The organism is Xanthomonas sp. WHRI 7065, from assembly GCF_040203115.2.
GTDB classification, from domain to species: domain Bacteria; phylum Pseudomonadota; class Gammaproteobacteria; order Xanthomonadales; family Xanthomonadaceae; genus Xanthomonas; species Xanthomonas arboricola.
On the sequence record NZ_CP168194.1, the window covers coordinates 3,489,908 to 3,547,578 of the forward strand.

Consider the following 57,671-nt stretch of genomic DNA (forward strand, 5'->3'; position numbering starts at 1 on the left):
GGTCAACGAGGCGAACACGGTGTTGTGGTCGACCCAGATCTTGGACGGCGAGCCGCTGGAATTGCCTTCCAGCGAAATCGAGTCGGCATCTTCACCGCCCTGCAGCAGGCCGATGGTCATGTTCTGGATGATGACGTTGCTGGAGTTGCCCACCACCCATAGCCCGAAGTTGGCCGACGAGCCGTTGGCCCCCTTGATGGTGATGTTGCTCTTGTTCTTGATCTGCACGGTCTTGGCCGGCAACTTCCACTGTGCGCAGACGTCCTTGATGCTGCTGAAGTCGAACTTGCCGGTGTAGTTGAGCACCAACCCGCCGCTGCCGGAATAACTGTCGATCGCAGCCTGCATCGCCTCGAAGGTGGTCACGGTGACCGGTGTCTTGTTGCCGCCGCCGGTGGTGCCGGCACCGTACCCGACCGGGCCGGCGATGGCGCCCGCAGCGCAGGCGGACAGTGCAAGCGCAACTGCGCCCTGGAATGTCTTGATGATCATGCAGCCTCTCCCAAAGTGTGGAAAAGCGATGCGTGCTGCCTGCGCCGGAGCGACGACAACAGCAAAGCGGTGCGTGGGGGCCGCATTCTTCGCGCGATTTAAAACATAAAACAATTATCCATCACTGAAACTTTGACGCACCACGGTGTTCTCCGTGCAGGACATGCAAAAGAGACAGCAAGAGACACCCGGGACAGGACACCGTTGCGGCGTGTGCAGTGTTTTTGTGCTTATGCAGATGTGTTTTTCATGCATGCAAACGCAGGCCGATGCTGGTTTACTCACGCGCGCTTTCGACCGCAGTTGCTAGCGGCAGCTGCGTTTTTTAAGCATTGAAGTGCAACACGAAATGCTGCGCAGTGGTCACTGCACACGAACGTATGTTGTGAGCGTCATTGGTGCGTAGCAGCAGCGTCATCGCAGACACGCGGTTTGCATGGCTTGTGTGGTTTACACGGCATTTGATGCCGCGTTGCAGAAGACGATGCGTGATTGCGCCTTTGGATCAATCGCGACAGTGGGCGAGCACTGGCGCTACGACCAGCCTCTTTCGACATTGTCAGGCCGATTCGGTCCGACCACGTGGTACGTCAGGTGGTGTTCGACCGTAGCCTGGCAATCCGCATTGGATGTGTCGGCTCAGCGACACGCGGTTGAGGCATAGCTGCGTGTATCGACAGGAGGACTCTTCAATCATTTGCTCATACTGACGCCTACGATGCGCAAGCAAGGCAGCGCATGCTCAATCGCGACGCGTCGCAGCTGCGCACCGCAGCCGGGCACGCTCAGCTTCACGTGCACTTACATACACCCCACCCCATCCGCTCAAACAGCGCGGCTGTCCTGCAGGGAGGCATGCACCAGCTGCTCGCCGGGCCACGGCGTCTGGTCGTCGAGGAAGTTGCCGACCAGGCGCATGCACGCCGGGCGTTCTTCCACATGCGGCATATGGCTGGAATTGGCGAACACATGCCACCGCGCGTCCGGGATCAGGCGTGCGTACGGCTCCACCGTTTCCGGTGTGGCCTCGTCGTACTTGCCCGACAGCACCAGCGTGGGCGCGTTGATGCGGTGCAGGCGCTCGATGATGCTCCAGTTACGCAGGCTGCCGACCACATGGAATTCGGTCGGGCCATTCATCGCGTGATACACGGTCGGGTCGGCATCGATGGCGGCGAAGGTGCGCGCCACTTCCGCAGGCCAGGGCAGCACGCGGCAGACGTGCTGGGCGTAGAACACCTGGCTTGCGGCGCGATAGGCCGGGTCGTCCAGGGTGCCGGCCGCCTCGTGCGCGTCCAGCGCCGCCTGGATGTCCTCGGGCAGGCGCGCACGCAGCCGCAGCGCTGCAGCGCGCCACAAGCCCATCGATGCCGGGGAGTTGGCGATCACCAGCGCACGCAGGCCGGCCGGCCGCCGCACCGCATGCTCGGCCGCCAGCATCCCGCCCCAGGACTGCCCGAGCAGCGCGTATTGCGACAGCCCCAACTGCGTGATCAGGGCCTGCAACTCGTCCAGAAACAGCCCCACCGTCCAGAAACCGGGGTCCGCATCGGGAAGATGGGTGGACTTGCCGTTGCCGAGCTGGTCGTAATGGATCACCGCGCGGCCATTGGCCGCCAGGTCCTTGAAGCTGTCCACATAGTCGTGGGTGCAGCCGGGGCCGCCGTGCAGCACGATCAGCGGGCAGGCATCGCTGCGCAGGTCGCCGGTGATGCGGTACCAGGTCCGGTACCCACGAAATTCGACGTAACCCTCGGTGGACTGCATGACCTGCGCCTGCTAACGGCAAGAATGAGCGCCGAGCCTAGCGAGGCAACCGCCGCGCGTTAACTGGCAAAACTCCCAGGTTCGTGGCGCGTTCGAAGCTCGGAGCCGGCTGCGCGTGCGGCCGGGCGCATCATCGGTCGCCAGGACGGGCACCAACCCGTGCAGCGATTGCGACTGCCGATCGCAAACTTTCGCCGCAGGGAAATCGCCTATCGCGGCCTACCGTCGCAGGCGCTGAACACGCCGCGCTTACGGCTCCAGCAATCGATAGTGCATGCCGCGCACGACGGCCTCGACGCGATTGCGCGCGCCCAGCTTGCGCGCTGCCGAGTTCAGATGCAGGTTCACCGTGGCGGTGGAACGGTTGAGCGCAGCGGCGATGCTCTTGGCTGTCAGCCCCTTGGCCGAGTACTGCAGGCACTCGCGCTCGCGGCGGGTCAGCACGATGTGGTGGCAGCGGCGTTCCTGCGGATCGAGCAGCTCCTGTGCGCGTGCCTGGAAGGTATGCGCCAGCAGCAGGAATGGCGATAGCTGCGCTTCGGCCAGCCGTGGCGCCTCGGCCGCGACCGCATCGACCGCAGCGCTGAACGTCGCGAACGCGCCACCCGGCAGGTGCAGGGGCACGGTGACACCGGTTCCCATACCGCTATCGCACAGATAACGCGTGACCTGCCGATGCTGGCTGCCAACGTATTCCACGCCCTCCATCTCGCCGTCGCTGCGGTAAGACCATACGAAAGGCGTGGTGCGGCGCGTCGCACGCTGCTGCACCGGGTCGTGCTGGTAATAGCCGTGCTCGCACCAGATGTGCTGCATGTCGCCCGGCGCATTGCGCTGCATGAACACCGACGGGGTGATCAATGCCCCTTCCAGGCTCAGCGGGACCGGCGCGTAATCGTAGACCAGGGACTGGAAGCCCAGCCCGCAGACGTCGGAAAACACCCGGTCCAGGCAGGCATTGAGCGTGTGCAGCGCCTGCAGGTCGCGGCCCAGGCTGGCCAGAGTGTCGAACATGGTGGGTCCTTCGGTGTCGACGTGTGCCGCTGGACGACATCCAGCAGGGAAAACCTAGCACTTTTACCAATGGATGGGCTTGGCGGCCACATTATCGTCACAATGCCGGTCGGATAGCTGCACTGCAGCATCGACCTGCAGGCGCTCCCACGGCGCCTGCGTCGCGACCCGGCATTCCTTTCAGCGGACACCTGCATGACCGACACCTCCCGCCGCGACGACGCGGCCGCGCTGGAACGCTTTGGCTACACCCAGGAGCTCAAGCGGCAGCTGACGCTCAAGGACCTGCTGATCTACGGGCTGGTATTCATGGTGCCGACCGCGCCGTTCTCCATTTTCGGCGGCGTGTTCGACATCAGCGCCGGGATGGTGCCGCTGATCTACCTGCTCGGCTTCGTGGCGATGCTGTTCACCGCGTTGAGCTACCAGCAGATGTCGCAGGCGTTTCCGGTCGCCGGCTCGGTGTATGCGTATGTGGGACGCGGCCTGAGCAGCGGCATGGGCTTTCTGGCCGGCTGGGCGATCCTGCTGGATTATCTGCTGGTGCCCACCCTGCTCTACGTGGTCGGCGCCAACGCCATGCACAACGTGTTGCCGGCGGTGCCGCAGCCGGCGTGGATCGCCTTCTTCGTGGTGCTCAACACGCTGGTCAACCTGCGCGGCATCGAAACCACCGCGCGTGCCAATCGCTTCTTCCTCTACACGCAGCTGGTGGTGCTGGCGGTGTTCGTGGTGCTGGCCAGCCTGGCGATCCAGCGTGGCGTCAATGGTGCGCACTGGAACCTGCGTCCGTTCTACAACCCGCAGGCCTTTTCGCCACAGCTGATCTTCAGCGCCTTGTCGGTGGCGGTGGTGTCGTTCCTGGGCTTCGATGCGATCTCCACGTTGTCCGAAGAAGCCCGTGGCGGCAACCGCGTGGTCGGGCGCGCGACCCTGCTGGCGCTGTTGCTGGTGGCGGGCTTGTTCGTGCTGCAGACCTGGCTGGCCGCGCTGCTGCAGCCCACCCTGCAACGCTATCCCAGCGCGCAGGCCTCCAACGATGCCTTCTTCGAGATCGGGCGCCTGATCGCCGGGCCGTGGTTGCAGATCGTCATTGCGCTCACGGTCGCGATCAGTGCGGCGATCGCCAATTCGCTGGTGGCGCAGGCCGCCACCTCGCGCCTGTTGTTCGCCATGGCGCGCGACCGCCAGCTGCCGGCCTTTCTGCGCTACATCCATCCACGCACCGGCGTGCCGCAGCGCGCCATCCTGCTGGTGGCGGGCTTGAGCATGGTGCTGGGCGAAGTCTTCGTCGGCCAGATCGCGCTGCTGTCCTCGTTGTGCAATGTCGGCGCACTGACCGCCTTCATCCTGTTGCACGTGGCGGTGCTGTGGCATTTCCGCGGACAGGGCCGCAGCGTGCTGTTGCATGTCGCCACGCCGTTGATCGGCATCGTGATCCTGGCTTATGTGCTGATCAATGCCGACCGGCATGCGCAACTCGGCGGCACGGCCTGGATGGTGGTCGGGCTCGCAGTGTTGGGGTTTCTCAAAGCCAGTGGTCGCTCGACCGACTTCCGCGCCAGCGACGCGTTGGAGTAATCCGTCGCGAGCCGATATGCAGCCTTGCTGCTGGCTGCCCGCGTCGTCGACGTGCCTGCCTGCAGGGGCGTAGAGCGCGCCTTGTTAAAGCCCGCAAAGGTCATGCGCGCTCGCCATCTCACATGCAGCGTATCTACCTGCATCGCCTGACAGCTTGATCAAGGCGACGCTGCCGGTGCACTGCGTGATCGCAGTTGCCGCAGGTAGAGCAGCTTATGTGTTGCAGACGATTCCTGGGCTGCGGCGCTGCGGCGCCATGCGTGTGCATATGCGTGTTCGTACACGCAAGGCCAATGGCAAGTCGTGCACACGTCGACTGCTGCGTGCAAAACACGATGATCTTTTTATCGACTGCCAATCTCTGAACGAGATTTTCAGCACATATTCAGCTTTAAACATTCGCTAGTCTCGTTCGGCGCCAACGATGGCGCCCGCAGGCTGTGGCCCCCGCCGCAGCCTGTCGTTCCCTGACGAGAAGGACTACCCATGAACCGCAAGAATGCCTTGTACCTGGCGCTGTTTTCCGCCGTTTCCGGCGCTGCACTGGCAACGCCGCCGACCGAAATGGATGCGGCGCCGGTGAGTACCGCGCCGCAGGCGGCCAAGCTCGGCGCAGCGACGTTGCAGTCGGCAAGTCTGCGTGGCGGCATCCTGCCCACGCGTGTGGTGCAACTCACTGCGCCCACCAGCACCGAGATCGGTCGGGTGCGTGAGCGTCGAATCGCACAGGTCAAACATGGGCAGCCCTTGCAGATCGGGTTTTCGCGCGCGGTTGCCAAGCCTTTGGTGAATCTTGCCACGCTCGATTGGCAGATGGCCAAAGACGGCTCACGCGTGGCGACCTTGAAGGTCGGCTCCGCGCAGGCGGCCTCGCTGCGTGCGTCGCTGATCCTGCGTGGTGCCGGTGCCACGCCGGGCGATCCGTCCAAGGTGACGCTACGCTTTGCCGGCGACGATGGCCGGGTATTCGAGCAATCCGGTGCCAGCTTCTCCGCCAGCGGCGACGCCATCGGCTGGTCGCCGACCGTCAGCGGCGAGAATCTGTTGGTGGAACTGTCGCTGCCGGCCGGCCAGTATCCGGAGAACTTCAGCCTGAGCATCCCGCAGCTGTCGCACCTGGACATCAGCCCCACCGCCAGCGCGCGCGACATGATGACCATTGCCATCGGCGAGAGCGATTCCTGCCAGAACGATATCGTCTGCCGCGCCAATCCCACCGCCGGCTTCACCAATGCCGCAAAGGCGGTGGCGCGCATGGTGTTCACCACCAGCCAGGGCTCGTTCCTGTGCACCGGCACGCTGCTCAACAACACCAACTCGCCCAAGCGCAACCTGTTCTGGACCGCAGCGCATTGCATCAGTACGCAGACGGTCGCCAACACACTGCAGACCTACTGGTTCTACGACGCGGCTAGCTGCAACGGCAATACCGCCAGCTCGCAGGCCACCACCTTGACCGGCGGTGCATTCCTGCGCCATGCCAATACCACGCGCGACACCGCATTGCTGGAGCTGAAGACCGCACCGCCAAGCGGCGCGTTCTATGCGGCATGGAACAGCGCAGCGATCGGTGCGACCGGCACCTCGATCGTCGGCATCCACCACCCGTCCGGTGACGTCAAGAAGTATTCGCTGGGCACCGTCAATGGGCTGAGCACCAGCATCGACGGCAAGAGCCCGCTGTACCGTGTGGTCTGGAACGATGGCGTCACCGAGGGCGGCTCGTCCGGCTCGGGCCTGTTCACCGTCGCCAGCGGTGGCGCCTACCAGCTGCGCGGCGGCCTGTACGGCGGCTACTCGTTCTGCACCGCGCAGACCGATCCGGATTACTACTCGCGCTTCTCGGACGTGTATTCCAGCATTTCCACCTACTTCGGCCCGTAAGCGGGAGATGCGCGTGGCAGGCGGGTAGCGCCTGCCACGTGCGACTGCGCCTGGCCTGTGCAGAGTGTGGTCGATTGTTTGATGTGCTGTGTGGATCGATCTGTACGGGTTGATGTTTTGTGCGCTGACCTTTGGACCCCATCGGTCACGCGCGTAAGTCGTCATGCACTTCATCTGCAGTGCCCGGATGATGCAGACTTGGCAGCTCGTCCTTCACCTGGATCGGCATGCCCGTTCAACGCACTTCTTGTGTCATCGCCGTAGCTGCACTCCTGGCCTTGTCGCTACAGGTCACCGCCCATGCAGCCGGCAAACCCGCCAATCGCGACGACGTCAAGGCCTACGCGCTGCAGCTGTGCCTGGACAACAACTATGAGCGTAGCGGCAAATACACCTCAGACCAGCTGCGCGATCGCTCGTATCTACTGACGACCTACGCGCTCGACAATGCCAAGACCGGTGCCACCGACCGCCTGCATCGCTTCGTGGCCGAGCAGACGGCAGACTTCCATCGCGCCGAAGTGCCGATGAAGGACGAAGCCCGCCGTGGCCCGTTCAACAGGATCTTCGCGCAATGCATGGCGTTTTATCGTTCGCCTGCGTTGAACGCGTTCATCGCACGGGAACTCTGAAGGCAATCGATGCAAACCCGCCGTTGGAAGGCAACGGATGGGTCGGCGTAGCCGATTCGGGGCGGGCCATCGGATCGCGCAGTGCACGCACCGCGTGCATCGCAGGTGCAGCTCTCCTGCATCGGGCGCGGGCATGCCAGTGCCGAGGTTTACGTGACGCAGTCGCAAACCCGGCAGCCCCACGATAGTCTGGCGCAGTGCCACGCCCCGCCTGGCACATCCTCTCCCCCCGCTTCGACAGGAGCCGTCATGTCTGCCGCTTCGCCACGCCCTTCCCGTCGCCAAGTGCTGCGCATCGCGCTGGCAGCGGCCACGCTGAGCGTGACGAGCCAGCTCGGTGCCGCACTGCGGCGCGCACCGAAGGAAGACCCTGCGCCGTCAGACCCGGCGTCACCGGCGCCCTTCCCGGCCAACAGCAGCGTGCTGGTGCTGCTCGGCACCAAGGGCGGCCCCACGCCATCACCGCTGCGCGCCGCGGCCGCCAATGCGCTGGTCATCGCCGGGCAGCCCTACCTGATCGACTGCGGCAATGGCGTTGCACAGCAACTGGCCAAGGCCGGCATCCGCCTGCCTGCGCTGCGCGATATCTTCCTGACCCATCACCACTCCGACCACAACGCCGACCTGCTCAACGTGGTGTGGCTGGCGTGGGCCAGCGGGCTGCAGACGCCGGTGCATTTGTACGGCCCGCCCGGTATCGCCAGGATGGTGGATGCGTTCGTCGAGATGAATGCCATCGACATCGATGCGCGCATCCGCGAAGAAGGCCGCCCGCCGTTCAAGCAGCTGATCCATGTGCACGAGTTCGACCAGCCCGGCACGGTGCTGCAGAACGACCAGGTCACCGTCACCGCCACGCTGGTGGATCACTACACGCTCAAGCCGGCATTCGCCTACCGCTTCGCCGCGCGCGACCGCACGGTGGTGTTCTCCGGCGATACGCGTTACCTGCCTGCACTGGCCGAATTCGCCAGGGACACCGACATCCTGGTGCACGAGGTGATGTATCTGCCCGCGCTGGAAAAGATGCTCAAGACCAACGACAACGCACCGACCTTGCTCGACCATCTGCTCAAGAGCCATTCCACCAGCGAGGAAGTCGGCAGAATCGCTTCAGCGGCCAACGCAAGGATGCTGGTGCTCAATCACTTCGTGCCTGGCGGCGACCCGACGATCACCGATGCGATGTGGAGCGAGGGCGCGCGCAAGCACTATGCCGGGCCGATTGTGGTCGGCAAGGATCTGATGCGCTTGTAGCGAAGCAGTTGGGCACTGTAGCGATGGATCCAGCTGCGCACTGTCATCAGCGCATTCGACCCGTATCCGGCGGTGATATCGCCAACCGCTATCGAGCGGCACGCAATCACCAGGCATCGTGCAGAGCGGGCACGACACAGCAGGCGATACTGCATCTCTGGTCCGTGTGTCCAAGAGCGGCTAACACGTAGTAAGCAGTCGTCAGGTGCGCGTGGACGGCGCGCTCGGAACCGGAGCCGAAGGGCGCGACGAAGCGTTCCCGGTGACGCTCAATCGAATCACGCGCAAGCGCGCTCCTACATTGGTCTGGCCCGTGCCGACTGCCCGTACCGGCCTGCCTTGCCGACTGCACGGAGCATGCCGCCCGTCCCGTATCGCGTTGCCGAGCCGGGCCAGGACGTGCTGGCGCCGTGCCGGTTGTGGGCAGCGGCTGCGCCTGCCTGCCGGCGGCGCCCCAGCGTTGCCAGCCGCTCTACGTCACCACCGGACTGCGCAGGCCCCACACGCCCGCCCCCGCCTTGCAATACGCGTCGATAAACGCCTGCTGCGACGGCATCTGCTCCACCGCGTGCCGGATCGGCTGGGCGATGCCGTCCAGCAGGCGACGCAGGTCGCGATCGGACAGCGCGCGCGCCAGCGGATGATGCTGTTCGGGCAGGATGCCCTGCCCCATCAGCACATGGGTCCAGGAGTCGACGCGGAACAGTTCATCGGCCGCTTGCCAGGCATGTGCGCGTTCGCGCCAGGCGCGCAGGCGCAGCGCCAGCGATTCGGGCAACTCCATCGCGCGGCACTGCCGCCATAGCGGTTCCTCGCGCTGGGTGGCGTGGTAGTGCAGGATGATGAAGTCGCGCACGTGTTCCATTTCGGCGCGGCTGATGTCGTTGAACAGCTCCACCTGCGAGGGCGCAATGCCATCCGCCGGGAACAAGCTGATCAGGCGCACCACGGCGGCGATGGTGAGATGGATGCTGGTGGATTCCAGCGGCTCGATAAACCCGCTGGCCAGGCCCAGCGACACCACGTTCTTGTTCCAGGCCTTGAGGCGGCGGCCGGTGCGGAACGGCACCAGCCAGGGGTCTTTCAGCGCAGGCGCGGCCACATCGCGCAGCAACTTGGCATGCGCCTCGTCGTCGGACAGGTGCTTGCTGGAAAACACCAGACCATTCCCAACGCGATGCTGCAGCGGGATATGCCAGCGCCACCCGGCTTCGTGCGCGATGGCGCGGGTGTACGGCACCGGCGGGCCAAGCGCCTCGGTCTGCACCGCAACGGCGCGATCGCACGGCAACCAGTGGCTCCAGTCCTCGTAACCGGTATGCAGCGCCTGCTCGATCAGCAGGCCACGAAAACCGCTGCAATCGATGAACAGGTCGCCCTCGAGCACCTGCCCGTCTTCCAGCAGCAGGCTGGCCACATCGCCACTGTCCGGCTGCAATGTCACCTGCTGGATCCTGCCCTCGATACGCCTGACGCCACAGGCTTCGCTGCGCGTGCGCAGGAACCTGGCATACAGCGCCGCATCCAGGTGATAGGCGTAGTTGACCGCAGGCTCGCGCAGCAAGGCGAAACGATCGACGCGCGAAGCCACGGTTTCCAGGCAGTAATCACCAAAGCTGCCCGGCATGCCGCGGCGCTGGCTCTCCAGCCAGAGATGGTGGAAGGCACACACCAGCGTGCTTTGCCCGGTGATGCCGAACGGATGGATATAGCGCTCGCCCTGGCGGCGCCAATGCTCGAAGGAGATCGACAACTTGAAGGTGCCGGCCACCGCGCGCAGGAACTCCTGCTCGTCGATCTGCAGGAAGCGATGGAAGCTGCGGATCGGCGGCACCGTGGATTCGCCCACGCCCACGGTACCGATCTGCTCGGACTCGACCAGGGTGATCTCCAGCAGCTCGCGGAATTGATGCGACAGTGCGCAGGCGGCGATCCAGCCAGCGGTGCCGCCGCCGGCGATGACGACCTTGCGAATCGGGGCCTGGCTCACTGCGCGCTCCTGGGTGATGGATCCGGGGTGAGGTCTTGATCGATCGTCTGGACAACGCGGGTGGCCCGCAGGGAGCGGAGCGCGCGCGTGGCACCTGCCAATACCGCACATCGGTCCTGCCCGCCCGGTCGCTGCGCAGTTGTCGCGCCAGTGGCCTGGAAGCCGATCGCGCGCATCAGCGGTTGAGCCTGCCGAGCAACAGCGCGCGCAGCTGTCGCGCCAGCGTGGGGTCGATCGGGCCCAGTGCATGCCGTGCCTGCTCGGGCAGGTGCTCGCCCGCGCGCTCGGCAGGGCCGAACACGTAGTAGTCGAACAGGGCGCGCCAGGCCTCCTTCTCCGCTGCCGGGCGGTCGCGGATGGCCCACAGCGCGTGATACAGCGCGGGCATCGGCGCCGGCAGATGCGCGGGCACGCTGCTCCACCAGTAGTTGACCAGCACGTTGAATGGCTGCAGCGATTGCACGTGATGCCACCACATGCCGGGAATGAACACTGCATCGCCCGGCTCCAGCACGGCGGTGCGTGCCTGGGCCAGCGCCTGGGCGAAGCGTGGATACCGCAGCAGATCCGGATTGGCGATATCCACCATGCTCACCACCTGCCCACCCGGTGTGGGATCCAGCGGGCCGGGATACAGGTTGGCCACCTGCTCGGGCGGAAACAGCGTGAAGCGACGTTGCCCCACCGCGCAGCAGGCCAGGTTGTTGGGCGCATCGTAATGGCAGGAAGCAGTGACGCGATTGCCGATCCAGATACTTGGCTGCACCGCGATGCCGCTGGCGGCGAAATCCAGATCGTTGCCTGCGCGCAAGCCCGGGAGATTGTCGTCAATAGGCAACGACGCCAGGTAATAGGTAGGCGGCTGCGGGTCGTCGCGATGCGTCACGACGGCTTCCAGCAAGCTGCTCAAGCTGCCGCGCTGCACCTCGAAATTCAGCGCACTGCAATCGTCGGTATAGAACGGCCGGCCGGCGATCTCCGGGCCGCCGCGGGAATACTGCAGGGGGCGTCCACTGTCATGCGTGCGCAGCAGCGCCATCGCCTCCTCGGGGCTGTGCAGCCCGGCCTGCACCAGCGACCAGTCGCGTACGACGCCACGCAGCACCACCGGCTCGGCGGCGTCGCACAGCGCGGCAAGCGGCAGCGCGTCGGGGTGGCAATCGCTGCGCTCGGCGACGGCCGCAAGGGAGGAGAAGGCTGCGCCGGTCGTCATGCGCTCAGGCGAACGCAGCAGTCGCAGACGCACTGTGCGCCTGCTGCAGGCGGCGCTGCTTCTCGGCCATCAGCCGACGCACGTTGTGCAGCGAAGCAAGCATCAGGAATGCAGCCTCCAGATAGCCGGCCCGATGCAGTTGCTGCAACGAGGACGCATCGAGTGCGGCAAGCCGCTCGCGGTCGATGGCGAACAGGCCTTCCAGCTTGGTGGCGTGGGTGGCATCCAGCGTGACATCCAGCTGCACCGGCTGGATCAGCCCCAACGCATCCAGCGCGGCCGCCATCGCCTGGCCGGCATCCACACCGTCACGGATGCCGCGCAACACACCGATGATGTGCTCCAGGTACGGGCTATGGCCGCCCTGCGGCAGAAATACCGCCTCGCCTTCGTGACGGCTGATGCGTGGGTGCTCGAGATCGACATGGATCACCGGCTCCTGCACCAAGGCGCCATCGATACGCTGCTCCTGGAAGCCGATCAGAAACGGCCCCTTGGCGACGATGCCGGGCAGATAGCTGGCAGTCCAACGGCCGTCCTGCAGGAACAGATTCTCGTCCTGTGCAAAGCCCAGCAGCGCCACCGACTGGTAGCCGCCGGTGGCCGGATCCTTGCGAAAGAACAGCGGGTACTCGCGCTGCAGCTCGGCGTATTCGGTGACGAACGCCGGCACCAGGCCCAGCGCATCGCCGAACTCGGCGCCAAAGCGCAGCACGACGCGCAGATCGTGATGCGCCACATTGTTGAGCACTGCGTATCGCGTCATCTGAAACTCCAACGGTGCTCCGCCACGGAGTACCGCATTGCGTGGAATGCGTCGATCGCGCGGCCGGGTGGCGCGCCCGCTGTTGGCGAGCATTGCCAAAAAGCGCCAGGCCGGCAAGCGGCACAGCAGCATGGGAATAAGCCTGTGGCACTCGGCGTCGCTGCGCTGGCATAGCGGCCACCAGCAGGAGGGCGTTTGCTTGCAAGCAACCGCAATGCGTGCCGGCCGCATCCACGAATGCGTCGCGGCATCGAGCTCGAGCCTGCGGTTGCGGTCGCCAGACCAGCCACGCAAGCTGACGACTCGATGCGGCCACGTGGCGCAGACAGCGAACGCTCGCCGGCCGCCTTCGAAAAAGCGCGCGGCTGGCCCGCACCAGCCCGCACGTCGGCATCGGCCACACCAGGCACCGGCTGCGCTCACCGGGAGGGAAGTGAGCGCAGCCGGTGGGTCAGAACGCGTAACGCACACCCAGCGTGTAGCGTGGCTGCTGGTCGATCAGGCGGATGATCTGCTTGTCCGAGCGCCCATGCCAACGCACGTCTTCGCCGGTGAGGTTGATCGCCTCAAAGCCCACCGATAGTTGCTTGCTGAAGCTGTAGCTGACGCTCAGGTCCCACTGCTGGTACGCCTCGACGTAGTACGGATTGCGGTTGGCATTGTCCTGGTTGGCGGCGATCAGATACTCGTCGCGCCAGTTCCAGGCCAGACGCGCGCTCCAGCCGTATTTTTCGTACATCAGCATCACGTTGGCAGTGTCGCTGAGGCCGAGCAGCGCGAACTGGTCGCGATCGATCACGGTGTTGTCGAAGCCCACATCGCCTTCGACGATGGTGTAGTTGGCGTAGATGCCGAAGCCGGTGCTGTCGAAGAAGTACTGCCCGCCCAACTCCCAGCCGTGGATGTTGGCCTTGTTCTGGTTGACCGGGCGCGACACGTCGAACTGATACAGCGGATCGGAGGCATTGCCGACGATGTCGTAGGCGTTCTCCAGTGCCAGACTCTGCGCGGAGCTGCCGTTGTAGGCGGCCAGCCCGCCGGTGGCTGCGGCATTGCGCAGCAGCGCCATCGCCGCAAACAGCGAGGTGTCGTTGGCCGAGCACGCCGCCGCGACGTCGTTGCCGGAGGCGCCCACCTGCGCCGCACAGGCGCCGCTCTGCAGGAACGCCAGCGCGGCCTGCGCGTCAGGACCGGAGGTGGGATCGCTCAGCCCGTACAGGGATTCGCGCGAGACCGTGTTGCCGATGAAGTTGCTGACGCGCTTGTTCCAGAACGTGGCCGACACGTAGCTGGCATCGGCGAAGTACCACTCCAGCGCCAGATCGAGGTTGTCCGATTCCAGCGGGTCCAGTTGCGGGTTCTGCGAGCTGCCGCCGGCACGGTTGGAAGGGTTGATCAGGATCGAGCCATTGGGCGTATTCGGGGTCGGGCCGGCAATCAGGTTGTTGTATGGCGCGCGTGCGATGGTCTGGCCGAACGAGGCGCGCCCCTTCAGCTGATCGGAGATGTCGATGCTGAAGTCCAGATTGGGCAGGATGTAGTTGTAGCTGGTCTTCTCGCTGAAGGGCTGCTGCTCGGTGGAGCGCAACAGCTGAAAGTCGTTGTTGGCCTGCCACAACAACGCCGTGGGCGTTGCCACCTGCGAGGTGGATTCCACATCGGTGCGCTCGTAGCGCAAGCCCAGCCGCGTATTGGTGGTCATGCCGGAGATGTCGCCCTTCAGTTCCAACTGCACGTAGGCGGCGCGGGTCTTCTCTTCGACCTGGTTGTCGGCGCTGTATTGCGGGTTGTAGCGGGTGGTGGCGCCGTACTGGCTGCCACCCCACAGCGCCAGCTGATCGGCATCGCCGCGCCATGCATTGGGCGCAGCGCCATTGGCGTTGAAGTCCTTGAACATGCCGGTGATGCTCACCGGCCGCAGCAGCGCCTGCATCCCGGGCTCGTTGCCGGCGTTGGCCACGCCCCAGTCACCCAGCGTGGAATTGGTGTCGCTGGTGAGCCGGTTCATGGTGGTATTGGCGGTACTCACGCCGAACTGGAAGCGCCCGTCCTCGAAATCGAAGGTGCCGTCCATGCGGCCTTCCTTGATCTCGGTGACCTGCGATTGATAGAAGATGCGCAGGACCTGCGAGCCAAGCTCGGCGGGGGTGAAGTCCGGGTTGAGCACGCCGTTGGTGCCGGCCAGGGAATCGGCCGCGGTGGGATACCAGGTGCGTGCGCCGATCGGCAGGCCATTGTTGAAGCGCAGCTCCTGCCCCCATTGACCGCCGCAGGACGGGCCGTTGCTGCAGTTGTTGGTGCCGGCGAAACTGAAGTACGTGGCGCTGCCGCCGGTGACCGGGTCGTTGGGCAGGCTCTTGGTCTTGGAGTTGTGCGCATCGAAGGACAGCTGGAAGCGGTCGCTCACCTGCCAGTCGGCATTGAAGCCGAGCGAGCCGAGCGTGTACTTCTGCTCGTTGCGCTGCTGCTCCATGCCGAAGTCCTTGGCGCCGTTGGGCACGTCGCGCAGATACACCGGGGTGGCCACCGCCTGGCCGGTGTCGAAGGTCAGATCGGTGAAGCTGTTGGCGCGCTGCAGCCAGATGCCCTGCTCGCCGCGCTCTTCGCGGATTTCGTTGGACGAATAGGTGTAGTCCAGGGTCAGGGTCAGGCTGTCGCTGGGCGCGAACTGCATCACCGCCTGGCCATTGGTGCGCTCGCGCTGGAAGTCGGCAAAGGCATAGCGCAGATCGTTGGGCATGCCGTAGAGCTGACCGATCGCCGGTGCATTGGTCACCACCGCATCCGGGCGCAGGGCCGGGTCGGTACCGGTCCAGCGCTGGATGTTCCAGGTGTTTTCGGTGGCCTGCACCGAGCCGCCATGGCGCTTCTGGTAACTGCCGCTCAGGCCGATGCCGAAGGTCTTGTCGGGATTGGTATAGCTGAAGATGCCGGAGACTTCAGGAGTGAGCGAATCGCCGAACGGCTGCGAACGATCCGACACCATCTTGGCACCGGCATTGGCCACCACGCCTTCGTGGTTGAACGGCTTGTCGGTCTGGATGTTGATGGTGGCGCCGATACCGCCGCTGGGCGCGGTGGCACGGCTGGTCTTGAACACCTCGATGCCGGTGATGGCTTCGGAGGCGAGCTGGGCGAAGTTGAACGCGCGCGTGCCCACATCCACACCACCGATCGGGGTCTGGCCCGGCGCGCCGAACGCATCGGCACCGGGAATCAGGCGGCCGTTGAGGGTGACGGTATTGAACTGCGGGCCGAAGCCGCGCGCGGTGACCTGCGCGCCTTCGCCATCGCGGCGCTCGATCGAGATACCGGTGATGCGTTGCAGCGACTCGGCCAGATTGGTATCGGGAAATTTGCCGATGTCTTCGGCGCTGATCGCATCCACCACGCCGGCAGCATCGCGCTTGATGCCCATCGACTGATCCAGGCTGCTGCGGATGCCGGTGACATTGACCGCATCCAAGGTGGTGGCGGTTTGTGCGCCGGACTGCGGTGGCGGCACCTGCTGCGCGGTAACGTCCTGCGCAAAGGCGGGGTTGATCACCAGGATGCCACCGACGAAGGTAAACATGGCCTTCGACTTGAACTTGCTCAACGTACGACGCATCGATCTATCCTCGGGTCTGGAATCCAACACCCACGGCCGTGGTCGCGGAATGCGACGCGGCGCTTGCCTGGCCACGCGCCTGGACGGCACGCGACATACATCCCTGCACAGCACTTGCTCTGATCCGCCTCGACTGCCGGCGCATCCCCCTGATGCCAGCCGTGCGCGCGCCACGACCCTGATGGACGCAGCCTGCTGCTCGACCTGTACAGCACCTGCAACTGCCTTCCCAACCAGTACGCCTGCAGACGTGCACTGCCGCGCGCCTCTGCACTCAACCCCGTGTCAGCAGGCGATGCAAAAACCTGATAGCGCTAACACGCGGCGCAGCCTAGTCATGCGTGCCTGGGCTTGTCACCGTGCGTTGCAGCAAACACACCAGGCCACACGTAGGCATAAAACACCGCGTGCGCTTGAGTCCGCAGCACGAATGCAGGCGCAGCGTGGCTGTAAGCGTTACCAGCTTATGACCTCTGCAAACGCGTTGCAGTGGCGCAGTCGCGCGTCATCGCGTAGCAGCGAGAACGCCACTTGGAGTAGTTGCGCAAGGCATCGCGAGGATCGCAACGCGGCAGCCTTCAGTACCCACGTGCTGAGCAACGCATCCACGTGGCAGTTGACGCCGATGCGAGCACACCGTTGCGCGTCTATCTTCGACATCGGAATGCACCGCGCAACGAAAAACGGCGCAATCGCTGCAATCGATTGCGCCGTTGGTGACGGTGACACGCTCATGCTGCAAACCCGCAACATCTACGCCATTGCAGCGCAGATGCCTGCATCGGCACCCGCTAGCCGATCGTATTGACCTGGTTGTCGCCACGCTGGGCATCGGGCAACACATGGTCCGGATCCAGCGTCACGTGCAGCACCTTCTGCGTGGTCGGCAGCGTCAGCTTGGGTGCGGTGTTCTGCAGCCAGGTTTCCACCGGCACGCGGCGGTCCAGATGGCTGCCGTCGGCCAGGTCCACCCGCACGGTGACCGGCATCACCAGTTTCTGGCGGCTGCGCAACGTGAGTTGCAGGCCCTTGGCAGGATCGTGATCGACGTAATGGGCCTCGCTGATGCCCATGTCCAGCTGCCAGTTGTTGAGATACCAGCCGCGCCACCACCAGGCCAGATTCTCGCCGCTCTCGCTTTCCATCAGCCGGAAGAAATCCGACGGCGTCGGGTGCTTGTAGGCCCAGGTCGCGATGTACTTGCGGAAGGCCGGGTCGAAGCGCTCCGGCCCCAGGATCTGCTCGCGCAACAACACCAGCCCCAACGCGCCCTTGAAATAGGTCAGCGAATGCCGGTAGGTCTCGCTGGTGGAATCGGCGTTGTCCATCAATGTCGGCGCACCGGCATCGGCCAGCAGCGGCAGGATTTCGTCGACCGGGTTGCCGCCCTTGGGCGCATATTCCGAATCGCGCTTGGGCGCGTACTCGCCCTTGTTGAAGGCATCGGATGCATAGACGTCGATGAAGGTGTTGAAGCCTTCGTCCATGAACGCGTGGCGGCGCTCGTTGGAGCCGACAATCATCGGGAACCAGGTGTGTCCGATCTCGTGCGCGGTGATCCAGAACAACTCCTTGCCGCTGTCTTCGAAACCGTCGAAGACGATGCCCGGATATTCCATGCCCGCACCATACCCGCCCAGGTTGATGGCGGCCGGCCACGGATACGGGTACCACTGCGAGAAATGTTCGATCGCGCCCTTGACGTATTCGGTGGAGCGGTTCCACTTGTCCGCGCCCACGCCCTCCAGCGGGTATACCGACATCGCCAGCGACTGCTTGCCGCCCGGCAGCTTGATGCGCGCGGCATCCCACACGAACGCAGGCGAGGCGGCAAACGCAACATCGCGGGTGTTGTCCATATGGAAGCGCCAGGTGCGCGTGGCGTTTCCCGCAGGTTTGGCAGCGCGCGCGCTCACTTCCTCGGGCATGCGGATCAGCACCGTACGATCGCTGCTGCGTGCCTGCTGCAGGCGTTGCTGCTCGCTGCGGCTGAGCACCTCGGCCGGATTGGTCAGCGCGCCCGAACCGGCAACCAGGAAGCCCTCCGGCACGGTCACCGCGTAGTCGAAGTCGCCGTACTCCAGATAGAACTCCGAGCCCAGATACGGCTGCGTGTCCCAGCCGCGCAGATCGTCGAAGACGGCCATGCGCGGATACCACTGTGCAATCTCGTAGATCTCGCCCTGCTTGCTGGCACTGACCGCAGTGCGCCCGCCCCAGGTGCCCGGAATCGTGTAGCGGTAGCGGACATGCACGGTCAGCGCCTTGCCCTGCCCGGCCAATGGCTGCGGCAGGTCCACCCGCATGCGGGTGTCGTCGACGACGAAATGCGCAGGCTGGCGACGCCCTCCATCGTCGATCTCGACACTGGCGATCTGCATGCCGTCGGTGAACTGGGTGCGGCGCGACGGCCGGCTGGCGGCAGCGCGCGCATCGGCGCGGTAGATGTTCTGGTCCAGCTGCAGCCACAGCACGTCCAGCGTGTCCGGGCTGCGGTTGGTGTAGTGGATCGCCGCCTCGCCGGTGAGCGTGTGGGTCGCCGGGTCGATGCTGGCATTGAGGGTGTAATCGGCACGGTTCTGCCAGAACAGCGGGCCGGGGACGCCGCTGCCGCTGCGGTAGGCATTGGGTGCATCGGGCAGTTGCAGCGGCGCGAACAAGGCCAGCGGATCGAAGGCGCTTGCCGGCGAGGCGGCGCTGGTGGCGGGCGCGGCATGCGCGGACGAGGTGATGCATGCCAGCGACAGCGCAGCGGCGAGCGATCGGCGCAAGGTGGGGAACATGCGTGAAGTCCTGCGGCGGTGGGGGGATCCCCATCCTACGGTCGCCTTCGCCCGTCACGGCACTGCCATTGGTCCCGGTTGCGGCATCGAACTTCTCGACGGTGACAGGCTGCCCGGAGCGCAGCAGCCGCGGCCCGCGCGCGAGCTGCAGATGCCGATCACGCCATCCCTGCCCCGGCGGCGGCACAGCCCGCGCTTGCCACCTCAGTCGGCAGCAAGCCGCGACAAGCGCAACGCGCCATCCCCACCCTCGGCCAGCGCATCGCCCGGATTGCTCAACCGGCAGCGGCGCAGCGACAGACAGCCGCAGCCGATGCAGTCGGTGAGCTGGTCGCGCAAGGCCTGCAGCTCGGCGATGCGCGCATCCAGTTGCCCGCGCCAACGTGCCGACATGCGTGCCCATTCCGCACGCGTGGGCGTGCGCTGGTCCGGCAGCACCGAGAACGCATCCAGCACCTGCTGCAATGGCACGCCGAGCCGTTGCGCCACGCGAATCACGGCGATGCGCCGCAGCACGTCGCGCGCATAGCGGCGTTGATTTCCGGCAGTGCGCAGGCTGCGGATCAGCCCCTTGCGCTCGTAGAAATGCAAAGCCGACACCGCCACGCCACTGCGCTTGGCCACCTCGCCCACGGACAACTCACGCTGCATTGCCTTGACCTCAACCTTGGTTGAGGCAGGATGCTGCGCGGCCATGACCGGTGCAAGCCCCGTGGTCATGGCTCCACACACTTCAGTTTCTGGATGCTCGATGCCCGCCGATACCGCCCTGCCCGCCACGCCACTCAATGCGGCCCAACCCACTTCCATCCTGGCCGCGCCGTATCGCGCCGCAACGCTGGGCATGGTGGCACTGGTATCGCTCAATGCCTTCGAATCGCTGGCGGTGGCCGCCGCCATGCCGACCGTCGCGCGCGAATTGAATGGCTTGCCGCTGTATGCGCTGGCGTTCGGCGGCACCCTGGCGACCAGCGTGGTCGGCATGACCGCCGCCGGGCGCTGGAGCGACCGGCGTGGCCCCGGCGGGGCGCTGACCTACGGCCTGCTGTGCTTCGTGGTCGGTCTGCTGGTGGCAGGGCTGGCGCCGAGCATGCCGGTGCTGATTGCCGGCCGCCTGCTGCAAGGCCTGGGGGCCGGCGCGTATTCGGTGGCGCTGTACGTGATCGTCGGGCGCCTGTATCCGGAAGCCTTGCGGCCCCGCGTGTTTGCCGCGTTTTCGGCCGGCTGGGTGGTGCCTTCGTTGATCGGGCCGGGCATCAGTGGATTGATCGTGCAGCACGTCGGCTGGCGCTGGGTGTTCCTGTCGGTGCCGCTGCTGGCGATACCGGCCGGGCTGATGCTGTGGCCGGCGATCCGCGGGCGCACCTGGTCCAGCGACACAGCCGGCGCGTCGAATTCGGCGTTGTGCTGGGCGGTGGGTGCGGCCTTGGGTGTGCTCGGCGTGTATCTGGGCGGGCAGCTGCACGGCACCAGCGCGTTGCTGGCGATGCTGCCGGCATTGGCGCTGACCGGGTACTGCGCCTGGCAGCTGTTGCCGGCCGGCACGCTGCGGCTCGCGCGCGGGCTGCCCAGCGTGATCGCGCTGCGCGGGATCGCGGCGGCGGCCTTCTTCGGCTTCGAGGCGTTCCTGCCGTTGCTGCTGTCGCGCGAGCGCGGCCTGTCGCCGCTGCTGGCCGGCGTGGCGCTGAGCGTCGGCGCGCTGGGCTGGTTCAGTGGCTCCTGGTACCAGGGCCATAGCCGCGCCGGCTGGTCGCGCCCACGCCTGCTCAAGACCGGTGCGTGCTTCATGTCGCTGGGCATCGTGATCAGCGCGGGGGCGGTGTGGCCGGTCATCCCGGTGCCGGTGGCGATTGCCGGCTGGGCGCTGACCGGCCTGGGCATGGGCCTGCTGTATCCGAGCCTGTCGGTGTTGACGTTGTCGCTGTCGCCGCCGGCGCAGCAAGGCGCCAACAGTTCGGCGCTGCAGTTGAGCGAGGCGATTGCGGTGGCCGGCATGCTGGCGCTGGCCGGCGCCTTGTTCGCCGCGCTGCTGGCCTCGGCGACTGCGGCCGCCTACCTGAGCGTGTTCGCCCTGGCATGGCTGCTGGCGGTGGCGGGCCTGTTGGTGGCGCGGCGGGTGTGATGGGTGTGCGGTGCGCGCAAATGAGAGAACACTGATCGCGAGCACCGGTGCGTCGCGCTCAGTCGTTGTGGATCGCCCGCATCGCATGCAGCGCGCGTACGGTCTGCACGGCTTGCATGATCCGCTTGCTCGGCACGTCGCGTTGGCATGACGCAACCCAGGCCGGCACATCTCATCGCCCACAGCGCAACCGACTTTGCCGATCCTGTCGAGATCGCTGCGATCCGGACCGGAAAAATGCATCTACGAGCCGCTGGTCATTTTTTCGCCACCCATCTTGACAGCGTTGCAGGCCGGGGCCTGCACCCACTTGTCCACAGCCTTGTGCAAGTTCCATCCACAGGGGGTGTGGAAAACCTGCGCTGCGCGGCAGGCAGCGCAGGGCTTGCGCGCCACTGCAGCGTGTGTCAGGCGATACGGGACGACAGCTGCCTCATGCAGCGCGGCAGTTGTGTGCAACCCGGCCATGCGGAAGCAGCGCCTTACTCACCACCACATGCAAGGGCGATCGCACCACACGGCAGCGCCGCGTCGCAGCGGCGCTGCCTCACCCACTGCTGCATCAGTCCACGATCACGTGCGGCACGAAGCGCGAGGTGTCGCGGGTGATCGGGCCATCGTCGTCGCGCATACCCAGCCCGGCCGGACGATCGGCCACCACCCAGCTGCCGACCAGGGCGTGCCGGCCAGCGAACACCGGCAATGGATGATGCGCCTGCAGGATCGCCGGCCCGTCCACATACGGGCCGTCGGTCTGCGCAGCGTCGCCCTGTGCGCTGACCAGGGAAATATTGGCGCCCTCGCGCGACAGCAGCGGCTTGCGTACCCAGCCTGCCATGGGCGCCTCGCCGGTTTGCGCAAAGCGCGCCGGCAGCAGGTTGGGATGGCCCTGATGCCGCTCCCACAGCAGCGGCAGGATGCCCTTGTTACTCAGCACCGATTTCCACGCCGGCTCGATCAGGCGCACGCGGTTGGCACACAACGCCGGGCCGAAGCGCTCTTCCATCATGAATTCCAGCGGATACAGCTTGAACAGCGTGTGGATCACCCGGTCCTGCTCATCGGTGAACCAGCCATCGGCGCTGAGGCCGATGTCTTCGATGGCCACTTCCTCGGTGCTGATGCCCACCTGATGCGCGCAGTCGCGCAGGTAGCGCACCGTGGCACGGTCTTCCAGCGAATCGCGCACCGCGGAGAAATGCATCTGCGCACCGATCGCGCCATCCACCGCCAACGCGCCCAGGGTTTCGCACAGCAGGTCCTGGATCAGGTTGTACTGATCGGTGCCCTTGGGCAGCGCACCGGCGGCGATCTGCTGTTCCAGCCACAGCCACTGGAAATACGCCGATTCGTACAGCGAGGTCGGCGTGTCGTAGTTGAGCTCATACAGCTTGGCCGGGCCGTTGCCGGCATAGGCCAGGTCCATGCGGCCGTACAGATGCGGGTCGCGGTTCTTCCACGAGTTGGCGATCCAGTCCCAGTAGAACGGCGGGATCGCCAGCTGCGTCATCAGCTGTTCCGAGCCCACCACCTCGTCCACCAACTGCATCGCCATGTCGTGCAGTTCCTGCGTGGGCGCCTCGATGTCGTCTTCGATCTGCTGCAGCGTAAACGCGTAATACGCGCTTTCGTCCCAATAGCGCTCGCCGTCGATGGTGTGGAAATGGAAGCCGAGCGACTCGGCCTGCTCGCGCCAGTCCGGGCGCTCGGCAATTGCGATCCGTTGCATGTCAGCCGCCGTATCCGGAGCTGCGCCCGCCGCTACCGAACGAACTACGCGCCGCCGCACTGGAGCCGAAACCCGAACGCGAGACGGTGATCGCACGCGACGGCATGTCGACCGAACCACTGCGCCCGCGCACGGTACCGATGCGGTTGCTGGCCAGATCGCCGTTGGGTTTGTAGTAACCGCCGCTGCGGTAATCGCGATACAGCGGCATCGCGCCGCCATAGCGATAGCCGCCGCCACCGCTCATGTTGCCCAGCGCATAGCCGAGCAGGAACCCGCCCATCGGCGGAATCCAGCTGTGCTGGCCCTGGCTCTGGCCCGGAACCTCGGTGCAGCTGCCGAACTGCGCATCGCACTCGTAGCGCGACGTGAAGCGCGGTGCGGCCTGCTGATGCTTGGCCACCGCCTCGTCATAGGCCTTGAGGCATTGCTGGATGTCGGTCTGTTCCTGCTTGATCTGGTAGCAGTCGGAGGCCGACTGCAGCACCACACCTGTCTCTGGTTCAGAACCACAACCGGTGACGAGGGCGGCCGGCAAGGCGGCCATCAAGGTGAGCTTGAGATTGCGTGATCGCTTCATGCCTGCGCTCCGTTACGGCGTGATCGCCGCGGCATTGATCAGCCCGACCGCGATCGACACGCCGGCCGAAAAGATGCCGGCGGCGGTGACGTTGTCGGTGATCTGCCGCGAGATGCGCCCGGCCACCAAATTGGCCAGCAGATACGCCACGATCTGGATGCCGCAGGCGACCGCGCCCCAGATCAGCGCATCGACCAGGCTCACCGAATGGGTGATGGCCGAATGCAGCGGCAATGCCACACCGATCAGGTTGCCGGCCAAGGCGGTGGCCGCAGCCACGTTGCCCTGCCGCAGCAGGGTGAAATCCTTATGCGGGGTGACCAGGGTCACCAGCACCACCGCCACGATCAACACGCCCAGGCCGGTGCCGAAGTAGGAAAGAAACGCGAGAAAACTCTGCAGGTTGATCGGGTTCATGACAGGACCAGGGTAAGTGGAGGACGAGCGCGCACGCTCAGGTGATATCCAGATCGGCGACGGTGACATCGATGCCGACCGCATAGGTGACGCAGAACTCGTTGGGGCCGGAATCCTCGCCGGTGACCAGCAGGAATTCCTCGCGCTGCAGCTCCGGTACATCGCGGCTGTAGAGCATGGCGTAGTGGGTCAGATCGCCATCGCGGCGCGGCGGCTGATAGCGGTACAGCACCTCGTCGTAGGCGATCGGCGGGATGCGCGCGGCACCATCGGTGGACTGCGTGGCGCGTTGCCAGCGCTTGCCGGCGTACTCGATCTGCGCCGCACCCAGATGCGGATGCTGCATCACGAACTCCTGAAACGCCTGCTTGCTGGGCGGATTGACCGTCTCGCAATACACGAAGGCCTTCATCGCCTCCAGATCGCCGCCAACCGTGGTGACCTGCAAAAACGCATCATCGTCCAGATAGAACCGATGCAGGGCATAGCCATCACCCAGATTGACGTGGCCGTAGCACGGAATGCCTTGATGCCCGCCCGGCAACTCGGCGGTCATGGCCTCCGGTGCCATGCGGTACAACGTGGTATCGATCTCCAGCTGCCCACCCACGCGCAAGCCCAGCGGCAGCGCGTGACCGATGGCGCCAGTGCCGGAGGTGGGCAACGGCGGCGGCTGTGGTTGACCGAACAACTTGCTGAAAAAACTCATCGTCATGCACCTTGTGGCGATGGGGAATGGGACACGGCCGCAGCGCGCAGGGCCTGCCAGGCGATGGCAGACACGGGCACGCGCTGTTCGGCCAGGTAATACAGCATGGCACCGGCCGGGACAGCGGTGTGTGCGGGCGGGTTCAAGCGCAGTGCGCCATCGGGCGCGCGCAGGCCCAGCAGCAAGGCGCCGCGCTGGCCGAAATCGGCGGCCAGCATGCGGTAATCCAGCGGGTCGACATCGGCAGGAACCGCCAGGCTGAACTGGGTCGGGCCATCGTCCACCGACAGCAGTTCGGCCGTGATCGCCGCGCTGCCCGGATCCTGCGCCGCGCGGGCCAGGATCTCGGCGGTCATCGGCCGCGTGCATTCGATCGCCGGATAGTGGCAATTGACCAGCCGCGCGGCGCTGCCCGAGTCGAAGTGCGCCACGACGTGCGCACGCGGCGCATGCGCCATCAGCGCGAACACCGCCGCCAGGGTCTGGTCGTCCGAGGGCGGGTTGACGATCACCCGCGCCGCACCGGCGATGCCGGCACGCAGGTAGACCTCGGTATGCGTGTAGGACTCGGCGGCGATGAAGCGCATATGGTCGGGCATCGGGTTCTCGGCCACGCCCTCGGCGATCAGCACCACGCCTTCGTCGTCGGTAGCGGTATCGGACAGCAACAGTTCCAGCAAGCGTGTGGACGCGGCGCCCTGCCAGCCGATCAGGATGGTGTGCCCGCGCAGATCGGCGTAAGCCATCTTGCCCATGTGGTGGCGCCTCCAGAAGGTGATGAGCACGCCGCTGGTCTTGGCCAGCACCGTGGCGAACAGCGCCACCGCGCCCGGCATCAGCACGAACGCGGCGATATAGCGCCCGGCCACCGAACCCGGCGACAGGTCGCCGTAGCCGATGGTGGTGGCGGTGGTCATGTAGTAGTACGGAAACGCGTCCAGGCCAACGAGCTTTTGCTCGCCGGCCAGCAGCAGCAACACCCAGCTCAGCCCCATGTGCGCCAGCAATGCCAGCGCCACCATGCCCCAGCTGACGCGGCGCACGTGGCGCCGCAATACCCGCAACAGCTTTCCGACGATGATCATGGCGCGTCCTGTGCCGTGCGGCGGATCAGCTGTCGCTGCGCGGAACCTGCTGCACGTCGCGCACCTGGCCGATCAGCGGCGCGCTGCCGCCGGCGGTATCGTGGCCGAGCTGGGCCGGCTTCTTGAAGCGTGCCAGCACTGCGGCGGCGTTGGACTCGCCTTCCATCAGGCCAGCCGCAGCCAGACGCCGATTCAGATCGCCGTCGCCACTGGCTGCCTCCAGCTCTTCGGCCGATTCGATGCGTGCGGAGGTCTCGGCCTGACGCGCCTTGATTCGCTCCAGCGATTCCAGTGCCGAGCCCATCTTGCTGCTGGCACCGGAATGGCGCGCGGCAATCGCCGCCTGTGCCTTCTGCACCGCATCGGTGGCCTTGACGGTGTCGATCTGCTGGCGCATGCCGCGCAGCTGGTTCTCGGTCTTCTGGATGGTGGCCTTGAGCGTCACCACCGACTGGTCCAGCGAGCTCTTGGAGGCTTTGTCGCCGGCGTCCTCGCTTTCCAGCGCCGCTAGCTTTACCGCCACGTCGTGCGCCAGTGCCTCGTCGTTCTTGGCCAGCGCACCTTCGATATAACGCGTGTATTCGGCCATCTTGCCGGCGCGCGCGTCGATCTTCTGCTGGGCGAGCTTGCTCTGCGCCATCAGCTTGGTCAGCTCTTCGCGCGAGCGCGTGAGCTGGGCGCCGGCATCGCGCATTTCCTGGTCCAGGATGCGCAGCGCGTTGGCGTCGACCGCCTTCTGGCCGGTTTCGTGTGCAGTGCCACGCAGCAGCGTGATCAGCTTTGAAAAGATACTCATGACAACACGCCTTTAGGAAAAGAACGGCTTGAGAGATTCGGCGGCATCCAGCGTATTGGCCGCCAGGGTCTGGATTTCCTCGTCGATCTGGTCGAGCGTGGACGACGCCGACAGTTCGCCGAAGACCACATAGCTATCCTTGCCGTCGACCTGCACCAGTCCCAGGTTGGACAAGGGATTGAGTGGGTTGAGCCGCAGGCAGGCGTCGTTGAACGCCGCGCGGTCGCTGACCTGGTCGGCATTGGCCAGCAGCGTGGAAACGAACACCTGCGAGCCGGAGGCGGCGACCTGGATCTGCATGTCGCCGTGGTCGGCCAGGGTGAGGTTGATGGCCGGCTCCAGCCCGTCGATCAGTTCGACCTCGATCGGCTGGTCGCGGTAGCGCTCGGCCAGCAGGCCGTGCAATTCGACAGTGGTGTACTGCGTCATACGATGTCCTGTCCTTTGGTCATGCAGCGGTGGTGATGCAGATGCCGCTGCGGTGATGCAGCAGCAGCCGTGCAATGGGCGGACATACTACAGACTGTCCGCGACCGGCAGAAAGGGCCGGAAGTCAGCCGGTCAGGCCAGCTGCAGGCGGTAGTAGACCGCCCGTTCAGTTGGCTCGAAGCCGCATGCCGCATGCGCCGCCTGGGCACCGCTGTCGTCCAGCCGCGCATCGGAGGCCAGCTCCGCGCAGCCCTGATTCCGTGTCCACTCCACTGCCGCGGCCACCAGCGCGCGACCCAGCCCGCGGCCGCGCCAGGCCGGACTCACATACCAGCCTTCCAGAAAGCCCACCGGCGTGCTTTCGGTGCCATTGACGTAGTCGTGGCGCACCGACACCTCGGCAAAGCCCAGCGCCGCATCCGCGTCGTCCACCACCAGCAGGTGGCTGGCGTGTGCCTGCGCCAGCGCGGCCTGCAGCTCGGCGAGGCTATCGTCGGCATCGGGCCACAAGGCCAGGCGCAGGGCCAGCAAGGCCTGCGCATCGGCGCCCACCGCCGCGCGCACCCGCCAGCCGGCCTGCGTGCTCACGGATACAGCATCCGCTTGCTCCAGTGGCTGGCCGCATCGGCCTCGTAACGCCAGCGCTCGTGCAGGCGGAACTTGGCGCCGTACCAGAACTCGAACGCCTGCGGCACCACCCGGAACCCGCCCCAGCCCTCCGGGCGCGGCACCTCGCGGCCTTCGAAGGTGGCTTCGACCTTGGCGATGGCCGCGTCGAACTCCTCACGCGAGCCCAGCGTCTGCGACTGCAGCGAGGCCCAGGCGCCGATCTGGCTCATGCGCGGGCGCGACGCGAAGTAGGCATCCGATTCCTCCGCGCCGACCAGTTGCACGCCGCCTTCGATGCGCACCTGGATGCCGGCCTCGCGCAGGCTGCGCCACAGGAACAGCAGGGCGGCCTGCGGATGGGTCTGCAGGTCGCGGCCCTTCGCGCTGTCCAGGTGGGTGTAGAACACGAACCCGCGCGCATCGAAGGCCTTGAGCAGCACGGTGCGCGCGCTCGGCCGGCCGTCCACGTTGGCGGTGGCCACGGTCATTGCGCTGGCTTCGAGTTCGGCGCCGGCCTGCGCTTCGGCGTACAGCGCGGTAAAGGTGGCAAGGGCTTCTGCGTACAGATCGGTCATGACGGTGCGAGGGCAGCAAGATTGACGCCTATTGTGGGCGCATCGGGCCTGCTTCGCCTACGCGCGGCGGTCGACAGGCCCGCGCCCGCTGCCAGGACCCTGAAAGCAGGTCGCGCGCATGCTCTTCGGCGTCTTCGCGTCACTGCCGCCAGGCTGCCAAGTACTCGCCGCGTTGCACGTGGCACTTCATCTTCAGCGGTCGCCGCGGCCGTTGTCCGCACAGCTTGGGTGTCGATGCTGCTGCGCGCAGCCGGCGGTCGCCGCGCCGGAATGGTTTCAGTCCATGCCGATCGGCCCGGTGCGCGGGCCCGAATGCTACGATCCCTGCGCATGAACCCCGCTTCCAATCTCGTGATGGTCGGCCCGATGGGCGCCGGAAAAAGCTGCATCGGCCGCCGCCTGGCCGAGCGCTTCGGGCTGGAGTTCGTCGATGTGGACCAGGCCATCGTCGAGCAGGTCGGCAGCAGCATCCCGGCCATTTTCGAACAGCACGGCGAAGCGCGGTTCCGGCAGCACGAGGTCCAGACCCTGCAGACGCTGCTGGAGCAGGACAACAAGCTGATTTCCACCGGCGGTGGCGCGGTGCTGGATCCGCTCAACCGCCAGCGCATCCGCGAGCGCGGCTTTGTGGTGTACCTGCACGTCAGCGTGCCGGCCCAGCTGACCCGGCTGGCGCGCGACCGCAACCGGCCGCTGTTGCAACGCGCCGACCGCGAGCAGGTGCTGCATGCGATGGCCGCGCAGCGCACCCCGCTGTACCAGGAGGTCGCCGACCTCAGCCTGGAAACCGATCACTTTTCCCCCGCCGAGGCCACCGCGCAGCTGGTGCTGCGCCTGGCCGCGCAATGGCGCATGTCGAGTACCCCCGCATGACACTTCCCCGTTCCTCGCGCAGCGTCGATGTCGACGGTGCGCAGCCGTACACCATCACCATTGCGCCCGGCCTGCTGGCCGATGGTGCGCGCCTGGCCAGCCATGTGCGCGGCCGCCACGTATTGCTGCTCAGCGACTCGCAGGTGGCCCCGCAGTACGCCGCCGGCGTGCGCAAGGCGCTGCTGCAGGCGCGCCCGGACCTGCAACTGGGCGAGCTGGTGATCGCCGCCGGCGAAGCCTCCAAGACGCTGGACAATTTCGGCGCCGCAATCGCGGCATTGGCCGAACTGGGCGCCACCCGCGACGCCTGCGTGTTTGCGCTCGGCGGCGGCGTGGTCGGCGATCTGGCCGGGTTCGCGGCGGCCTGCTGGATGCGCGGGGTGGATTGCGTGCAACTGCCCACCAGCCTGCTGGCGATGGTGGATTCCTCGGTTGGCGGCAAGACCGCGGTGGACATCCCGCAGGGCAAGAACCTGGTCGGCGCGTTCCATCCGCCACGCGCGGTGATCGCCGATACCGACACCTTGCATACCCTGCCCGCGCGCGAGCTGCGCGCCGGGCTGGCCGAGGTGATCAAGTATGGCGCCATCCGCGACCCGCTGTTCTTCCAATGGCTGCATGCCGAACGCCGGGCGTTGCTGGAGGGTGATGCCGACGCGCTGGCGCAGGCGATCGCGCGCAGCTGCGAGCACAAGGCCGACATCGTGGCGCGCGACCCGCTGGAAAAGGGCGAGCGTGCCCTGCTCAACCTGGGCCATACCTTCGGCCATGCGATCGAGACCGAGCAGGGCTATGGCGCGCCCGGCAACGACAACCTCAACCATGGCGAAGCGGTCGCGGTGGGCATGGTGCTGGCCGCACGGCTGTCGGCCGCGCTGGGCATGAGCGATGCGCAGGACACCGACGCGCTGCGCGCGCTGCTGCATGACTTCGACCTGCCCACCGACATTCCGCCCGGCCTGTCCCCGCAGGCCCTGCTGGGGCGCATGCGGCTGGACAAGAAGAACATCGTCGGCCGCCTGCGGCTGGTGTTGTGGCGCGGCGTCGGCAAGGCCGAGGTGGTACCCGACGTCGACGAGGCGGCAGTGCTGGAGATCCTGGCGGGCTGAGCAACGCCATCACTCACTGTCTCCGGCGCATTCGTAGGAGCGCCCCCGGGCGCGACAGGGCTTGCCGGTAAATCCCCGTCGCGCCCAGGTGCGCTCCTACGCGATCCCTGCATGCCAACGCTGCCTTCGCAAGCGGAGCAACCCGGCGCGCCCACTGCTCCCAGCCTTCAGCACCGCCCGGCTACAATCGGCGTCATGCGCATCCACTTGCAACACGATCCTGGCGGCAACGCGCCGCTCCGCTACGTCCAGCTGACCCTGCAACCGGACTTGTTCGGTGGCTGGGAGCTGCTGCGTGAAAGCGGCGAGATCGGTGGACGCTCGCAGTTGCGACGCGACCAATACCTGCTGCAGGACGAAGCGGACCGGGCCTTCGACAAGGCGCGCGACACCCACCTCAAACGCGGCTTCCAACTCATCACCGGCGGCGCCGACGCGCCGCGCTGAGGACACACCTCCCATGCTCAAGAACGATCGCCTGCTGCGCGCCCTGAACCGTCAGCCCGTGGACCGCACCCCCGTGTGGCTGATGCGCCAGGCCGGCCGCTATCTGCCGGAATACCGCGCCACCCGCGCGCGCGCCGGCAGCTTCCTCGGCATGGCCAAGAATCCCGAAATCGCCTGCGAAGTGACACTGCAGCCGCTGCAACGCTTTCCGCTGGACGCGGCCATCCTGTTCTCCGACATCCTGACCATTCCCGATGCGATGGGCCTGGAGCTGTATTTCGTCGAAGGCGAAGGCCCCAAGTTCCGCCATCCGGTGCGCGATGCCGCTGCGATCCATCGGCTGGGCGTGCCGGACATGGAAACCGAGCTGCGTTACGTGATGGATGCGGTGCGCCTGATCCGCCGTGAGCTGGATGGCGCGGTGCCGCTGATCGGCTTCTCCGGCAGCCCGTGGACGCTGGCCTGCTACATGATCGAAGGCGGCGGCAGCAAGGAATACGCGCGCATCAAGGCCATGGCGTTCAACGCACCGGAGGTGCTGCATCACCTGCTCGGCACCGTTACCGATGCGGTGATCGCCTACCTGTCCGCGCAACGTGCGGCCGGTGCGCAGGCGTTGCAGGTGTTCGACACCTGGGGCGGCGTGTTGTCGCCGGCGATGTACCGCGAATTCTCGCTGCCCTACCTCACCCGCATCGCGCGCGAGCTGGAACGCGGCGACGGCGCCGAACGCACCCCGCTGGTGTTGTTCGGCAAGGGCAACGGCGCTTACGTGAGCGAGCTTGCCGCCAGCGGTGCCGAAGCGGTAGGCGTGGACTGGACCATCGCGCTGGCCGACGCCGCCCAGCGCGCCGGCGGCCGCGTCGCCCTGCAAGGCAACCTGGACCCGGCCACTCTGTACGGCTCGCCCGAGGCGATCCGCGCCGAAGTCGGCAAGACCCTGGACAGCTACGCCCAGGGCAACGGCGGCTCGCGCGAAGGCCATGTCTTCAACCTCGGCCACGGCATGTCGCCCGACATGAACCCGGAACATGTGGGCGTGCTGGTGGACGCGGTGCAGACGCTGAGCAAGCGCTGATGCACCGCGTGACCAGCCGCGCATAATGTGCGGTTGGTCGCCGCTAGATCCGGCATGACGTGCGGTGCGAGGCGATGGTCCATCCCGCATGATGTGATGGACTGATCGCAGTACATGCCTTGAACCCTGGGCCGCGAATGCGCACGTTTTTCTGAGTTCCTGCACATCGGCGTGGGGATAATGCCCTGTTTCCTCGACAGTGGTCGCCATGCCTCAGCCCGTCCCCACCTTGCGCGCCTACGACACCATCAAGCCGCTGCTGTGGCTGGTGTCGCTGGCGATCTTCATGCAGATGCTGGATGCGACCATCGTCAATACGGCGTTGCCGTCGATGGCGCGCAGCCTGCATGAAAGCCCGCTGCAGATGCAGTCGGTGGTCTTCAGTTATGCGTTGGCGGTGGCGATGTTCATCCCTGCATCGGGCTGGATTGCGGACCGCTTCGGCACCCGGCGCACCTTCCTTGCGGCGACCATCGTTTTCACGGTGGGCTCGCTGCTGTGCGCCGCCGCGCAGCAGCTGCCGCAGCTGGTGGCGGCGCGCGTGGTGCAAGGCATTGGCGGGGCGATGCTGCTGCCGGTGGGCCGGCTGGCAGTGCTCAAGACCGTGGCGCGCGCCGACTTCCTGCGCGCGATGAGCTTCATCGCGATTCCCGCATTGATCGGCCCACTCATCGGCCCCACGCTGGGTGGCTACCTGGTGGAAGTCGCCTCGTGGCACTGGGTGTTCCTGATCAACCTGCCGATCGGCGTGATCGGGTTCATCGCCGCGCTGAAGATCATGCCCGACCACTACGGCGATGCACGCCAGCGCTTCGACCTGATCGGCTATCTGATGCTGGCGTTCGGCATGGTGGCACTGTCGCTGGCGCTGGACGGCATTTCCGAGCTCGGCCTGCGCCATGCCTTTGTCATGCTGCTGGCCATCGGCGGGCTCGCCGCGTTGGCGGGTTACTGGTTGCATGCGGCCAGCACGCCGGCGGCGTTGTTTCCACTGGCCTTGTTCAAGGTGGCCAGTTATCGCATCGGCATCCTGGGCAACCTGTTTGCGCGGGTGGGCAGCGGCTCGATGCCGTTCCTGATTCCACTGTTGTTGCAGGTTGGCCTGGGCATGAGCCCGATGAATGCCGGGCTGATGATGGTGCCGGTGGCGTTGGCCGGCATGGCGGCCAAACGTGCCGCGGTGAAGCTGGTCGGTCGCTTCGGCTATCGCCGCGTGTTGATGCTCAATACCGTGCTGGTGGGCCTGGCGATGGCCAGCTTCGCCTTGATCGATGTGGGCCAGCCGCTATGGCTGCGGCTGGTGCAGCTGGCCTGCTTTGGCGCGGTGAACTCGCTGCAGTTCACCGTCATGAATACCGTGACCCTGCGCGACCTCGATCGCGAGCAGGCCAGCCCCGGCAACAGCCTGCTATCGATGGTGATGATGCTGGCAACCGGTTTCGGCGCCGCGGCGGCAGGCAGTCTGCTGGCCGCCTTCAACACGCATCTGGGCGACAGCCACGGCGCCACGGCAGCGCTCCATGCAACCTTTTTGTGCGTCGGTGGCATCACCTTGTCGTCGACGCTGATCTTCTGGCAGCTGGCCGAAACGCGGCCGCATCCTAAGCAGGTGGAAGAAGTCGCCGAATGACACGGCCGCTGCGCCATCGACCAGCGCCGTGCGCCAGCGCAGGGCCGTGCGCGATTTCAACCGCGGCACACGGCTCTAGATCTCATCGCGCGGGCGTTCGCGCCGCAATGCCTCGGCGATGGTGTCGGCCAGCATGTCGCCGGTAAGCGGCTTGCGCAGGAAACTGTCGAATCCGGCTTCCTGCGCGGTGGGTTCGGCCTCTTCGTCCGAGCGTGCGGTCACGGCAACCAGCGGCATGTCGTAACCGAACACGCGCAACTGCCGCGCCAGGGCGAAGCCGTCCAGCCCGGGCAGATCCAGATCGAGCAAGGCCAGATCGAAGGGGTTGTCGGCCGCTTCGGTCAGCGCGGCCAGCCCGTGCGGCGCATGCACCACCGAGTGCCCTTGCGAACGCAGCAGGCCAACGATGACCTCGGCGATGGTGGGGTCGTCTTCCACCAGCAGAATGCGCTGCGGGGCGACCGCGCCCCCGGCGCGCGCCACCTCGCCACCGAGCGTGGCGTTGGAAGCGACCCAGCGCAGCGGCAGATCGACCACGAAGCGCGTGCCCGCGCCCAACCGGCTGATCACCTCGATATGCCCGCCCATTGCCATCGCCAGTTCCTGGCAGATGGCCAGACCCAGGCCGCTGCCGCCGTAGCGCGAAGTGGTCTTGGCGCCGTCGCCCTGTTCGAAGCGTTGGAACAGACGCGCTTTCTGGTCGGCGTTGATGCCTGGCCCGGTATCGGCCACTTCGAAACGCAGCCCCTGATACGACCCCAGCGTGGTCAGCTTGAGCCCGACCACACCGCGCTCGGTGAACTTGATCGCGTTGCTGAGCAGGTTGAGCAGAATCTGGCGGATGCGGGTGACATCGCCGCTGGCGGTGATGTCGCCAAGCAGGCCGATTTCCAGGCTGAAACGCAGGCCGCGCTCCTGCGCCAGTGGCGCCATCAGGCCTTCCACCTCGGCCACCAGCTGGCGTACCGAGAACGGCTCCAGATCCAGTTCCAGGCGGCCGGATTCGATCCGCGCCAGGTCCAGCGCATCGTTGACCAGGCGCAGCAGATGCGCGCCGGCACGACGGATCGATTCGGTATAGCTGCGCTGCTTGTTGTCCAGCGAAGTCTTGAGCAACAGTTCGCTCATGCCCAGCACGCCGGTCATCGGGGTACGCACCTCGTGGCCGAGCGTGGCCAGAAAGCGCGTCTTGGCCAACGATGCCTGCTCGGCCAGCTCCTGCTTGTGCACTGCCAGCTGCCAGGCGTTCAAACGCCGCAGGCGGCGGCGATACAACAATACCGCTGCGGCGATGACGCAGAGCGCGAGCAGGCCCAGAAACACCAGTCCCCACGGCGCCAGCCACCACGGCGGCAGCACCTGAAAACGTAGCGTCTGGCTGGCCGACCAGATGCCATCGGCGGTGCGCCCCTGCACTTCCAGCGTGTAATGCCCCGCAGGCAGCCGCGAAAACTGCCGCTCGCCGCTGGGACCGACATCGATCCAGTCCGGATCGTAGCCACTCAAACGAAAGCGGTAACTGTTGGATTCGGAATCGGCCAGGCTGAGCAGGCGCGCGACGATATGCAGATCGCGGTCGCCGTCCTGCATCGTCAGCGGCTCCTGTCCGGTGATATCCAGACCACGCTCCCCGCGCCGCAAGCCCACGCGTTCGATGATCAACGGCGGCCTGCGCGTGCTGGGGCGCATCGTGGCCGGGTCGAACACCACCACGCCGTCGGGCGATGCAGCAACAATCCGCCCGCTGCCGGCCTGCACCAGGGTGTTGATCAGCAACTGCTGGTTGGGGAGCCCATCGTGCACCCCGTACACGCGCACCAGCCTGCTGCCGGGATCGATCCGGATCAGGCCGCGTTGACTGGACACCCAGGCCACGCCCCTGGCATCGACCACCAGGCCGTTGGGCGCCACCATCGGAAACTCCTGCTCCTTTCCGACCGTGTCCAGGTGCTTGAGCCGCTTTCCATCCCACAGATACCGCCGGATCTCGCCGGCCAACCCGGTCCAGACCACGCCCCCCTCTCCCAGCCGGAACAGATATGTCGGCAGGGACGGCTTGCCCTCGACGGGGACAAATCGGTCGGCAGCGGGGTCCCAGCGCCGTAGACCGGCGTTATTGCTCAGCCATATCTGACCATCCGGGCCAAGGCGTATGTCCAGGATGGTCAACACCTCCAGCCCATGACTGCCATTGACGATGGTCCGCAGCAACTGCCCCTCCTGGTTGCGGATTTGCAGGCCATATTCCAGCACCGTCACCCACAGGCGGCCCTGCGCGTCCTCCGCCATCCAGCCCGGTCGGTCCGCAGCACCGTCCGGATCGGGTTCGACATCCTCACGCAACTGCCAGCGTTTGACTTGCCGGGTCTGCGGGTCGTACCGGACCAATTTTCCCTCGACGCCGATCCAGACCAACCCGCGCCGGCTTTCAAGCATGGAGTCGGGCGGACGGGCATCGATCTGAGCCAGATGCTTTTGCAGTTGGCCGGTTGCCGCATCGAGATACTCCAGCACATGCCGCGAACCAGCCAGCCAGACACCGCCCGCAGCCGAAGACGCCGTCGCCAGCACGGACGGATTGGCCAGCGACTGTGAGTCATCGCCGTGGTGGGCCAGTACCGCAAAGGTGTCCCAATGCGGAGGCAGGTGCCACAGGCCACCTTCGAGCGCCGCAAACCACAGCCCGCCCTCCCGATCTTCGTAGGCTGCAATCCAGTTGCGCCTGACCAGGCCGTGCGCTGACAGGCTGTAGACCGGGACGCTGCTGATCTCGGTTCCTGCGGTGGACAGGCCCAGGCCGCTGTCGGTGTCCAGCCAATAGCGCCCGCTGCGATCGTGCAGCAACACCCCCATGACCCGCCGCTTGCTCACGGCTTTCTGCCATGGCTGGGGCCGCGCCTGGCCATCGGCGCCCACACGAAACGCATCGCCGACCACATCCGACACCCACAAGGTGTTGCCGCTGTGTTCCATTTGCAGGCGATTGACCGCCTGCGTGGTTCCAGGCAACCGCACCCGTTGAAAATGCGTACCGTCCCAGCGCGCGAGCCCGCCATGGGTTCCGATCCACAATGTTCCGTCGGGCGCGACCTCGAACCCGATCACGCTGTCGGACGGCAGGCTGGTCGGGTCGCTGGGCACGTTGGAAAATCGCTGCATGCTGCCATCGGGACGTCGCCGATATAGCCCGTGGGCAGCAGTACCAAGCCAGACGTCGCCGTTCGGGGTGTTTGCCAGCGCCCACACCGTGATTTCGCGCAGCTCCGGAAACTGCGGGTTCTCCAGCCGCCTGAACGTGCGCGTCTTGGCCTCCAGAAAACCGGCCCCACCGTTCTCGAAGCCCATCCACACCCGATTGTCACGATCAACGCAGATGGTCCAGATCGCATTGCTGGTCAGCCCTTCTTCCATCCGCCAGATGCGGTAATTGCGGCCATCGAATCTGGCCAGGCCGTCGTCGCTGGCGATCCAGAGATAGCCCTGCTGGTCTTCGGCAAGCTCACTGACGGTGTCCGAGGGCAGCCCGTCGGCGACCGTGACCTGGCTAGGCACCGGCGTGAGCAGCGCGTGCGTGGCCGCCCGTGCAGGTGGCACCGTGGCGCACAGCCCCAGCGACACTGCCGCGATCAACCAATAGGAAAAACATAAAAAAAGGCGCACTGGACAGGTTTCACGACAAGTCGCCGCATAGTGCGGGCCGCACGCGGTGCGAGCAAGCCCGAGCGAGCCTGCCGCGTGGCTCATCCGTTTCCACTCCTCGGCCCGAACCGGCGCATGTACGGGGTCTCGATCTGGTTCACCGCTGTTGCATCCGCGCCAGGCGGCAACCGTACGACGGGGCAAGCGATAACAGCTTAGTCGACGGCCGGCGCGTCATGCGCATCGGCGGCGTCGGCCAGCACACCTGCCAGTGCCTGTGCCAGCAACTCGCCGGTGACCGGCTTGCGCAGGAAGCCATTGCAGCCGGCAGCCATCGCCTGCGGTTCTGCGTCGGCATCGGCACGTGCGGTGACCGCAACGATCGGAAAGCGCACGCCGCGCGCACGCAACTGCGCCACCAACGCCGCACCGTCGATGCCCGGCAGGTCCAGATCGCACAGCCCGGCATCGAAGCTGCGCGTACTCACCTCGGCCAACGCCGCCAGACCGTGCAGGACATGGGTGACCCGATGACCACGCGTCTGCAGCAGGCCAATGATCACCTGCGCCACGGTCGGGTCGTCTTCGACCAGCAGCAACTGCAATGGCGCCTGTGCCTGCGGCGAGCTTGCCCGTGCAGGCGCAGGCACCGCGGGGAGCGCACTCACCCAGCGCAACGGCAGCTCCACCACAAAACACGCTCCTTGCCCCAGTTCGCTGCTGACCGTTACCGCACCGCCCATCGCCGCTGCCAGTTCGCGGCAGATCGCCAGGCCCAGGCCGCTGCCGCCATGCCGGGCCAGCGTCACGGCGCCTTCGGCCTGCTCGAAGCGCTGGAACAGGCGCCCGCGCTGTTCTGCACTCATGCCCGGGCCGGTGTCGCACACTTCGATCCGGATGCCTTGCTTGTGGCTTTGCGGCACCACCGCCACACGCAGGCTGACGCTGCCACGCTCGGTGAACTTGACCGCGTTGAACAACAGGTTGAGCAGGATCTGCTGCACCCGGCTGGCATCGCCATGCAATGCAGGCGGCAGCGCGTCATCCAGCTCGCACGCAAAGACCAGTTGCTTCTGCTCGGCGCTCGGGCGCACCAGCTCGGCCACCTGGCCGATCAGCTGACGCAGATCGAAGTCGCGGTAATCCAGCGGCAGCTTGCCGGCCTCGATCCGCGCCAGATCCAACGCATCGTTGACCAGCCGCAGCAGATGCTTGCCGGCCAGCTGGATCGCGCTGGCATAGCCCTGCTGGCGTCCGTCCAATGGCGTCTGCAGCAGCAACTCGCTCATGCCCAGCACACCGGTCATCGGCGTCCGCACTTCGTGCCCCAGGGTCGCAAGAAAGCGCGTCTTGGCCAACGATGCCTGCTCGGCCAGCTCGCGTTTGTGCTGGGCCAGCTGCCATTGCGCGCGCATGCGCACACGGCGGCGGTAAGCGGCGGCGAGCAGGCCAGCGAGCAGCACGGCGAGCACGCAGATCAGCGCAATGCCGGCATCGCTGCGCCACCACGGTGGAGTGACCGAAAAGCGCAGCGACTGCACCTGCGATGCATTGCCCAAGGGGTCGATCCCCTGCATCTGCAGGACATAGTTGCCCGGCGGCAGCGAGGAGAATTCGCGCATTCCTGCCGCACCGTGCTCCATCCATTCGGTATCGAACCCCGACAGCCGGGTACGGTAACGATTGGCCATCGGATCGACGAACGAGAGCAGCCGCATGTTGATGCGCAACTGGCGGTCATTCGGCGCGAGCGAAAAGCCACCGAGGATCGGCAACGCCTGACGGCGGTCGGCACGCTGGACGCTTACCGCCTCCAGACGCATCTGCGGTGTGAATGACGGCACATCCGGCGCCTTGGTATCGATCAGCAGCGTGTAGCCATCTGCAGTCCCACCGACCAGCACCCCATCGCGCGCCATCAGCAGACAGCGGCGGCTGAACTCCTGGCTGGTCAATCCGTCGCGCGCACTGAAACTGCGGATCTTGGCGCGCGGCGTACGTGCATCGATGCGCCACAGGCCACGCGGCCCGGACATCCATACGCGTCCAAGCTCATCGCGTTCGAGACCATAGGCATCCATCGCCGGAAACCCTTCGGCGGCAAGAATCCGGCGCACCCGCTTCCACGCGGTACCGTCTTTCTGCCAACGCTCCATGCTGCCGGCGCGGTAAAGCCACAGGTGGCTTTGATCCTCGAAGACGAAGCGCTGGATCGGATCGATCTGCAGGCCGGGCACTGCGACGAACCGATGTGACTCGGACTGCCAGACATACATGCCGCCGACGGCGCTCAGCCACAGGTTGCCATCCGGTGCCACGCTCAGCTGACTGGGAATCACCTCTTTCAAGCCATGTGGGTCGGCCTGGGAAATCGTCTCCAGCACGCGCCCGGTCACCGGATTTCGCCGCTGGATCACTTGCTCGTAAGCGCTCCACAGCGTGCCGTCGCCAGATTCGCCCAACCAGATGACCGCCTCGGCAGGCCCGTCGCCGCTGAAATGCTCGAGAGCGCCTGTGCCCAGATCCAGCCGCGACAACTGGTGCTCCCCATTGCCGAGCCAGAGCTGCCCCCGACTGTCCTCCAGGGTCGTCGCAACCTGCAGATCGCGCAGGTCGGGATGCTGGATGCCGGTCTGCACAAGCGCCCCGGTGGACGTGTCGTAACGCAGCAACCGCCCACTGCTGTCGAACTGCCAAAGCCCACCCGATCGGTTGGCTGGCGCAAGACTGCATGCGATGCCCTTGCCCTGGTCGTTGATCTGTCTGAAGGCGGCAGTGCGGCGCCAGTCTTCGCGCAGGTAGGCCAGCCCGCGCCCATGCAGGGGCACCCAGATCCCACCGTGCGGACTGCGCCAGATGGTCGTCACGTGGCGGTTGGAGACCAGCGGTGCATCGCCGTTGTTGACCGGTGTCGGCGGATGATCGGGACGGGTATGCCACAGCCCCTGTTCGGTGCCCAGCCAGAACTCGCCATCGCCGGCGTCGGCCACGGTCCAGGCGCGGTTGCCGGTGGCGAACATCGGTGCCCAGGAAGGCGTATGCCAGGCACCGGACGCGTCCATGTAACGCAGCCCGGTGTCCATCGAAGCCCACAGCCGCTGGCCCACCCACTGCAAGGCGGTGATGCCGCTGCCGTCGCCATCCGGCCGCACCCGGTGCAAGGCCAGGCCGTCGTAATACGCCAGCCCGCCCAGCGTGCCGATCCACATCCGATCGCGATCGTCCAGCGCAAGCGCATACACCGGACTTGCCGGCAGCGGCTCCTCCATCTTCGCCAGGTCGAAGGAGGTGAATTTCCCCGCGGCATCCAGACGCAAGACATTGCCGTTGGACAATCCAAACCAGACCTCGTCGCCGCGCCCGGCGATGGCATACACGTCCCCCAGCGCCAGCTCGGGCACGTCATCGGGAAGATACGCGGTCAGCTTGCGCCGGTCGGCACTGAGCATCGCCACGCCTGCGCCGCCCAAGGCAAGCCAGATCCGGTCCTGACGGTCGATATACAGCGCCTGCAAGATATTGCTGCGCAGCGAGTAGCGATCGGTCGGGTCGTTCCGCCAGACCTTGAACTCTGCGCCGTCGTACCGGACCAACCCGTCGGTGGTGGTCATCCACAGATAGCCGGCGCGGTCCTGCGCGATGGCGGTGATCATGGTCGAGGGCAGCCCCTCGGCAGCGCCGACAATGCGGAAGCGCGGAATCGCCGGCACGCCTGCCAACGCCGGAAACACAGTCAGGGCGGCAAGCAGCACGAACAACAGGTAACGCATGTGGGCATCCTTTCCACGTCCAGCCCGCATGCTCGCAACGGATCGTTGCGAGCGCAAGCCAAGCGCGGTGCAGCGGGATATGTCTAGAATCCGCCCATGACAACCCTCGCCCGCCTGTTGCTGCTTCCCGCCCTGGTCGTGACCAGCCTTGCCGCGACCGCCGCGCCGGTGCGTTACGCGCTGGATCCGGTGCACACGCGGGTGCTGTTTGCAGTCGAACATGCCGGCTTTTCCAAGGCGTTGGGCACCGTTTCCGGAACCAGCGGCACGCTGGTGTTCGACCCGGACGACTGGGCCTCGGCACGGCTGGACGTGACCGTGCCGCTGCACCGCACCGACCTGGGCGATGCCAAGTGGAACGAGGCCACCCTGGCACGCAACCTACTCGACGCCGAGCGCTTTCCCGACGCGCATTTCGTCTCCACGCAGGTGGAAGCCAGCGGCGAGAACCACGCCAAGGTCACCGGCAACCTGACCCTGCACGGGGTCATCCGCCCGGTCACCCTGGACGTCACCCTCAATGCGCTCAAACGCCATCCATTGCCGCCGTTTCGCCGCACCGCCGGGTTTTCCGCCACCGCCACGCTGAGCCGTGCCGAGTTCGGCATCGACGCATGGAAATCGATGATCGGCGACATGGTGGAGCTGCGCATCGAAGCCGAAGCCGTGCGCGAAGGCCGCGCCGACGACGACGCGCCGCAATCGCAACCCCAAAACGCACCCACCGCCCCTGACGCTGCGCCCAGCCCGGAATCCTGAGCATGACCCTGAAAAACGTCGAACGCTGGGGCGGTGTCAGCCAGACCCTGCACTGGCTGATCGCACTGCTGATCCTGGTGCTGGGCATCGTCGGCCTGACCATGGGCGAATTGCCCAAGACGCCGAAATACTTCTGGGTCTACACCGCGCACAAATCGGTGGGCCTGACCGTGTTGGCACTGGTGATCGTCCGGCTGGGCTGGCGCCTCTATGCGGGCGCGCCGCCGCCAGTAGCCGGCACCCCACGCTGGCAGGAACGCATCGCCGGGCTGACCCACTGGCTGCTGTACGCGATGATCTTTGCGATGCCGCTGTCGGGCTGGTTGTACGACTCCACCAGCGGCCTGCGCCCGTTCCGCTGGTTTGGCCTGTTCGCCGTGCCCAAGCTCAGCCCGCCGGACGAACAATTGCGTGCGGTTGCGCACTTCATCCACGAGTGGGGCTTCTGGCTGTTGATTGCCGTGGTGCTGGCGCATGCCGGCGCTGCGCTCTACCACCATCTGTTCCAGCGTGACGCCACCTTGGTGCGGATGTTGCCGCGCGGCTGGCTCTCTTCCAAACCCTAAAGGATTCCCCCATGTCGTCCAGGTTGTTCGCCTCTCCCCTGCTGGTCGCCGCCTCGCTGGTGGCCACGTTCGCCACCGCCCCGGTCCTCGCTGCCGACTACGTGCAGGCGCCCGGCTCGTCGCTGGTGTTTGCCAGCAAGTACGACGGCGAAGTGTTTACCGGCAAGTTCCCCGGTTTCGACACCACGCTGAGTTTCGACCCGGCCAATCTTGCCGGCGCCAAGCTCGATGTGCGCATCCCGCTGGCCAGTGCCATCAGCGGCAACAACGACCGTGACTCGACCCTGCAGGGGCCGGACTTCTTCAACGTCGCCAAGTTCGCCACCGCGCGTTACCGCGCCGACAAGTTCCGCGCACTCGGCGGCAACCAGTACGCGGCCGACGGCACGCTGGAACTGCGCGGTGTCAGCAAGCCGGTCACGCTGACCTTCACCTGGACACCCGGCGCGCAGCCGGTGCTGGCCGGCAAGGCGCTGGTCAAGCGCCTGGACTTCGGCGTCGGCGGCGGCGACTGGGCCGACACCAAGACCATTCCCAACGAAACCGCGATCAGCACCAAGGTCGTGTTCAAGGCGAAGTAACGCCACCGGCCGCAACCGGACGCGGCCATTGAACGGCGGACTACCTCGTCGGGTCCGCCGTTTTTTTATGCCTGGCGGCCGGATGACACCGCGCGACAGCTAGACTCGGCATCCATCCCAGGGACGCCGCCGATGCGCACACATGGAACCCTGACCCGCTGGAATACCGATCGCGGCTTCGGCTTCATCACGCCGGCGCAGCCGGGTGATGATTTGTTCGTGCACATTTCAGCGTTTCCCCGCGGCTTCGAAACGCCACGTATCGGTGAGCTGATTTCTTTCGAGATCGAACCGGGCAAGGATGGGCGACGGCAGGCAGTACGCGTGATGCGCGCTGGCCAGCATGCAGCCGGACGTGGTGCACGCCGGCAGCATGCGGCAGCGCGATCACCATTGCCCCATCGCTCGCTCGGGCTGGGCAAGGTCATGTTGCTGCTGCTTGTGGCAGGTGCTGGCGGCTATGCGTACCTCAATCGGGACACGCTGATGCCAGGCTCTGCGCCCACTGAAACTCCGTCAGCAGCTCCGGCACCGGCGCCGGCAAACAGGACGCTGCCAGACCGCGCAGCGCTCCAGGGCTCGCCAGCAATAACGGCAACTGCAGCGGCAGGCAGAACGTCGGCCACACCCGCACCCACGCCGCACTACAGCTGCGGCGGGCGCAAACACTGCTCGCAGATGACCTCCTGCGACGATGCCACCTGGGTGCTGCGCAACTGCCCCGACACAACGATGGATGGCGACCACGATGGCGTACCCTGCGAGCAGCAGTGGTGCCATTGAATCAATACGGCTGACACCTTGAACGGGCGGCCGACACGATTCGTTTGTTAGCCCCATCTTGTTGGATGCAGTCAAAAGCCGAGGTCAAACGCTGGTTCGGTCGAGGGCGCGGTGCCCTCACCGCTCGCGGGACACGCCGTGACCCCGTCCCTGGGGCTCGGTGGCGGCATCCATGCCGCCACACGGTCCCGCAATCGGCAAGGACACCGCACCAGACAGTTGCCGATTGCTCTGTTGAAAACCATACACAACGACCAGCTCGACTGGTCCTTGTCCACCCACCGTTGCGGGACCTTATGCGGCATGGATGCCGCAGAAGAGCTTGCGAGGACGTACTTGCGGCGTGTCCCGCGAAGGTGAGCGGGCAAGCGCCCTGCAGCCAAGCAGCAGATCGGCCGCCTTGCAGCGAAGGCCCAGATCATCTGCACCAGACCGGCAAGAAGTCGTTTTCAGCCACTCCAGATCCAAAATATGGCGCGCACCGGAGGCGAACACGCCGCTTCATCGCGTGCCGGCATTCAACCACTCGCGCAACCGCCGGCTGTCGAATGGCCAATCCAGCTCGCGCCCGTGCGCATCGCCCACCACCGGCACGCGCTCCCCATAAGCGGCCTCAAGCGCCGCATCGCCGTCGATAAAGACACTGCCGAACTCGCCTGCGCGTGCCTGCGCCAGCACTTCCACGGCCTGGTCGCATAGGTGGCAATCGTCGCGCTGGTACAGGATCAAGGCCATCGGGAGCTCCCATGCTGCGCTGCAGCCGTGCCGCACGCGCCGACCGACTAGAATAGCCGCCTTTACGCTCACCTTTCCGGCAAGCATGGCTGTCAGCACGTTCGACCTGTTCAAGATCGGCATCGGTCCGAGTTCCTCCCACACCGTGGGGCCGATGCGCGCTGCCGAGCGCTTCGTGCATCGCTGGCTGCTCGACGCCGGCCGCCTGCAGGATGTGGTGCGCATCCGCGCCGAAGTCTTCGGCTCGCTGGCCCTGACCGGCCGCGGCCACGGCACCGACAAGGCCGTGCTGCTCGGCCTGGAAGGCCACCGCCCCAATCTGATCGACCCGGACATCATCCCGGCCACGCTGGAGCGCATCCGCACCAGCAAGCGCATCAACCTGATGGGCCAGCACGTCGTCGCCTTCGACGAAAAACGCGACCTGCCGATGAACAAGCGGCAGAAGCTGCCGTACCACACCAACGGCATGCGCTTTACCGCCTACGATGCCGATGAAGCGGTGATCGCCACGCGCGATTACTACTCGGTCGGTGGCGGCTTCGTGGTCAACCAGGACGATGCCGCCGACGACCGCATCATGGCCGACGAAACGCCGCTGCCCTACCCCTTTCTCAGCGGCGACGAGTTGCTCGCGCAATGCGCGCGCAGCGGCCTGAGCATCGCCGCGCTTATGTTCGAAAACGAAAAGAGCTGGCGCAGCGAGGACGAGATTCGCGCGGGCCTGCGCGAACTCTGGAGCGCGATGCAGTCCTGCGTGGAGCGCGGTATCCGCCAGGAAGGGACGCTACCGGGTGGCCTGAACGTCTCGCGGCGCGCACCGGCGTTGTACCGCGAGCTGTCGTCCAAACCGGAGGCGGCAATGCGCGATCCGCTGACCACACTGGACTGGGTCAATCTCTACGCACTGGCCGTCAACGAGGAAAACGCGGCCGGTGGCCGCGTGGTCACCGCGCCCACCAACGGCGCGGCCGGCATCATCCCGGCGGTGCTGCATTACTTCGACCGCTTCTGCCCCGGCGCATCCGAGCAGTGCATCTTCGACTTCCTGCTCACCGCTGCGGCCATCGGCATCCTCTACAAGGAAAATGCCTCCATTTCCGGCGCCGAGGTCGGCTGCCAGGGCGAAGTGGGCGTGGCCTGTTCGATGGCCGCCGGCGGTCTGGTCGCCGCGCTGGGCGGCAATCCGGGGCAGATCGAAAACGCCGCGGAAATCGGCATGGAGCACAACCTGGGCCTGACCTGCGACCCGATCGGCGGCCTGGTGCAGATCCCCTGCATCGAACGTAATGCAATGGGCGCGGTCAAGGCGATCAACGCCAGCCGCATGGCCATGCGCGGCGACGGCAAGCACAAGGTGTCGCTGGACAAGGTCATCAAGACCATGCGCGACACCGGCCGCGATATGCAGGACAAGTACAAGGAAACCAGCCGCGGCGGCCTGGCGGTCAACGTTATCGAATGCTGAGCCGGGCGCGGCCCCGGGCCGCGCCATGTATTGCAGTCACTCTCCAGGCATCGCGAAACTGGGCAATGCGTCCAACGGCAGCGGCCGCCGATGCAGTCGCATGCCAGCGCTGTACGTCCCCACCACATGCCGCCATGTACCGTCTGACGCTGGATTCCGACGGAGATCGCGATGCGACAGCTTGCCTGCACTCTCGCCCTGGCCCTGGCCTGCGGCCCTCTGATGGCACAGGAAGCCAGCTACGGCCCGCGCCTGGAAGGCTTCGATTACCCGTATCCGGTCAAGACCTTTGCGTTCACCTCGCAACGGCAGCCGCTGGAAATGGCGTACCTGGATGTCGCGCCCACCGGCAAACCCAACGGGCACACCGCCGTGCTGCTGCATGGCAAGAACTTCTGCGCCGCCACCTGGGAGCAGACCATCGCGGCGTTGAGCACCGCCGGCTACCGCGTCATTGCGCCTGACCAGGTGGGCTTCTGCAAGTCCAGCAAGCCGGCCGCCTATCAGTTTTCCTTCGCGCAACTGGCCGACAACACCCAGGCGCTGCTGAAAAAGCTGGGTATCGAACGTGCGGTGGTGGTTGGCCATTCGATGGGCGGCATGCTCGCCATCCGTTACGCGATGATGTATCCGCAGGCCACCGAGCACCTGGCCTTGGTCGACCCGATCGGCCTGGAAGACTGGAAGGCCGAAGGCATTCCGTGGCGCAGCGTCGACGCCTGGTACGACAACGAACTGAAGATCAGCTTCGAGCGCATCAAGAAGTATCAGATGGAGGTCTACTACGCCGGCCAGTGGAAGCCGGAGTTCGAACGCTGGGCGCGCATGCAGGCCGGCATGTCGCTGGGCAACGGCAGGCAGGCGGTTGCCTGGAACCAGGCGCTGACCTACGACATGGTGTTCAACCAGCCGGTGGTCTACGAACTGCCCAAACTCAGCGTGCCGACCACGCTGTTCATTGGCCTCAAGGACCGCACTGCGATCGGCAAGGACGCCGCACCGCCCGAGGTCAAGGCACGTGTCGGCGATTACACCAAGCTGGGCAAGCGTGCGGCCGAGGCGATTCCGAACGCGAAGCTCGTCGAATTCGCCGACCTCGGACATTCGCCGCAGGTGCAGGACCCGACACGGTTCAATGCCGCGTTACTGAAGGCGATTGCGCCGTAAGCAGCACTGACGGCAGCGCACTGGCATGACCAACGCGTCTTCGAAAGCTGCAGCTCGCGGACAAGCGAGCTGCAGTTGGATGCGTTTGCAACGTGCAGAGCGGACAACAAGCCATCCGTGCAGTCCATGACGTAATCGATTGCACGCGCACCACAGCCGCGCTCAAGCAGAGCCGGCGCTTCGCCACGTCCTTAACCAGCTACCCAGCCACAATCCGCAACACATCATCCAGCAACGCCGCCGCCGTCACCTCGGCACCCGCGCCCGGCCCCTGGATCAGCAATGGCTGCTGGCGATAGCGATCGCTGCTGATGGCGACACGGTTATCGGTGCCGGCACCGCCAGCCAGCGGGTGATCCAGCGCCAACTCGCGCAAGCCGACGCTGGCACCATGCGCATCCACACGGCCGACGAAGCGCAGGCAACGCCCCGCGGCACGTGCCTGCTGCCAGCGCGCGCCGACCACCGCATCCAGCGCGCCCAGTTGCGCATCCAAGGCATCGAGCGGCAACCGCGCAATGCTTGCGGGCACCAGCGATTCCACATGCACCTGTTCGGCTTCCAGCTGCCAGCCCGCCGCGCGCGCCAGGATCAGCAACTTGCGCCGCACGTCCTCGCCCGACAGATCGATGCGCGGATCCGGCTCGGTATAGCCGGCCGCCATCGCCTCACGCACGCAATCGGAAAATGCGCCGGTACCGTCGTAGCGATGAAACAGCCATGCCAGCGATCCGGACAACACCCCTTCGATCGAGTGGATATGGTCGCCACCCGCCACCAGTGCGCGCACGCTGCTCAGCACCGGCAGCCCCGCCCCCACGGTGGCGCTATCGCCGTAGTGCGCACCGCTGGCGTGACGCGCCGCGTGCAAGGCCTGTGCGCGCGACAACGCGGTGCCCTGGCCCAATTTGTTGGCAGTGACCACGTGTACGCCACGCAGCAGCCATTCCGCATGCCAGTCGGCAACGACCTCGCTGGCGGTCGCATCCACCAGCACATCGCCGGCACGCAAGGCGGTGGTTTCCGCCCAGGGTTGCAGCACGGCCTGGCCACGCGGCGCGGCATTGGCCTGTTGCAAGGCCTGTGCGGCGCTGGTGCCGCAATCGTGGGCAATACGCGAGTTGGCCAACCAGTCAAAGCGCGGCAACTGCAGCTGGCGCTCCTGCAGCGCGGTGTAGCGCGCCACGAACGCGCGCCCCACCGTCCCGGTGCCGAGCAAGGCCAGCCGTGGTGTCGGCGTCACCGCTGCCGCCGAAGCGCGGCGCGAAACAGGCAGCACGGTGCTCACGCGTCGACCTGTTTGCGGCTTGCGCTGGTCAGCGTCGCTTCGGCACGCGCCAGGCCGGCGCGCAGATCGATCAACAGGTCTTCTACCGATTCGATACCGATCGACAAGCGCAGCAGGCCATCGGAAATCCCGGCCGCAGCGCGGGCTTCGGCGGTCATCGCCGCATGCGTCATCGAGGCCGGATGCGCGATCAGGCTTTCTACACCGCCCAGCGACTCGGCCAGGGTGAAATAACGCAGGCCATCGACAAACGCGCGCACTGCGGCTTCGCCACCGTCGAGCTCGAAACTCATCATCGCGCCGAAGCCCTTCTGCTGGCGCGCAGCCAGTGCATGACCCGGATGCGCAGCCAGACCGGGGAAATACACCTGGTTGACCACCGCATGCCCGTCCAGCAGCTCGGCGATGGCGTCGGCGTTTTCCTGGTGCACGCGCAGGCGCGCATCCAGCGTGCGCAGACCGCGTAAGGTGAGGAAGGCATCGAACGGCGAACCGGTCAGGCCCAGCGCATTGGCCCACCACACCAACTGCTGATGCAGCTCGGCATCGCGCGCGACCACCGCACCGCCCACCACATCGCTGTGACCGTTGATGTACTTGGTGGTGGAGTGCAGCACCAGGTCCGCCCCGAACTCCAGCGGCTTCTGCAGCGCCGGCGACAGGAAGGTGTTGTCCACCACGGTCAATGCGCCAGCCTTCTTCGCCGCCTCGATGACAAAGCGCAGATCGGTGATGCGCAACAAAGGGTTGGACGGGGTTTCGATCAGCACCAGCTTGGGCGACTGCGCCAATGCATCGGCCAGCGAACGCGGGTCGGTGAGGTCGGCGGTGATCAGCGCGAAGTGGCCCTTCTTGGCCAGCGCGTTGAACAGGCGCCAGCTTCCGCCGTAGGCATCGTGCGGCACCACCAGGGTATCGCCCGGCTGCAGCAACGCATTGAGCACCAGATTGATCGCGCCCATGCCGGTGGAGGTGATCACCCCGCCCGCACCGCCTTCCAGCTCGGCCAGTGCTTCGCCGAGCAGATCGCGGGTCGGGTTGCCGCTGCGGGTGTAGTCGTATTGGCGCTTGTTGCCGAAACCATCGAAGGAGAAGTTCGACGACAGCACGATCGGCGGCGTCACCGCACCATAGGCAGTGTCGCGATCGATGCCGGCGCGGACGGCGGCGGTGGCGGCGGTACAGGGGGCGTCGGCGGGGTCACGAAAGCTCATGCGGTTTCTCCGGTGATGCGAAGGGCAGTGGCGAGGATCGCGTCGATGCGATCGATTTCTTTCAGGAAGGCGTCATGGCCATACGGCGAGCGCAGCACGCGCAGACTGCCGCGCGGCCCCAACCCTTCGACCAGGCTGACCAGGTCGGCCAGCGGCACCAGGCGGTCGCCTTCCACCGCAACGACGACGGTGGGCACGCGCACCTGCGCCGGGTCGATGCGGTGCAGGTCGATGGATTCGGACAGCCGCAGGTAGGCGGTCACCGGCGTGCGCGCGACGTACTGCGCGCCGGCGGCATCCAGGTAGTCTTCGGCGGCCACGCGCACGCGGCCATTGATCACTTCCGGCGGCGCGTCGAAGCGCTCGCTGAATTCTTCCGGGGTGCGGTAGCTGAGCATGGCGAACTGCCGTGCCAGCGCCAGCCCATGGTTTTCGGCGCATTGCAGCTGGCCCAGCGCCACCGCGCGGCGCTGCAGTGCACGCCAGGCGGCGGCATACGGATGGGCGCGATGCGCGCCACTGACCGCAACCAAGGTACCGACGCGGGCGGCATGGCGGGTCGCGAATTGCAAGCCGACCAACGCGCCGTACGAGTAGCCGACAAAGCCATGCAAACGCGCGATACCCAGCGCATCCAGCAAGGCGGCGATCGCATCGGCCTGGTCGGCGGTATCGATCGGCGCATCCAACGTGCCGTCGGCGCCCAGAAAGTCGAACGCCAGCAGGCGGCGCGATGCCGGATCCAGCGCGCGGCCGGCACCCACCAGGCCATCCACCCAGCCCTTCTCGGGGAACAGGTCGCTGGCGGCCAGATGGCGATGCGCGGAAATTCCGCCGGCCACGAAGACCACCGGCGCATTGGCGGCGCCGACCAGTTCATAGCGCAGCCGCAGCTCGCGCATGCCGGCATGGCGCATCGGCAAGGCAATGACGAGCTCGCCGCGCACGGCAATCAAGCCGTCATCGGCGGCGGGCGTATCGGCGTATTCGGTCGGTGTCGGCGATGCTGTATTCACGAGGCTCATGGCGATATCCGGGGTGGATCGGCCATCGAGCTTCGCGGGAGCTCGCGTTCGACGTGCGCAAGGCACGATTCGAACCATCTTTCGGCGGACGCAGAGGTCCCCGCAGGATTTGGCACCAAACGCGGGCGCTTGCGCGCTCCGCTGGCTGCCCCGGCATCAAAGGGCCTGTCCCTCCGCCGGTCTCGATGGTGAGGTTAAGATGCCACCGCTTTTTTGCGATGTCAATCTCTTCATGCGGATGGAAAGATATATTTTCATCCGATACCACTGCGGCCTGTGATGGACCGCATACTTGAGGCCCCTTCGTTCGAGCCGATCGCGTGCCCCACCACGTGTCTCGCAGCGCCTTGCCCGCCCTCGCCTGGCCTTTTTTGCTCGCGGTTCTGGCATGTGCCGCACCCGCCAACGCGCAGCAGCGCTGGCATTGGCCCGGTGCAGCAAACACGACTGCGAGCTCGCCAACAGTCGCAGCGGCACAGACGGCGCCCGCATCGCCCGGCACCGGCCCGTCACTGCAGTTGGAGTGGCAGGCACCGGCCCACCTGGCCTGGGTCAGCAACCCGCTGGCCGGGCCCGCGCAGGTGCAGCTGAGCGCACCGCCCAGCGAGGATTACCGCGCCGTGCCGCAGTTGCCGCTGACGGTGCAACTGGCTGCGCACGAGCGCCGCCTGCTCGCCCGGCTGTATCCGGCCAGCAACCAGCGCAGCCTGGGTGGGCTTGGACTCAAGCTCGACGTGGTGCCCGGCGATCCGCAGGCCCGCCCGCAGCAGCAAGTGCGCTACCAGCTCCCGTTTCGCGATGCGCCGGTCCAAGTGGACCAGGGCTTTGGCGGAGCCTTCAGCCATACCGATGCGCCCAACTGGTACGCGGTGGACTTCGCGCTGCCGCAGGGCACGCCGGTGCTGGCAGCGCGCGAGGGCGCGGTCATGGAGGTGCGGCGCGATGTCATCGAAGGCGGCCCGCATGACCAGGCCGCCGGCGCCGGCAACCTGGTGCGGGTGCTGCACGCCGACGGCAGCATGGCCATCTATGCCCACCTGGCACCCGATGGCGTTGCAGTACGCCCAGGCCAGATGGTGCGCACCGGCGAACGCCTGGGCGCCTCGGGCAGTACCGGCTTCAGCACGGCCCCGCACCTGCATTTTTCGCTCCAGCGCAATGCGGACATGCGCCTGATCTCGTTGCCGTTCCGGATGCTGGGCCCGCAGGGAGAGTTGCAGTTCCCCTCGCCGGCGCCGTGAAGGCGGCGGCCGGGAGCGCCGGCCTGCCGACCGGAAAGCCCCGTACCAGAGCCACAGAAGCCGGCGGCAGCGAAGTCGCTATAATCTCCGGCTTCCTCAGTTTCCGCAGGCGTCCGACCGGGCGCGCTCAGCCCATGTCCGACGTCTCCAACGAAGCCGCGCGCCGCCGCACCTTCGCCATCATTTCCCACCCCGATGCGGGCAAGACCACCCTGACCGAAAAGCTGCTGCTGTTCGGCGGTGCGATCCAGATGGCCGGCTCGGTGAAGGGCCGCAAGGCTGCCCGTCACGCCACCTCGGACTGGATGGCGCTGGAAAAGGAGCGCGGCATCTCGGTCACCTCCTCGGTGATGCAGTTCCCGTACGAGGGCAAGATCGTCAACCTGCTCGACACCCCCGGCCACGCCGACTTCGGCGAGGACACCTATCGGGTGCTGACCGCGGTGGACTCGGCGCTGATGGTCATCGACGTCGCCAAGGGCGTGGAAGAACGCACCATCAAGCTGATGGAGGTCTGCCGCCTGCGCGACACCCCCATCATGACCTTCATCAACAAGCTCGATCGCGAGGGCAAGAACCCGATCGATCTGCTGGATGAAGTCGAAACCGTGCTCGGCATCCAGTGCGCCCCAGTCACCTGGCCGATCGGCATGGGCCAGCGCCTGAAGGGCGTGGTGCACCTGATCACCGGCGAGGTGCACCTGTACGAACAGGGCCGCAACTTCACCCGCCAGGATTCGACCATCTTCCCGTCGCTGGATGCGCCCGGCCTGGCAGAAAAGATCGGCGCGCAGATGCTGGCCGAGCTACGCGACGAACTGGAACTGGTGCAGGGCGCCAGCAATCCGTTCGACCTGCAGGCCTACCGCGCCGGCCAGCAGACTCCGGTGTTCTTCGGCTCGGGCGTCAACAACTTCGGCGTGCAACCGCTGCTGGATTTCTTCATCGAGCACGCACCGCCGCCGCAGGCGCGCGACACCACCGGCCGCCGGGTCGAGGCGACCGAAGCCAAGCTCAGCGGCTTCGTCTTCAAGATCCAGGCCAACATGGACCCGCAGCATCGCGACCGCGTGGCCTTCATGCGCGTGTGCTCCGGCAAGTTCACCGCCGGCATGAAGGCCCTGCACGTGCGCAGCGGCAAGGACGTCAAGCTGGCCAACGCGCTGACCTTCATGGCCTCCGATCGCGAGATCGCCGCCGAGGCCTGGCCGGGCGACGTGATCGGTATCCACAACCACGGCACCATCTCCATCGGCGACACCTTCACCGAAGGCGAAGCGCTGTCGTTCACCGGCATTCCCAACTTTGCGCCAGAGTTGTTCCGGCGTGCGCGCCTGCGCGACCCGCTCAAGCTCAAGCAACTGCAAAAGGGCCTGGCACAGCTGTCCGAAGAAGGCGCTACGCAGTTCTTCCGCCCGTTGATGAGCAACGATCTGATCCTGGGCGCGGTGGGCGTGCTGCAGTTCGACGTGGTGGCCTACCGGCTTAAGGACGAATACGGCGTGGACGCGATCTTCGAGCCGGTCAGTGTCACCACCGCACGCTGGGTACACTGCGACAACGCCAAGAAGCTGGAGGAGTTCCGCGAGAAAAACGCCGGCAACCTGGGCATCGACGCGGCCGGCCAGCTGGTGTATCTCGCACCGACGCGTGTGAATCTGCAGCTGGCGCAGGAACGCGCGCCGGATGTGCGCTTCTCTGCCACGCGCGAACATGCGCATGCCACGGCGATCGATTGACCGCGGCTTGAACCGGCGCCTGCGACCGCACTTGCTGGCGATGCGAATTGCTCGCAATTGCGGTACCTTTTTGGCATGAACGCAGACGCCTCCCCCTCGACCGACCTGCGCGACGAGATAGCCAGCGCCGTGACCCACGGCCTGGGTGCCATTGCCGCATTGGCCGGTGGCTCGGTGCTGATCACGCTGGCCGCCATCTATGGCGACGGCTGGCAACTGGCCACCTCCATCGTGTTCAGCGCCACGCTGGTGTTGCTGTACGTCGCCTCCACGCTGTTTCATGCCATCCCGCATCCGGGAGCCAAGGCGCGCCTGCAGGTGCTCGATCACTGCGCGATCTATCTGTTGATCGCCGGCACCTACACCCCATTTACGCTGATCAATCTGCGCGACTCCTGGGGCTGGGGATTGTTCGCCGCGATCTGGACGATCGCCGCGGCCGGAGTGGTCTTCAAACTGTTTTTCACCGGTCGTTTCCGCCTGCTGTCGACGGTGCTGTACTTGGCGATGGGTTGGCTGATCGTCGTAGCGATCCAGCCGTTGCTGCGCTCGGTCGATACCTGGTCTCTGTGCTGGCTGCTGGCTGGCGGACTCTTCTATACGTTGGGCACGTATTTCTACCAACGCGACACCCAGCGCTATTTCCACGCGATCTGGCATCTGTTCGTGCTGGTGGGCAGCGCTTGCCACTTCGTTGCGGTGATTGCGCAAGTGATGTGAGACGCGATCTTCGGCGCGTTCGCGCGCCGTGCACGAGGCATCGCCAACCATGGCCCGCGTGAACAACGTGACCGATACCTCAGCTGCACCACCTTCCCCCACGCCACGTCGTCGACGCTGGCTGGTCGGGCTTGCCATCGTCACCGCCGCCGTGGTGATCTTCGTGCTGCTGTTCCAGTGGAACTGGCTGCGCGGTCCGGTCGAACGCCTAGTCAGCGCCAAGACCGGTCGCGAATTCCATCTCGGCTATCTGGACGTGAAGCTGGGCCGCACGACCACCGTGCGCGGCAATCGGCTGAGTCTGGCCAACGCAGCGTGGTCCAAGCGCGGGCCGATGGCCGAGCTCAATTCAGCCGAGATCGATGTCGAGTTGTGGCCGCTGTTGCGCGGCAAGGTGCGTCTGCCGGAAATTCGCCTGGATCACCCAACCGTCTTGCTGGAAGCCGGCGACGACACCCACCCCGGCAACTGGGTATTCGATCAGGACGGTGGCGATGGCACGATGCCGCGCCTTGGCCGCCTGCTGGTGAACAACGGGCGCCTGCAGTACATCGATGCAGCCAATCGCTCGGACGTGGATGTGGCAATCAACAGCCTTGCACCACCGAGCAGCGACCAACGTGCAGCGCCGATCGGCATCGACGGCAAGGGTCGCTGGAAGGGCTATCCCTTTACGCTCAAGGGCAACACCGCCTCGCCGCTGGAGCTGAGCCAGAGCCAGCACCCGTTTCGTATCGATCTGCGCGGCAGCGCCGGCGCCACCCGCACGCACGTGCGCGGCACCTTGACCAACCCGTTCCAGTTCCAGGTCTTCGATCTGCAAATGGCGCTCAGCGGCCAGGACATGCAGGATCTGTATCCGCTGACCGGCGTGGCCATGCCGTCGACCCCGCCGTACAAGCTAGACGGCCATCTGCGCCGCAACGGCCAGCTCTGGCGCTACGAAAAGTTCACCGGTACTGCCGGCGACAGCGATCTGTCGGGCACTGCAGAAGTGGACCTGCGTAACAAGCGTCCGTTCCTGCGTGCCGATCTCGCGTCCAAACGCCTGGACTTCGACGACCTGGCAGGGTTCGTCGGCGCCCCCCCTAAGACCGGCGCGAACGAGTCGGCAAATGCCGAACAGAAAAAACAGGCGGCACAGCTCGCAGCCAGCGCGCGCGTGCTGCCTAGCACCCCTTACGACTTGTCGAAGCTACGCGCGATGGATGCGCAGGTACGCTGGCGCGCACAGCGCATCAATGCGCCGTCGTGGCCGCTGGACGACATGGATGCCTCGCTGACATTGAAGGACGGCCTGCTGCAGCTGGACCCGCTGAACTTCGGCGTTGCCGGTGGCGATATCCGCTCCATCATCCGCATGGATGCGCGCAACGAGGTGATCACCACGCACCTCAAGGCAGGTCTTCGCGGCATTCGGCTGGATCAGCTCTTCCCCGATACCGCGCTTGCCAAGCAGGCCTCGGGTGCCATCGGTGGCGAATTCGACCTGCGTGGCCGCGGCAACTCGATCGGCGCGATGCTCGGTACCGCCGACGGCACGATCGGCGTCGGCATGGGCCGCGGCCATGTCGGCAATCTGATCATGGAACTGGCCGGGCTGGATATCGCCGAGTCGCTCAAATATCTGGTCACCAAGGACCGCCAGATTCCAGTGCGCTGCATCTTCGGCGACTTCGGCGTACAGGACGGCCTGATGCAATCGCGCGCGCTGGCCTTCGACAGCACCGACACCATCATCATTGGCGAAGGCAGCATCAGCTTGAAAGACGAAACGCTGGATCTGCTGCTGCGCCCACGCCCGAAAGACCGCAGCATCCTGAGCCTGCGCTCGCCATTGCGAATCGGTGGCAGCTTCAAGGACCCGACCTTCCGTCCGGACTTCAAGGCATTGGGTCTGCGCGGCGCGCTTGCGGTCGGCCTGGGCATGATCGCTCCACCCGCCGCCTTGCTAGCAACCTTCGAACCGGGTCCCGGCAAGGACAGCGATTGCGGCGGCAAATTCGCGAAGTAAGTGCACTGCACGACGTTGGGCGACCAGCAAACCTGTCCAGCGCTGTAGCGATGGTGGCAAGGTTATGACCGCATGCACTTTCTCTGACTGGTGCAGTGATCCCGAAACCTGCAGTAATGGACCGGATCGAAGTGAGCTGATCAGACCGCAGTCCTCTGAAGACCGCAAGGCATGCACTGCTTGCACCATGCACACCGGCCATCGCGACTGGTCCTTGCCCGTCCACCGTCGCGGGACCTTACGCGGCATGGATGCCGCGTAAGAGCCTACAAGGACGTACTTGCGGCGTGTCCTGCGATGGTGGGCGGGCAAGGGCCTTGCGACCAGGCCGCAGATCAAACGCTCCAAGGCTGATCTATCGGCTCGCCACACTCCTCAAGCTATTTCGAACAACAGCGTTCAATACAAGACGCAGGGAACGTAGCCGGCACCGCCCTAGCTGGCGATGTAACGCTGCAACTGATCGATATCGCGCTGCTGGTTTTCGATTACCGCCTTGACCAGATCGCCAATGGAAATCACGCCCTGCACGCGGCCGTTGTCGACCACCGGCAGATGCCGGAAGCGTCCATCGGTCATCAATTGCATGCAGCGCTCCACCGTGTCCGATGGCGACACTGTCACCACCTGGGTACTCATGATTTCGGCAACGCTGGTGGTCGATGAGGCGCGATCGCGCAGCACCACCTTGCGCGCGTAATCGCGCTCGGACACGATGCCGACCAGGCGTGGCCCGTCCATCACCAACACCGCGCCGATACCCTTCTCGGCCATCAGCCGGATCGCCTCGATCACTGCAGCGTCTGCCGCTACCGCGAATACCTCAACCTGTTTGGTCCCCAACAGCTGTCGTACGGTCTGCATGGCCCGCTCCGCGCTTGGTCTGGTGGTCGCAGACTACTCCCACTGCGCCGCAGTGGGTATCGACCAGGTAGAGCGGACGCTGCTTGGCCTCGTCGTACAAGCGGCCCAGGTACTCGCCGATCAGACCCAGGGCGATCAGCTGGATACCGCCCAGGAACAGGATCACCGACATCATGGTCGGCCAGCCGGCCACCGGGTCACCCATCAGCGCCGCCTTGATCACCACCCAGCCACCGAACAGGAATGCCACCAGCGCGGTGAGCAAGCCCAGATAGGTTGCCACGCGCAGCGGCACGGTGGAAAAACTGGTGATGCCATCCAGCGCGAAGTTCCACAGCCGCCACACCGTGAATTTGCTGCGCCCCGACAGCCGTGGTGCACGCCGGTACGGCAATGCCACCTGGCGAAACCCGACCCAACCAAACAGCCCCTTCATGAAACGGTGGCGCTCGCGCAGCTGCTGCAAGGCTTCCACCACCCGCGGCGACAACAGTCTGAAATCCCCGGTATCGGCCGGAATCGGCGTCCGCGACAACTGCCGGATGACCCGATAGAACGCATGCGCCGCGCTGCGCTTCAGCCAGCTCTCGCCTTCACGAAAAATCCGCGTACCGAAGATGTTGTCGTAGCCGGCACGCCATAATGCGATGAACTCGGGGATCAGCTCCGGCGGGTCCTGTCCATCGGCATCGAGCAGCACCACCGCACCGGGCAACACATGGTCCAGGCCTGCAGAAATGGCCACTTCCTTGCCGAAGTTACGCGACAGCCGCACCGCACTCACTTGTGCGTCAGCATCGGCAAGTGCCTGCAACACGCTCCAGGTGCCATCGCTGCTGCCATCGTCGACATACAGCACATGCGTCTGCACGCCACTCAGACCCGCCAGCACTGCGCATAGGCGCGGATGCAGCAGTGGAA

46 protein-coding genes and 1 riboswitch (2 of these 47 running past the window's edge) are annotated in these 57,671 nt (G+C 65.9%); of the genes, 20 read left to right on the forward strand and 26 right to left on the reverse strand.

The window, feature by feature from the left end; translation table 11 throughout:
• The 3 genes from ABQY64_RS14715 to ABQY64_RS14725 all read right to left on the reverse strand — a co-directional run.
• On the reverse strand, positions 1-492 hold the 5' end (the start) of the coding sequence (locus ABQY64_RS14715; RefSeq protein WP_039526156.1) for a polysaccharide lyase family 1 protein. It extends 570 nt beyond the left edge of the window; the window shows 492 of its 1,062 coding nt (coding positions 1-492); the start codon lies at positions 490-492; its stop codon lies beyond the left edge, outside the window.
• 825 nt (positions 493-1,317) lie between these two features.
• A complete protein-coding gene (locus tag ABQY64_RS14720) occupies positions 1,318-2,259 on the reverse strand; it encodes a proline iminopeptidase-family hydrolase (protein ID WP_349779840.1) in 942 nt (313 codons plus the stop codon).
• A gap of 249 nt (positions 2,260-2,508) precedes the next feature.
• Complete coding sequence (locus ABQY64_RS14725; RefSeq protein WP_039515206.1) at positions 2,509-3,273, reverse strand: LuxR family transcriptional regulator; 765 nt, start codon at positions 3,271-3,273, stop codon at positions 2,509-2,511.
• A gap of 195 nt (positions 3,274-3,468) precedes the next feature.
• On the opposite strand from ABQY64_RS14725, the gene ABQY64_RS14730 reads away from it, so the two are divergent.
• The 4 genes from ABQY64_RS14730 (at position 3,469) to ABQY64_RS14745 (ending at position 8,627) form a co-directional block, all read left to right on the forward strand.
• Positions 3,469-4,854, forward strand: a complete 1,386-nt coding sequence (locus ABQY64_RS14730; RefSeq protein ID WP_349779841.1) for an APC family permease — start codon at positions 3,469-3,471, stop codon at positions 4,852-4,854.
• A gap of 486 nt (positions 4,855-5,340) precedes the next feature.
• Positions 5,341-6,738, forward strand: coding sequence for a serine protease (locus ABQY64_RS14735; RefSeq protein WP_054591467.1), 1,398 nt, complete (start codon positions 5,341-5,343; stop codon positions 6,736-6,738).
• 227 nt (positions 6,739-6,965) lie between these two features.
• Positions 6,966-7,370 (forward strand): hypothetical protein, encoded by a 405-nt coding sequence (locus ABQY64_RS14740; protein WP_166768856.1) that lies wholly within the window; start codon positions 6,966-6,968, stop codon positions 7,368-7,370.
• Positions 7,371-7,619: 249 nt separating this feature from the next.
• Positions 7,620-8,627 carry an MBL fold metallo-hydrolase gene (locus ABQY64_RS14745; protein ID WP_211914107.1) on the forward strand — a complete coding sequence of 336 codons (1,008 nt, stop codon included), beginning with the start codon at positions 7,620-7,622 and terminating at the stop codon, positions 8,625-8,627.
• 472 nt (positions 8,628-9,099) lie between these two features.
• On the opposite strand, the gene ABQY64_RS14750 is transcribed toward ABQY64_RS14745, so the two are convergent.
• The 6 genes from ABQY64_RS14750 to soxR form a co-directional block, all read right to left on the reverse strand.
• Positions 9,100-10,617, reverse strand: coding sequence for a tryptophan halogenase family protein (locus tag ABQY64_RS14750; RefSeq protein WP_211914108.1), 1,518 nt, complete (start codon positions 10,615-10,617; stop codon positions 9,100-9,102).
• A gap of 175 nt (positions 10,618-10,792) precedes the next feature.
• Positions 10,793-11,830, reverse strand: coding sequence for a cupin-like domain-containing protein (locus tag ABQY64_RS14755; RefSeq protein WP_104594504.1), 1,038 nt, complete (start codon positions 11,828-11,830; stop codon positions 10,793-10,795).
• A gap of 4 nt (positions 11,831-11,834) precedes the next feature.
• Positions 11,835-12,596, reverse strand: coding sequence for a SapC family protein (locus tag ABQY64_RS14760; RefSeq protein ID WP_167763903.1), 762 nt, complete (start codon positions 12,594-12,596; stop codon positions 11,835-11,837).
• Between the two features lie 451 nt (positions 12,597-13,047).
• The gene (locus tag ABQY64_RS14765; RefSeq protein WP_054591471.1) at positions 13,048-16,206 is read right to left on the reverse strand and encodes a TonB-dependent receptor; all 3,159 of its coding nucleotides are present in this window, start codon (positions 16,204-16,206) and stop codon (positions 13,048-13,050) included.
• A gap of 791 nt (positions 16,207-16,997) precedes the next feature.
• Positions 16,998-18,989, reverse strand: a complete 1,992-nt coding sequence (locus ABQY64_RS14770; RefSeq protein ID WP_349779842.1) for a M1 family aminopeptidase — start codon at positions 18,987-18,989, stop codon at positions 16,998-17,000.
• Between the two features lie 204 nt (positions 18,990-19,193).
• Entirely contained in the window at positions 19,194-19,640 is a 447-nt protein-coding gene (gene soxR, locus ABQY64_RS14775; protein WP_024938717.1) for a redox-sensitive transcriptional activator SoxR, read from the reverse strand.
• A 100-nt stretch (positions 19,641-19,740) separates the two neighbouring features.
• Between soxR and ABQY64_RS14780 the strand changes: the two genes are divergently transcribed.
• Positions 19,741-21,111 carry an MFS transporter gene (locus tag ABQY64_RS14780; protein WP_349779843.1) on the forward strand — a complete coding sequence of 457 codons (1,371 nt, stop codon included), beginning with the start codon at positions 19,741-19,743 and terminating at the stop codon, positions 21,109-21,111.
• A 562-nt stretch (positions 21,112-21,673) separates the two neighbouring features.
• On the opposite strand, the gene ABQY64_RS14785 is transcribed toward ABQY64_RS14780, so the two are convergent.
• From ABQY64_RS14785 to pdxH, 9 genes are all read right to left on the reverse strand, one after another.
• Complete coding sequence (locus ABQY64_RS14785; protein ID WP_349779844.1) at positions 21,674-22,840, reverse strand: glutathionylspermidine synthase family protein; 1,167 nt, start codon at positions 22,838-22,840, stop codon at positions 21,674-21,676.
• 1 nt (position 22,841) lies between these two features.
• Positions 22,842-23,420 carry a DUF1190 domain-containing protein gene (locus tag ABQY64_RS14790; protein WP_104600227.1) on the reverse strand — a complete coding sequence of 193 codons (579 nt, stop codon included), beginning with the start codon at positions 23,418-23,420 and terminating at the stop codon, positions 22,842-22,844.
• Between the two features lie 12 nt (positions 23,421-23,432).
• On the reverse strand, positions 23,433-23,837 hold the full coding sequence (locus ABQY64_RS14795; protein ID WP_047126964.1) for a DUF350 domain-containing protein: 405 nt from the start codon (positions 23,835-23,837) through the stop codon (positions 23,433-23,435).
• A 37-nt stretch (positions 23,838-23,874) separates the two neighbouring features.
• Positions 23,875-24,552: a YjfK family protein gene (locus tag ABQY64_RS14800; protein ID WP_039519725.1), complete on the reverse strand. Its 678-nt coding sequence runs from the start codon at positions 24,550-24,552 to the stop codon at positions 23,875-23,877.
• Positions 24,549-25,631 (reverse strand): ion channel, encoded by a 1,083-nt coding sequence (locus ABQY64_RS14805; RefSeq protein WP_349779845.1) that lies wholly within the window; start codon positions 25,629-25,631, stop codon positions 24,549-24,551. The genes ABQY64_RS14800 and ABQY64_RS14805 overlap by 4 nt, the downstream gene beginning before the upstream one ends.
• A 25-nt stretch (positions 25,632-25,656) precedes the next feature.
• On the reverse strand, positions 25,657-26,427 hold the full coding sequence (locus ABQY64_RS14810; RefSeq protein ID WP_024938711.1) for a PspA/IM30 family protein: 771 nt from the start codon (positions 26,425-26,427) through the stop codon (positions 25,657-25,659).
• A 12-nt stretch (positions 26,428-26,439) separates the two neighbouring features.
• A complete protein-coding gene (locus tag ABQY64_RS14815; protein WP_005995044.1) occupies positions 26,440-26,856 on the reverse strand; it encodes a YjfI family protein in 417 nt (138 codons plus the stop codon).
• Between the two features lie 132 nt (positions 26,857-26,988).
• Positions 26,989-27,444, reverse strand: coding sequence for an aminoglycoside 6'-N-acetyltransferase (gene aac(6'), locus ABQY64_RS14820; RefSeq protein WP_127159732.1), 456 nt, complete (start codon positions 27,442-27,444; stop codon positions 26,989-26,991).
• The gene (gene pdxH, locus ABQY64_RS14825; RefSeq protein ID WP_016904371.1) at positions 27,441-28,040 is read right to left on the reverse strand and encodes a pyridoxamine 5'-phosphate oxidase; all 600 of its coding nucleotides are present in this window, start codon (positions 28,038-28,040) and stop codon (positions 27,441-27,443) included. The genes aac(6') and pdxH overlap by 4 nt, the downstream gene beginning before the upstream one ends.
• A gap of 330 nt (positions 28,041-28,370) precedes the next feature.
• Between pdxH and ABQY64_RS14830 the strand changes: the two genes are divergently transcribed.
• The 5 genes from ABQY64_RS14830 to mdtD all read left to right on the forward strand — a co-directional run bounded on the left by ABQY64_RS14830 (position 28,371) and on the right by mdtD (position 33,177).
• A complete protein-coding gene (locus tag ABQY64_RS14830; protein WP_039519716.1) occupies positions 28,371-28,913 on the forward strand; it encodes a shikimate kinase in 543 nt (180 codons plus the stop codon).
• A complete protein-coding gene (aroB, locus tag ABQY64_RS14835; RefSeq protein ID WP_349779846.1) occupies positions 28,910-30,022 on the forward strand; it encodes a 3-dehydroquinate synthase in 1,113 nt (370 codons plus the stop codon). Before ABQY64_RS14830 ends, aroB begins: the two co-directional genes overlap by 4 nt.
• 195 nt (positions 30,023-30,217) lie before the next feature.
• Complete coding sequence (locus ABQY64_RS14840) at positions 30,218-30,469, forward strand: WGR domain-containing protein (RefSeq protein WP_006449079.1); 252 nt, start codon at positions 30,218-30,220, stop codon at positions 30,467-30,469.
• Between the two features lie 13 nt (positions 30,470-30,482).
• Positions 30,483-31,547, forward strand: a complete 1,065-nt coding sequence (gene hemE / locus ABQY64_RS14845) for a uroporphyrinogen decarboxylase (protein ID WP_104569691.1) — start codon at positions 30,483-30,485, stop codon at positions 31,545-31,547.
• A 208-nt stretch (positions 31,548-31,755) separates the two neighbouring features.
• Positions 31,756-33,177, forward strand: coding sequence for a multidrug transporter subunit MdtD (gene mdtD / locus ABQY64_RS14850; RefSeq protein ID WP_126967571.1), 1,422 nt, complete (start codon positions 31,756-31,758; stop codon positions 33,175-33,177).
• A 75-nt stretch (positions 33,178-33,252) separates the two neighbouring features.
• Here mdtD and ABQY64_RS14855 read toward each other — a convergent pair whose 3' ends face one another.
• On the reverse strand, positions 33,253-36,795 hold the full coding sequence (locus ABQY64_RS14855) for an ATP-binding protein (protein ID WP_349779847.1): 3,543 nt from the start codon (positions 36,793-36,795) through the stop codon (positions 33,253-33,255).
• Between the two features lie 236 nt (positions 36,796-37,031).
• Positions 37,032-40,586 (reverse strand): ATP-binding protein, encoded by a 3,555-nt coding sequence (locus tag ABQY64_RS14860; RefSeq protein WP_349779848.1) that lies wholly within the window; start codon positions 40,584-40,586, stop codon positions 37,032-37,034.
• A gap of 96 nt (positions 40,587-40,682) precedes the next feature.
• Between ABQY64_RS14860 and ABQY64_RS14865 the strand changes: the two genes are divergently transcribed.
• The 4 genes from ABQY64_RS14865 to ABQY64_RS14880 all read left to right on the forward strand — a co-directional run bounded on the left by ABQY64_RS14865 (position 40,683) and on the right by ABQY64_RS14880 (position 43,275).
• On the forward strand, positions 40,683-41,345 hold the full coding sequence (locus ABQY64_RS14865; RefSeq protein WP_349779849.1) for a YceI family protein: 663 nt from the start codon (positions 40,683-40,685) through the stop codon (positions 41,343-41,345).
• Positions 41,346-41,347: 2 nt separating this feature from the next.
• Positions 41,348-41,911, forward strand: a complete 564-nt coding sequence (locus tag ABQY64_RS14870; protein ID WP_024939236.1) for a cytochrome b — start codon at positions 41,348-41,350, stop codon at positions 41,909-41,911.
• Between the two features lie 11 nt (positions 41,912-41,922).
• Complete coding sequence (locus tag ABQY64_RS14875) at positions 41,923-42,492, forward strand: YceI family protein (RefSeq protein WP_039526101.1); 570 nt, start codon at positions 41,923-41,925, stop codon at positions 42,490-42,492.
• Between the two features lie 132 nt (positions 42,493-42,624).
• The gene (locus ABQY64_RS14880; RefSeq protein WP_349779850.1) at positions 42,625-43,275 is read left to right on the forward strand and encodes a cold shock domain-containing protein; all 651 of its coding nucleotides are present in this window, start codon (positions 42,625-42,627) and stop codon (positions 43,273-43,275) included.
• A 501-nt stretch (positions 43,276-43,776) separates the two neighbouring features.
• On the opposite strand, the gene ABQY64_RS14885 is transcribed toward ABQY64_RS14880, so the two are convergent.
• Complete coding sequence (locus ABQY64_RS14885) at positions 43,777-44,010, reverse strand: glutaredoxin family protein (RefSeq protein ID WP_024939239.1); 234 nt, start codon at positions 44,008-44,010, stop codon at positions 43,777-43,779.
• Between the two features lie 85 nt (positions 44,011-44,095).
• On the opposite strand from ABQY64_RS14885, the gene ABQY64_RS14890 reads away from it, so the two are divergent.
• Together ABQY64_RS14890 and ABQY64_RS14895 are read left to right on the forward strand one after the other, a co-directional pair.
• Positions 44,096-45,478: an L-serine ammonia-lyase gene (locus tag ABQY64_RS14890; RefSeq protein ID WP_349779851.1), complete on the forward strand. Its 1,383-nt coding sequence runs from the start codon at positions 44,096-44,098 to the stop codon at positions 45,476-45,478.
• 171 nt (positions 45,479-45,649) lie between these two features.
• On the forward strand, positions 45,650-46,645 hold the full coding sequence (locus ABQY64_RS14895) for an alpha/beta hydrolase (protein WP_349779852.1): 996 nt from the start codon (positions 45,650-45,652) through the stop codon (positions 46,643-46,645).
• Between the two features lie 199 nt (positions 46,646-46,844).
• On the opposite strand, the gene ABQY64_RS14900 is transcribed toward ABQY64_RS14895, so the two are convergent.
• Genes ABQY64_RS14900 through ABQY64_RS14910 form a run of 3 tightly spaced genes read right to left on the reverse strand, consistent with a single transcriptional unit; the run spans position 46,845 to position 50,172 of the window.
• Complete coding sequence (locus tag ABQY64_RS14900; RefSeq protein ID WP_164741773.1) at positions 46,845-47,933, reverse strand: homoserine dehydrogenase; 1,089 nt, start codon at positions 47,931-47,933, stop codon at positions 46,845-46,847.
• A complete protein-coding gene (locus ABQY64_RS14905; RefSeq protein ID WP_349779853.1) occupies positions 47,930-49,147 on the reverse strand; it encodes an O-succinylhomoserine (thiol)-lyase in 1,218 nt (405 codons plus the stop codon). The genes ABQY64_RS14900 and ABQY64_RS14905 overlap by 4 nt, the downstream gene beginning before the upstream one ends.
• Positions 49,144-50,172, reverse strand: a complete 1,029-nt coding sequence (locus ABQY64_RS14910; RefSeq protein WP_349779854.1) for a homoserine O-succinyltransferase — start codon at positions 50,170-50,172, stop codon at positions 49,144-49,146. The genes ABQY64_RS14905 and ABQY64_RS14910 overlap by 4 nt, the downstream gene beginning before the upstream one ends.
• 71 nt (positions 50,173-50,243) lie before the next feature.
• A riboswitch (SAM riboswitch) is annotated at positions 50,244-50,364 on the reverse strand.
• 128 nt (positions 50,365-50,492) lie between these two features.
• Here ABQY64_RS14910 and ABQY64_RS14915 point away from each other — a divergent pair.
• The 4 genes from ABQY64_RS14915 (at position 50,493) to ABQY64_RS14930 (ending at position 55,886) form a co-directional block, all read left to right on the forward strand.
• Positions 50,493-51,413 carry a M23 family metallopeptidase gene (locus tag ABQY64_RS14915; RefSeq protein WP_349779855.1) on the forward strand — a complete coding sequence of 307 codons (921 nt, stop codon included), beginning with the start codon at positions 50,493-50,495 and terminating at the stop codon, positions 51,411-51,413.
• 134 nt (positions 51,414-51,547) lie between these two features.
• On the forward strand, positions 51,548-53,152 hold the full coding sequence (locus ABQY64_RS14920; protein WP_349779856.1) for a peptide chain release factor 3: 1,605 nt from the start codon (positions 51,548-51,550) through the stop codon (positions 53,150-53,152).
• A gap of 75 nt (positions 53,153-53,227) precedes the next feature.
• A complete protein-coding gene (locus ABQY64_RS14925; protein ID WP_349779857.1) occupies positions 53,228-53,872 on the forward strand; it encodes a hemolysin III family protein in 645 nt (214 codons plus the stop codon).
• A gap of 49 nt (positions 53,873-53,921) precedes the next feature.
• Positions 53,922-55,886 carry an AsmA family protein gene (locus tag ABQY64_RS14930; protein ID WP_374151300.1) on the forward strand — a complete coding sequence of 655 codons (1,965 nt, stop codon included), beginning with the start codon at positions 53,922-53,924 and terminating at the stop codon, positions 55,884-55,886.
• 435 nt (positions 55,887-56,321) lie between these two features.
• Here ABQY64_RS14930 and ABQY64_RS14935 read toward each other — a convergent pair whose 3' ends face one another.
• Together ABQY64_RS14935 and ABQY64_RS14940 are read right to left on the reverse strand one after the other, a co-directional pair.
• On the reverse strand, positions 56,322-56,750 hold the full coding sequence (locus ABQY64_RS14935; protein ID WP_211914120.1) for a CBS domain-containing protein: 429 nt from the start codon (positions 56,748-56,750) through the stop codon (positions 56,322-56,324).
• Positions 56,710-57,671 carry the 3' portion of a glycosyltransferase family 2 protein gene (locus ABQY64_RS14940; RefSeq protein ID WP_374151301.1) on the reverse strand. The gene runs 145 nt beyond the window's last position, so the window shows 962 of its 1,107 coding nt (coding positions 146-1,107); its start codon lies off the right edge, out of view; it ends in the stop codon at positions 56,710-56,712. Before ABQY64_RS14940 ends, ABQY64_RS14935 begins: the two co-directional genes overlap by 41 nt.

Coding starts and splice junctions, on each gene's coding strand:
- ABQY64_RS14785 (WP_349779844.1), bottom strand. CDS start 22,840: ATGCAACGGATCGCAATTGCCGAGCGCCCGGACTGGCGCGAGCAGGCC.
- ABQY64_RS14910 (WP_349779854.1), bottom strand. CDS start 50,172: ATGAGCCTCGTGAATACAGCATCGCCGACACCGACCGAATACGCCGAT.
- ABQY64_RS14740 (WP_166768856.1), top strand. CDS start 6,966: ATGCCCGTTCAACGCACTTCTTGTGTCATCGCCGTAGCTGCACTCCTG.
- ABQY64_RS14895 (WP_349779852.1), top strand. CDS start 45,650: ATGCGACAGCTTGCCTGCACTCTCGCCCTGGCCCTGGCCTGCGGCCCT.
- ABQY64_RS14755 (WP_104594504.1), bottom strand. CDS start 11,830: ATGACGACCGGCGCAGCCTTCTCCTCCCTTGCGGCCGTCGCCGAGCGC.
- ABQY64_RS14890 (WP_349779851.1), top strand. CDS start 44,096: ATGGCTGTCAGCACGTTCGACCTGTTCAAGATCGGCATCGGTCCGAGT.
- mdtD (WP_126967571.1), top strand. CDS start 31,756: ATGCCTCAGCCCGTCCCCACCTTGCGCGCCTACGACACCATCAAGCCG.
- ABQY64_RS14870 (WP_024939236.1), top strand. CDS start 41,348: ATGACCCTGAAAAACGTCGAACGCTGGGGCGGTGTCAGCCAGACCCTG.
- ABQY64_RS14800 (WP_039519725.1), bottom strand. CDS start 24,552: ATGACGATGAGTTTTTTCAGCAAGTTGTTCGGTCAACCACAGCCGCCG.
- ABQY64_RS14875 (WP_039526101.1), top strand. CDS start 41,923: ATGTCGTCCAGGTTGTTCGCCTCTCCCCTGCTGGTCGCCGCCTCGCTG.
- hemE (WP_104569691.1), top strand. CDS start 30,483: ATGCTCAAGAACGATCGCCTGCTGCGCGCCCTGAACCGTCAGCCCGTG.
- ABQY64_RS14720 (WP_349779840.1), bottom strand. CDS start 2,259: ATGCAGTCCACCGAGGGTTACGTCGAATTTCGTGGGTACCGGACCTGG.
- ABQY64_RS14735 (WP_054591467.1), top strand. CDS start 5,341: ATGAACCGCAAGAATGCCTTGTACCTGGCGCTGTTTTCCGCCGTTTCC.
- aroB (WP_349779846.1), top strand. CDS start 28,910: ATGACACTTCCCCGTTCCTCGCGCAGCGTCGATGTCGACGGTGCGCAG.
- ABQY64_RS14725 (WP_039515206.1), bottom strand. CDS start 3,273: ATGTTCGACACTCTGGCCAGCCTGGGCCGCGACCTGCAGGCGCTGCAC.
- ABQY64_RS14930 (WP_374151300.1), top strand. CDS start 53,922: ATGGCCCGCGTGAACAACGTGACCGATACCTCAGCTGCACCACCTTCC.
- ABQY64_RS14765 (WP_054591471.1), bottom strand. CDS start 16,206: ATGCGTCGTACGTTGAGCAAGTTCAAGTCGAAGGCCATGTTTACCTTC.
- ABQY64_RS14795 (WP_047126964.1), bottom strand. CDS start 23,837: ATGAACCCGATCAACCTGCAGAGTTTTCTCGCGTTTCTTTCCTACTTC.
- ABQY64_RS14805 (WP_349779845.1), bottom strand. CDS start 25,631: ATGATCATCGTCGGAAAGCTGTTGCGGGTATTGCGGCGCCACGTGCGC.
- ABQY64_RS14780 (WP_349779843.1), top strand. CDS start 19,741: ATGCCCGCCGATACCGCCCTGCCCGCCACGCCACTCAATGCGGCCCAA.
- ABQY64_RS14920 (WP_349779856.1), top strand. CDS start 51,548: ATGTCCGACGTCTCCAACGAAGCCGCGCGCCGCCGCACCTTCGCCATC.
- ABQY64_RS14840 (WP_006449079.1), top strand. CDS start 30,218: ATGCGCATCCACTTGCAACACGATCCTGGCGGCAACGCGCCGCTCCGC.
- ABQY64_RS14745 (WP_211914107.1), top strand. CDS start 7,620: ATGTCTGCCGCTTCGCCACGCCCTTCCCGTCGCCAAGTGCTGCGCATC.
- ABQY64_RS14790 (WP_104600227.1), bottom strand. CDS start 23,420: ATGAAGCGATCACGCAATCTCAAGCTCACCTTGATGGCCGCCTTGCCG.
- ABQY64_RS14830 (WP_039519716.1), top strand. CDS start 28,371: ATGAACCCCGCTTCCAATCTCGTGATGGTCGGCCCGATGGGCGCCGGA.
- ABQY64_RS14860 (WP_349779848.1), bottom strand. CDS start 40,586: ATGCGTTACCTGTTGTTCGTGCTGCTTGCCGCCCTGACTGTGTTTCCG.
- ABQY64_RS14935 (WP_211914120.1), bottom strand. CDS start 56,750: ATGCAGACCGTACGACAGCTGTTGGGGACCAAACAGGTTGAGGTATTC.
- ABQY64_RS14810 (WP_024938711.1), bottom strand. CDS start 26,427: ATGAGTATCTTTTCAAAGCTGATCACGCTGCTGCGTGGCACTGCACAC.
- ABQY64_RS14815 (WP_005995044.1), bottom strand. CDS start 26,856: ATGACGCAGTACACCACTGTCGAATTGCACGGCCTGCTGGCCGAGCGC.
- ABQY64_RS14760 (WP_167763903.1), bottom strand. CDS start 12,596: ATGACGCGATACGCAGTGCTCAACAATGTGGCGCATCACGATCTGCGC.
- pdxH (WP_016904371.1), bottom strand. CDS start 28,040: ATGACCGATCTGTACGCAGAAGCCCTTGCCACCTTTACCGCGCTGTAC.
- ABQY64_RS14880 (WP_349779850.1), top strand. CDS start 42,625: ATGCGCACACATGGAACCCTGACCCGCTGGAATACCGATCGCGGCTTC.
- ABQY64_RS14770 (WP_349779842.1), bottom strand. CDS start 18,989: ATGTTCCCCACCTTGCGCCGATCGCTCGCCGCTGCGCTGTCGCTGGCA.
- ABQY64_RS14885 (WP_024939239.1), bottom strand. CDS start 44,010: ATGGCCTTGATCCTGTACCAGCGCGACGATTGCCACCTATGCGACCAG.
- ABQY64_RS14865 (WP_349779849.1), top strand. CDS start 40,683: ATGACAACCCTCGCCCGCCTGTTGCTGCTTCCCGCCCTGGTCGTGACC.
- ABQY64_RS14730 (WP_349779841.1), top strand. CDS start 3,469: ATGACCGACACCTCCCGCCGCGACGACGCGGCCGCGCTGGAACGCTTT.
- ABQY64_RS14925 (WP_349779857.1), top strand. CDS start 53,228: ATGAACGCAGACGCCTCCCCCTCGACCGACCTGCGCGACGAGATAGCC.
- ABQY64_RS14905 (WP_349779853.1), bottom strand. CDS start 49,147: ATGAGCTTTCGTGACCCCGCCGACGCCCCCTGTACCGCCGCCACCGCC.
- soxR (WP_024938717.1), bottom strand. CDS start 19,640: ATGCAGCGTGAGTTGTCCGTGGGCGAGGTGGCCAAGCGCAGTGGCGTG.